The organism is Nocardia sp. NPDC050175 (assembly GCF_044459885.1).
Taxonomy (GTDB): domain Bacteria; phylum Actinomycetota; class Actinomycetes; order Mycobacteriales; family Mycobacteriaceae; genus Nocardia.
In genome coordinates this window covers 1-56750 of record NZ_JBITJI010000024.1, presented here as the reverse complement: position 1 = coordinate 56750, position 56750 = coordinate 1, and the positions used below count along the sequence as shown (strand labels likewise).

Annotated in this window: 56 protein-coding genes (1 of these 56 running past the window's edge); 32 read left to right on the top strand and 24 right to left on the bottom strand. The window is 66.5% G+C overall.

Annotated elements, in window-relative coordinates; genetic code table 11:
• Together ACIBK2_RS45175 and ACIBK2_RS45170 are read right to left on the bottom strand one after the other, a co-directional pair.
• Window positions 1-749, bottom strand: the beginning of a protein-coding gene (locus tag ACIBK2_RS45175; RefSeq protein ID WP_396977350.1) for an FAD-dependent oxidoreductase. It extends 853 nt beyond the left edge of the window; 749 of the gene's 1602 nt are visible here — the first part of the coding sequence; the start codon lies at window positions 747-749; the stop codon falls past the left edge of the window.
• A 53-nt stretch (window positions 750-802) separates the two neighbouring features.
• The gene (locus tag ACIBK2_RS45170) at window positions 803-1453 is read right to left on the bottom strand and encodes a TetR/AcrR family transcriptional regulator (protein ID WP_396977348.1); all 651 of its coding nucleotides are present in this window, start codon (window positions 1451-1453) and stop codon (window positions 803-805) included.
• Between the two features lie 47 nt (window positions 1454-1500).
• On the opposite strand from ACIBK2_RS45170, the gene ACIBK2_RS45165 reads away from it, so the two are divergent.
• On the top strand, window positions 1501-2370 hold the full coding sequence (locus ACIBK2_RS45165) for an NAD(P)-dependent oxidoreductase (protein ID WP_396977346.1): 870 nt from the start codon (window positions 1501-1503) through the stop codon (window positions 2368-2370).
• On the opposite strand, the gene ACIBK2_RS45160 is transcribed toward ACIBK2_RS45165, so the two are convergent.
• The 4 genes from ACIBK2_RS45160 to ACIBK2_RS45145 form a co-directional block, all read right to left on the bottom strand.
• On the bottom strand, window positions 2371-2898 hold the full coding sequence (locus tag ACIBK2_RS45160; RefSeq protein ID WP_396977344.1) for a M15 family metallopeptidase: 528 nt from the start codon (window positions 2896-2898) through the stop codon (window positions 2371-2373).
• A 52-nt stretch (window positions 2899-2950) separates the two neighbouring features.
• Window positions 2951-3205: a hypothetical protein gene (locus tag ACIBK2_RS45155; protein ID WP_396977342.1), complete on the bottom strand. Its 255-nt coding sequence runs from the start codon at window positions 3203-3205 to the stop codon at window positions 2951-2953.
• A 47-nt stretch (window positions 3206-3252) separates the two neighbouring features.
• A complete protein-coding gene (locus ACIBK2_RS45150; RefSeq protein WP_396977340.1) occupies window positions 3253-3483 on the bottom strand; it encodes a hypothetical protein in 231 nt (76 codons plus the stop codon).
• 497 nt (window positions 3484-3980) lie between these two features.
• The gene (locus ACIBK2_RS45145; RefSeq protein ID WP_396977338.1) at window positions 3981-4448 is read right to left on the bottom strand and encodes a hypothetical protein; all 468 of its coding nucleotides are present in this window, start codon (window positions 4446-4448) and stop codon (window positions 3981-3983) included.
• A gap of 819 nt (window positions 4449-5267) precedes the next feature.
• Here ACIBK2_RS45145 and ACIBK2_RS45140 point away from each other — a divergent pair.
• Window positions 5268-6359, top strand: a complete 1092-nt coding sequence (locus ACIBK2_RS45140) for an alkane 1-monooxygenase (RefSeq protein WP_396977336.1) — start codon at window positions 5268-5270, stop codon at window positions 6357-6359.
• Window positions 6360-7183: 824 nt separating this feature from the next.
• Here ACIBK2_RS45140 and ACIBK2_RS45135 read toward each other — a convergent pair.
• A complete protein-coding gene (locus ACIBK2_RS45135) occupies window positions 7184-8860 on the bottom strand; it encodes a fumarate hydratase (RefSeq protein WP_396977334.1) in 1677 nt (558 codons plus the stop codon).
• A 296-nt stretch (window positions 8861-9156) separates the two neighbouring features.
• Between ACIBK2_RS45135 and ACIBK2_RS45130 the strand changes: the two genes are divergently transcribed.
• Window positions 9157-9627 (top strand): MarR family winged helix-turn-helix transcriptional regulator, encoded by a 471-nt coding sequence (locus tag ACIBK2_RS45130; RefSeq protein ID WP_396977332.1) that lies wholly within the window; start codon window positions 9157-9159, stop codon window positions 9625-9627.
• A 4-nt stretch (window positions 9628-9631) separates the two neighbouring features.
• On the opposite strand, the gene mftD is transcribed toward ACIBK2_RS45130, so the two are convergent.
• Together mftD and mftE are read right to left on the bottom strand one after the other, a co-directional pair.
• Window positions 9632-10939 carry a pre-mycofactocin synthase MftD gene (gene mftD, locus ACIBK2_RS45125; protein WP_396977330.1) on the bottom strand — a complete coding sequence of 436 codons (1308 nt, stop codon included), beginning with the start codon at window positions 10937-10939 and terminating at the stop codon, window positions 9632-9634.
• On the bottom strand, window positions 10936-11691 hold the full coding sequence (mftE, locus tag ACIBK2_RS45120) for a mycofactocin biosynthesis peptidyl-dipeptidase MftE (protein WP_396977329.1): 756 nt from the start codon (window positions 11689-11691) through the stop codon (window positions 10936-10938). The genes mftD and mftE overlap by 4 nt, the downstream gene beginning before the upstream one ends.
• Before the next feature lie 40 nt (window positions 11692-11731).
• On the opposite strand from mftE, the gene mftR reads away from it, so the two are divergent.
• The 8 genes from mftR (at window position 11732) to ACIBK2_RS45080 (ending at window position 18408) form a co-directional block, all read left to right on the top strand.
• A complete protein-coding gene (mftR, locus tag ACIBK2_RS45115; RefSeq protein WP_396977328.1) occupies window positions 11732-12358 on the top strand; it encodes a mycofactocin system transcriptional regulator in 627 nt (208 codons plus the stop codon).
• Between the two features lie 128 nt (window positions 12359-12486).
• Window positions 12487-13380 (top strand): STAS domain-containing protein, encoded by an 894-nt coding sequence (locus ACIBK2_RS45110; protein ID WP_396977326.1) that lies wholly within the window; start codon window positions 12487-12489, stop codon window positions 13378-13380.
• Window positions 13381-13395: 15 nt separating this feature from the next.
• Window positions 13396-13785: an STAS domain-containing protein gene (locus tag ACIBK2_RS45105; protein ID WP_396977324.1), complete on the top strand. Its 390-nt coding sequence runs from the start codon at window positions 13396-13398 to the stop codon at window positions 13783-13785.
• Window positions 13763-14188 (top strand): ATP-binding protein, encoded by a 426-nt coding sequence (locus tag ACIBK2_RS45100; protein WP_150404521.1) that lies wholly within the window; start codon window positions 13763-13765, stop codon window positions 14186-14188. The genes ACIBK2_RS45105 and ACIBK2_RS45100 overlap by 23 nt, the downstream gene beginning before the upstream one ends.
• Window positions 14181-14816, top strand: coding sequence for a SpoIIE family protein phosphatase (locus ACIBK2_RS45095; protein ID WP_396977322.1), 636 nt, complete (start codon window positions 14181-14183; stop codon window positions 14814-14816). Before ACIBK2_RS45100 ends, ACIBK2_RS45095 begins: the two co-directional genes overlap by 8 nt.
• A gap of 13 nt (window positions 14817-14829) precedes the next feature.
• Complete coding sequence (locus ACIBK2_RS45090; RefSeq protein ID WP_396977321.1) at window positions 14830-17211, top strand: SpoIIE family protein phosphatase; 2382 nt, start codon at window positions 14830-14832, stop codon at window positions 17209-17211.
• 56 nt (window positions 17212-17267) lie between these two features.
• Window positions 17268-17897: a flavin reductase family protein gene (locus ACIBK2_RS45085; RefSeq protein ID WP_396977319.1), complete on the top strand. Its 630-nt coding sequence runs from the start codon at window positions 17268-17270 to the stop codon at window positions 17895-17897.
• Window positions 17898-18069: 172 nt separating this feature from the next.
• Window positions 18070-18408: an STAS domain-containing protein gene (locus ACIBK2_RS45080; protein WP_396977395.1), complete on the top strand. Its 339-nt coding sequence runs from the start codon at window positions 18070-18072 to the stop codon at window positions 18406-18408.
• Window positions 18409-18472: 64 nt separating this feature from the next.
• Here ACIBK2_RS45080 and ACIBK2_RS45075 read toward each other — a convergent pair whose 3' ends face one another.
• Window positions 18473-19510 carry an LLM class F420-dependent oxidoreductase gene (locus ACIBK2_RS45075; RefSeq protein ID WP_396977317.1) on the bottom strand — a complete coding sequence of 346 codons (1038 nt, stop codon included), beginning with the start codon at window positions 19508-19510 and terminating at the stop codon, window positions 18473-18475.
• 121 nt (window positions 19511-19631) lie between these two features.
• Between ACIBK2_RS45075 and ACIBK2_RS45070 the strand changes: the two genes are divergently transcribed.
• Entirely contained in the window at window positions 19632-20291 is a 660-nt protein-coding gene (locus ACIBK2_RS45070; protein WP_396977316.1) for a cyclodeaminase/cyclohydrolase family protein, read from the top strand.
• Between the two features lie 67 nt (window positions 20292-20358).
• On the opposite strand, the gene ACIBK2_RS45065 is transcribed toward ACIBK2_RS45070, so the two are convergent.
• Complete coding sequence (locus tag ACIBK2_RS45065) at window positions 20359-21276, bottom strand: NADP-dependent oxidoreductase (protein ID WP_396977314.1); 918 nt, start codon at window positions 21274-21276, stop codon at window positions 20359-20361.
• Window positions 21277-21343: 67 nt separating this feature from the next.
• Between ACIBK2_RS45065 and ACIBK2_RS45060 the strand changes: the two genes are divergently transcribed.
• The 3 genes from ACIBK2_RS45060 to ACIBK2_RS45050 all read left to right on the top strand — a co-directional run bounded on the left by ACIBK2_RS45060 (window position 21344) and on the right by ACIBK2_RS45050 (window position 25021).
• Complete coding sequence (locus ACIBK2_RS45060) at window positions 21344-21742, top strand: winged helix-turn-helix transcriptional regulator (RefSeq protein WP_396977312.1); 399 nt, start codon at window positions 21344-21346, stop codon at window positions 21740-21742.
• A 1481-nt stretch (window positions 21743-23223) separates the two neighbouring features.
• Window positions 23224-23976, top strand: a complete 753-nt coding sequence (locus ACIBK2_RS45055) for a L,D-transpeptidase family protein (protein ID WP_396977310.1) — start codon at window positions 23224-23226, stop codon at window positions 23974-23976.
• Window positions 23977-24118: 142 nt separating this feature from the next.
• Window positions 24119-25021 carry an alpha/beta hydrolase gene (locus tag ACIBK2_RS45050; RefSeq protein ID WP_396977308.1) on the top strand — a complete coding sequence of 301 codons (903 nt, stop codon included), beginning with the start codon at window positions 24119-24121 and terminating at the stop codon, window positions 25019-25021.
• A gap of 1 nt (window position 25022) precedes the next feature.
• Here the strand turns inward: ACIBK2_RS45050 and ACIBK2_RS45045 are convergent, their stop codons facing one another.
• The gene (locus ACIBK2_RS45045; RefSeq protein ID WP_396977306.1) at window positions 25023-26780 is read right to left on the bottom strand and encodes an ABC transporter ATP-binding protein; all 1758 of its coding nucleotides are present in this window, start codon (window positions 26778-26780) and stop codon (window positions 25023-25025) included.
• A gap of 84 nt (window positions 26781-26864) precedes the next feature.
• Between ACIBK2_RS45045 and ACIBK2_RS45040 the strand changes: the two genes are divergently transcribed.
• Window positions 26865-27290, top strand: a complete 426-nt coding sequence (locus ACIBK2_RS45040) for a MarR family winged helix-turn-helix transcriptional regulator (protein WP_396977305.1) — start codon at window positions 26865-26867, stop codon at window positions 27288-27290.
• Between the two features lie 171 nt (window positions 27291-27461).
• Window positions 27462-28214 carry a hypothetical protein gene (locus ACIBK2_RS45035; RefSeq protein WP_396977303.1) on the top strand — a complete coding sequence of 251 codons (753 nt, stop codon included), beginning with the start codon at window positions 27462-27464 and terminating at the stop codon, window positions 28212-28214.
• Window positions 28215-28223: 9 nt separating this feature from the next.
• On the opposite strand, the gene ACIBK2_RS45030 is transcribed toward ACIBK2_RS45035, so the two are convergent.
• The 7 genes from ACIBK2_RS45030 to ACIBK2_RS45000 all read right to left on the bottom strand — a co-directional run bounded on the left by ACIBK2_RS45030 (window position 28224) and on the right by ACIBK2_RS45000 (window position 35227).
• Window positions 28224-29357, bottom strand: a complete 1134-nt coding sequence (locus tag ACIBK2_RS45030) for a mandelate racemase/muconate lactonizing enzyme family protein (RefSeq protein ID WP_396977302.1) — start codon at window positions 29355-29357, stop codon at window positions 28224-28226.
• Complete coding sequence (locus tag ACIBK2_RS45025) at window positions 29354-30733, bottom strand: aldehyde dehydrogenase family protein (protein WP_396977300.1); 1380 nt, start codon at window positions 30731-30733, stop codon at window positions 29354-29356. The genes ACIBK2_RS45030 and ACIBK2_RS45025 overlap by 4 nt, the downstream gene beginning before the upstream one ends.
• Window positions 30730-31320 carry a thiamine pyrophosphate-dependent enzyme gene (locus ACIBK2_RS45020; protein ID WP_396977299.1) on the bottom strand — a complete coding sequence of 197 codons (591 nt, stop codon included), beginning with the start codon at window positions 31318-31320 and terminating at the stop codon, window positions 30730-30732. The genes ACIBK2_RS45025 and ACIBK2_RS45020 overlap by 4 nt, the downstream gene beginning before the upstream one ends.
• A gap of 2 nt (window positions 31321-31322) precedes the next feature.
• Window positions 31323-31931: a thiamine pyrophosphate-binding protein gene (locus ACIBK2_RS45015; protein WP_396977297.1), complete on the bottom strand. Its 609-nt coding sequence runs from the start codon at window positions 31929-31931 to the stop codon at window positions 31323-31325.
• A 59-nt stretch (window positions 31932-31990) separates the two neighbouring features.
• Entirely contained in the window at window positions 31991-32710 is a 720-nt protein-coding gene (locus tag ACIBK2_RS45010; RefSeq protein ID WP_396977296.1) for a GntR family transcriptional regulator, read from the bottom strand.
• A gap of 76 nt (window positions 32711-32786) precedes the next feature.
• The gene (locus tag ACIBK2_RS45005; protein ID WP_396977295.1) at window positions 32787-34121 is read right to left on the bottom strand and encodes an MFS transporter; all 1335 of its coding nucleotides are present in this window, start codon (window positions 34119-34121) and stop codon (window positions 32787-32789) included.
• 254 nt (window positions 34122-34375) lie between these two features.
• Window positions 34376-35227 (bottom strand): bifunctional 5,10-methylenetetrahydrofolate dehydrogenase/5,10-methenyltetrahydrofolate cyclohydrolase, encoded by an 852-nt coding sequence (locus tag ACIBK2_RS45000; protein WP_396977294.1) that lies wholly within the window; start codon window positions 35225-35227, stop codon window positions 34376-34378.
• Window positions 35228-35467: 240 nt separating this feature from the next.
• Here ACIBK2_RS45000 and ACIBK2_RS44995 point away from each other — a divergent pair, with 240 nt between their 5' ends.
• Window positions 35468-36337: a YdcF family protein gene (locus ACIBK2_RS44995; protein ID WP_396977292.1), complete on the top strand. Its 870-nt coding sequence runs from the start codon at window positions 35468-35470 to the stop codon at window positions 36335-36337.
• 124 nt (window positions 36338-36461) lie between these two features.
• On the top strand, window positions 36462-37259 hold the full coding sequence (locus tag ACIBK2_RS44990) for a putative protein N(5)-glutamine methyltransferase (RefSeq protein WP_396977290.1): 798 nt from the start codon (window positions 36462-36464) through the stop codon (window positions 37257-37259).
• Window positions 37260-37262: 3 nt separating this feature from the next.
• Here the strand turns inward: ACIBK2_RS44990 and ACIBK2_RS44985 are convergent, their stop codons facing one another.
• Together ACIBK2_RS44985 and ACIBK2_RS44980 are read right to left on the bottom strand one after the other, a co-directional pair.
• Entirely contained in the window at window positions 37263-38093 is an 831-nt protein-coding gene (locus ACIBK2_RS44985; protein WP_396977289.1) for an SDR family oxidoreductase, read from the bottom strand.
• A 31-nt stretch (window positions 38094-38124) separates the two neighbouring features.
• Window positions 38125-39696, bottom strand: a complete 1572-nt coding sequence (locus tag ACIBK2_RS44980; RefSeq protein ID WP_396977287.1) for a succinic semialdehyde dehydrogenase — start codon at window positions 39694-39696, stop codon at window positions 38125-38127.
• A gap of 149 nt (window positions 39697-39845) precedes the next feature.
• Here ACIBK2_RS44980 and ACIBK2_RS44975 point away from each other — a divergent pair, with 149 nt between their 5' ends.
• Window positions 39846-40520, top strand: a complete 675-nt coding sequence (locus tag ACIBK2_RS44975; protein ID WP_396977285.1) for a TetR/AcrR family transcriptional regulator — start codon at window positions 39846-39848, stop codon at window positions 40518-40520.
• 141 nt (window positions 40521-40661) lie between these two features.
• On the opposite strand, the gene ACIBK2_RS44970 is transcribed toward ACIBK2_RS44975, so the two are convergent.
• Window positions 40662-41429, bottom strand: a complete 768-nt coding sequence (locus tag ACIBK2_RS44970) for a ferredoxin reductase (RefSeq protein ID WP_396977283.1) — start codon at window positions 41427-41429, stop codon at window positions 40662-40664.
• 125 nt (window positions 41430-41554) lie between these two features.
• On the opposite strand from ACIBK2_RS44970, the gene ACIBK2_RS44965 reads away from it, so the two are divergent.
• Window positions 41555-42220, top strand: a complete 666-nt coding sequence (locus ACIBK2_RS44965) for a TetR/AcrR family transcriptional regulator (protein WP_396977281.1) — start codon at window positions 41555-41557, stop codon at window positions 42218-42220.
• Here ACIBK2_RS44965 and ACIBK2_RS44960 read toward each other — a convergent pair.
• Window positions 42217-43710, bottom strand: coding sequence for a flavin-containing monooxygenase (locus tag ACIBK2_RS44960; RefSeq protein ID WP_396977279.1), 1494 nt, complete (start codon window positions 43708-43710; stop codon window positions 42217-42219). The two genes, ACIBK2_RS44965 and ACIBK2_RS44960, sit on opposite strands and share 4 nt — an antisense overlap.
• A gap of 560 nt (window positions 43711-44270) precedes the next feature.
• Here ACIBK2_RS44960 and ACIBK2_RS44955 point away from each other — a divergent pair.
• The 8 genes from ACIBK2_RS44955 (at window position 44271) to ACIBK2_RS44920 (ending at window position 53335) form a co-directional block, all read left to right on the top strand.
• Window positions 44271-45320, top strand: coding sequence for a 3-oxoacyl-ACP synthase III family protein (locus ACIBK2_RS44955; protein ID WP_396977277.1), 1050 nt, complete (start codon window positions 44271-44273; stop codon window positions 45318-45320).
• A gap of 8 nt (window positions 45321-45328) precedes the next feature.
• Entirely contained in the window at window positions 45329-46231 is a 903-nt protein-coding gene (locus tag ACIBK2_RS44950; RefSeq protein WP_396977275.1) for a hypothetical protein, read from the top strand.
• Window positions 46228-47901 carry a fatty acid CoA ligase family protein gene (locus tag ACIBK2_RS44945; RefSeq protein ID WP_396977273.1) on the top strand — a complete coding sequence of 558 codons (1674 nt, stop codon included), beginning with the start codon at window positions 46228-46230 and terminating at the stop codon, window positions 47899-47901. The genes ACIBK2_RS44950 and ACIBK2_RS44945 overlap by 4 nt, the downstream gene beginning before the upstream one ends.
• Window positions 47898-48173 carry a hypothetical protein gene (locus tag ACIBK2_RS44940; protein ID WP_396977271.1) on the top strand — a complete coding sequence of 92 codons (276 nt, stop codon included), beginning with the start codon at window positions 47898-47900 and terminating at the stop codon, window positions 48171-48173. Before ACIBK2_RS44945 ends, ACIBK2_RS44940 begins: the two co-directional genes overlap by 4 nt.
• A 76-nt stretch (window positions 48174-48249) precedes the next feature.
• Entirely contained in the window at window positions 48250-49296 is a 1047-nt protein-coding gene (locus tag ACIBK2_RS44935; RefSeq protein ID WP_396977269.1) for an NAD-dependent epimerase/dehydratase family protein, read from the top strand.
• 28 nt (window positions 49297-49324) lie between these two features.
• The gene (locus ACIBK2_RS44930; RefSeq protein ID WP_396977267.1) at window positions 49325-50524 is read left to right on the top strand and encodes a peptide synthetase; all 1200 of its coding nucleotides are present in this window, start codon (window positions 49325-49327) and stop codon (window positions 50522-50524) included.
• A complete protein-coding gene (locus ACIBK2_RS44925) occupies window positions 50521-52632 on the top strand; it encodes an MMPL family transporter (protein WP_396977265.1) in 2112 nt (703 codons plus the stop codon). Before ACIBK2_RS44930 ends, ACIBK2_RS44925 begins: the two co-directional genes overlap by 4 nt.
• 451 nt (window positions 52633-53083) lie before the next feature.
• Window positions 53084-53335 (top strand): hypothetical protein, encoded by a 252-nt coding sequence (locus ACIBK2_RS44920; protein ID WP_396977263.1) that lies wholly within the window; start codon window positions 53084-53086, stop codon window positions 53333-53335.
• Between the two features lie 89 nt (window positions 53336-53424).
• Here ACIBK2_RS44920 and ACIBK2_RS44915 read toward each other — a convergent pair whose 3' ends face one another.
• Window positions 53425-54447, bottom strand: a complete 1023-nt coding sequence (locus ACIBK2_RS44915) for an NAD(P)/FAD-dependent oxidoreductase (RefSeq protein ID WP_396977261.1) — start codon at window positions 54445-54447, stop codon at window positions 53425-53427.
• A gap of 76 nt (window positions 54448-54523) precedes the next feature.
• On the opposite strand from ACIBK2_RS44915, the gene ACIBK2_RS44910 reads away from it, so the two are divergent.
• The 3 genes from ACIBK2_RS44910 (at window position 54524) to ACIBK2_RS44900 (ending at window position 56616) form a co-directional block, all read left to right on the top strand.
• Entirely contained in the window at window positions 54524-55114 is a 591-nt protein-coding gene (locus ACIBK2_RS44910; protein WP_396977259.1) for a helix-turn-helix domain-containing protein, read from the top strand.
• A 151-nt stretch (window positions 55115-55265) separates the two neighbouring features.
• A complete protein-coding gene (locus ACIBK2_RS44905; RefSeq protein ID WP_396977257.1) occupies window positions 55266-56021 on the top strand; it encodes a nucleotidyltransferase domain-containing protein in 756 nt (251 codons plus the stop codon).
• A 193-nt stretch (window positions 56022-56214) separates the two neighbouring features.
• On the top strand, window positions 56215-56616 hold the full coding sequence (locus ACIBK2_RS44900) for an NUDIX domain-containing protein (RefSeq protein WP_396977255.1): 402 nt from the start codon (window positions 56215-56217) through the stop codon (window positions 56614-56616).
• Window positions 56617-56750 lie beyond the last annotated feature (134 nt).

Here is a 56750-nt window from a genome sequence, read left to right as displayed (position 1 = left end):
TCGAAACCGCCGGAAGCGAGCACGACCCCGCGGTCCGCGCGAACGGTGCGGCGCACGTTGTCAGTGCGCACGCCGGTGACGCGCCCGTCCTCGTCGCGCGTCAGTTCGGTCACCCGGCAATCGCGGATCAGGTGCACACCCGCTTTCCGACAACCGTGCAGCAGGCCGACGATCAACCCCGCACCCATCGTCACCGCTCCGGCAGACATGCGCTGGCCGATCAGCTCCATCGGCGGCGCTCCCCCGGCGAACAAATTGTGTGCCATCACCTCCTGATTGGTGAGCACCGGCGCGAAAAACGGTGCGGGCCAGACCAGTTCGGCCAGGTCGCCGAGGTCACCGAGGTCCTGCGGAGCCACCTCGACGTGGCGGGCAGTCTTGCCACCCGGCAGCTCGACGAAGGTGTCCGGGTAGGACGGCACCGGCAGGAACTGGATCGGTGAATGCTCCTCGAGGAAACGCACCACCTCTGACACCGTCCGCACGAACGTCTCCACCAAGGTGTCATCGCGCCCAGGTGCAGCGGTCCGGCAGTAGGTCAGCGCTTCCTCGACCGTGTCGGCGAAGCCCGCCTCGCGCATTCGATGGTTGGCCGGCGCCCACACCTGCCCGCCGGAGACCGCGGTCGAGCCGCCCCAGCGCGAGGACGCCTCGAGCACCACCACCTCGGCGCCACCGTCGGCCGCGGCCAGTGCCGCCGCCAAACCGGCCGCACCCGAGCCGATCACGACTACGTCGGCTTCGATCATGACTGTCTCCTCGCTCTATTTGTTTATCAGTACACAAAATAGGCGAGACGTTGTCAAGAGCGTGGTATCAGCCCGTCGAGCAGGGCGTTGAGGCCGAACTCGTAGTTGTCCCAGGCATGCGGCCACTCGCCTGCGAACGAGGCGATGGTCGGGGTCTGCCCGGGATCAACGGAGGCGATCATCTCTGATTGGAAGCTCGGGCGATCAAGCCCGGAAGCGGTGCGCGCCATCGCGATTCGGATGGTCAGCACGCCGACGGTGTACTGCCACACCGCCCGGTAGGCGGCACCCGCCCGCTCGGCGTCGAGTCCGCAGGCAAGAAACGCCTGCAGTATCTCCTCGACCAACCACAGAATCGAGCGACCGGCCAGATCGCCGCCCGCGAGCACACCGACGACCCAGGGATTCGCCACCAACTGGTCGTGCAGGAACCGCCACAACACCACCAGCCGCTGCCGCGGATCCGCTGGCAACTCGGGTCGTCGCAGCGCGGCCGCGGCACGGTCGAGCAGCAACAACAGCAGCTCGTCCTTGTCGCGGACGTGCCGGTAGATCGCCATCGGCGAGCTCGACAGGCGCTGCGCGACGGCCCGCATGGTCAGCGCGTCGATCCCGCCGAACTCCACGATCTCCTGTGCGACCAGAAGGATCGCGTCCTGCGAGAGCCTGGCCGGGCGCCCGCGGCGCCGCACCGAATCGTTCATCTTCGCAGTCTGACAGCTCGTACACCCGGGCTCGGTAGGGTGCCGGGATGGCGAAGATCGGTTTTCTCGGGGCGGGTCGGATGGGATCGGGGATGGCGGCGCGGATGCTGGCCGCCGGGCACGAGGTGGTCGTGTTCAATCGGTCGCCGGAGAAAGCTGCGGAACTGATTTCGGCCGGAGCCGTGCTGGCGGCGTCGCCGCGCGAGGCGGCGGATGGGGCCGACGTAATCATCTCGATGGTCGCCGATGACGAGGCCTCACGCACGGTCTGGCTCGGTGCGGACGGAGCCTTGGCCGCCGACCTCACGCCTGGTGCGTTCGCCGTTGAATGCTCGACGATCTCCCGGCCGTGGGTGCTGGAGCTGGCGAAACAGGCTGGCGCGCAGGGGCTTCGGTATCTCGACTCTCCCGTGACCGGACTGCCGGAGGTGGCCGCGGCGGGCGAGTTGACGCTGTTCGTCGGAGCCGACGCTGCCGATCTCGAAGCGGCCCGCCCACTGCTGGAACCATTGTGCACCAACATTATTCGCTTCGGCGAGGTCGGCGCGGGTACCGCATACAAGCTGTTGCAGAACCTGCACGGCTCCATCCAGATCGCCGCGACGGCGGAGGTGCTGCGGGTCGCGGAACTCGCCGGGTTGGAGTTGGCGACCGTTGTCGATACCCTCGCGCGGATCAGCCCCACGGTGGCGAGAGTCGGCCGAATCATGCTCGACGGGGTGCACGATCGCGATATCGCTTTCACGGCCGAGTTACGTCTGAAGGACACTCGTATCGGCGTCGAACTATCCGACAGTGTGGACGGTCCGGCCGCACTCGGCCATGCCGCTTACGACATTTTCAGCCGACTCGTCGAGGCCGGTTATGGCGATCTCAACGAAACCAAGGTTCTCGATCTACTGCGTGAAAGAGGCTGATTACCGACTACTGGCGTCCGGCCGTATCGGCGGGCAAACTCCGCCGGGCGCGGTGGCTAATTCGAAATGCCACCATTCGTTGTCGTACATCCGGCACAGTCCCCAGCGAGTTCCGTTGGTCTCCAGCCACCGCGCGCCCGCCTGCGGCCCGACATCGACCGCGCGACCCGACACGTGCGTCGACTCCTCCGGCGGCAACACCCATCGGCGCGCCACCTCCGGGCTGCCATAGGTCGCCACACCGTTGTCCCATAACTGCTGCTGCTCGGCGGGCGTGCGATACCCCGAGGTGATCGACAACGGCACACCTTGCGCGTGCGCCTCGCTCTCCGCCAGCGAGTACGCCACCGCGAGCCCCGGCTCCAACCCCTCGGTTCCCGCCGCCGACCCCAACGCCTCCCGCTGATCGATCGGCGCCGCCTGCCCCGCCGCCTGCGGTGCCAGCAAACCCGTCACCACCAGCGCGGGCAGCACCGCCACCGGTAGACCGAGCGCTAGTCGATTCCGCACACCACTCCGCAACACCATGCCGGCGATGGTAACGGTCGAGGTCGGCGACGACCGAAGTCGCCGCCGACACTCACAGGTCCTGCGCGGCGCGCAGAGCTGCCGATACCAGGTCCATGGTCGCCGGATCCGTGACGCCGACGCACTCGTCGAGTCGTCGGCGCACGGTGGCTTCGGGGTGCAGGGCCGAGGCCCATCCGTGGGGAGCCAGGTCGACGGCCAGCAATCCGCCCGGGTCCGAATCGAGGACATGCAGGGTCAGCACGACCTTCAGATGCGGGTTCTCGTTGATCGGCGCAGCGCTGACGATCAGTCGTCGTGTCGACACCCCGGGACGGTTGATGATCGGCGCGTAGCTCCAGACTTCGCCGCGGTTCACGCGAGTCCGGCTTCACGTGCGGCGGCCTCGGCCTCTTCCGCGGCCGCCTCGGCGTAACCGGGGTTCGCGGCGTCCCACTCGACGTAGGACGCGACCGATTCGCGTAGTGCTTGCTCCTGGAAGTGCCGCTCGACCCATGCGGACACATTCCCGCCCGCAGCCGCCGCCTGCTTGGTGATGTAGTCGGCGGTGGCCTGTTCGAGACTCAACGTCATCCGAGCCTTCATACTCAGCATCATACGATGCCTCCACCCGATACGGGAAGAACATCGTCTGCCGGGCGGGCGTGCGCATGCGGCGTGGCAAACGGCCGAGGTCGACCGCTGCGCGCGGTTGACGAGGAGTCATAGTCAATGGGCATGGCCCATGCTTACCCGAAATCCGTTGTCCGGCAAATGCTTCATCCACAAGGAACGGAGGTTATCCACAATCTATCCCAGTGCTGTGGATCACAATGTGCGGGCGAGTGCTACCAGTCCGATTCGCGAAAATTGCGGTGGTTTACCGAGTTTCACGACCGTACCGTTTTCTGACAGGGCCCCCGCTACGGTCGCGCATCCCCCGATCAGACCGCGGACGGCACCCCGACACGCTCGAGGGGTGTTCGTCCGCAGGCCGAGCGGGTTTGTGCACAGGCGACAAAAGTGTTCACATTCGCTCCCCAGTGATGTGAACAGCCACTAGAACGGACAATTCGACTCCGACACCGGACAATTCGACCGAATCACTCGCGCAGCGGAGTGACCAGCGTGAGGTGGTCCCGTTCGACGGCGGGTGTCCGCACCGGCGCCGGTCGGCGAATCGCTTCGGCCGCTTCACGATTGCGCCCGATCCGCTCGATGATCTCGCCGCCGTGGTCGCGGGCGTAGTCGATGGCGATCTTGATCTTGCTAGTGTGCAGGCTCGACTTCACGCTCAGTATTTCGATGCGCCGCTCGACCGGACCGTCCAATTCCTGTAGGCGGGCAACGACTTCCCAGACATCGGGACCCGCGACCAGCGCGGCGCGCCGATCGTGCATCGGTCCGCGGAAGACAATGCCGGGATGATCGAGCTGGTCGACGCCCTCCCGGATGAGGCGGTCGAGCAATGCGGTAGAAGTAGTACCCTCACGTGCGGCACGTGCGGCCAACCGGCGGCTGGCGGATTGCGAGAGACGCAGTGTTGTCGTGATGACCCTGGACGTACTCATTGCCCTCCTCGACCTTCAATGGCATCTGCGATGAACGGCATCAATGATCTTCATCGCTAAGGGTGCCCCGGGAAAGGGTGACGTCACTCCGGCGATCGGGGTGACATTTGTGTGTCCGCACAAAAGCCTCCACGAAAATGGAACGCCCAGTTCAGAGCCCATACTCGCCGCCGCACGGCCGTAATTTCCCAGCGGCACAGCGAAACCGGCCGCGCTATTTTGCCGACGATATCGACAGAGCCCGGAAATTATCTGGCGCAGAAACTCGCCTTATCCGAGACCAGACCGCCGATCGGAGTGTGGTTCGCGCGCACGTCGGCCCAGCAATCCCTTTGTTAGCGAAAACATCAGGTCACCGCCCCTGTTTCGTGCCGGAAACGGATCACCGCCGACCACGGGTTGCGCAGCGGCTTGCGCGGATCGGGCTGGGGCAGTGCGCATGACCCGCGGCGCTATCTCGACGATCGTGTGTCCCTGCGCGCCGGCCGGCCGGCCGGCGAGCGGATCGTGGAACAGCGGGTCGGGGCGCGGCCCAGTCTGACATGGCCTGACCACCGGCGATGCGACCGATCCCACACGCCGGGCGGAGCGGGCTGTCAGGATTCGGAACACTTTCGCTCCACATCCGTAACAAGAGCCGAGCTCTCGGCGACTCTGCTATCGAACCCAACTAACGCACCGTGGATAATTCAGCAGTCACAACAGATTACGGTTGCCCGTGGCCGGAATCGCACGGAAAGAAGCAGGAAGATCAACCGTCGCCAGCCCCGAGGTCAGGACCGTAAGCGCCCGCTGTGGATGCTCGGTCTGATCGCGCCGATGTGTGCACTGCTCCCCTCGCAGCTCGTGCTGCACACCGGCGCGCCCGTCTTCTGGTGGATCGGCCCGATCATCGTGTTGCTGGTGATCCCGGTGCTGGACTGGGTGGTCGGCGAGGACGGCGCGAACCCGCGCGACGAGGACTACGAACTGCTCTCCGGCGACCGCTACTACCGCTGGTGCACCTATCTGTTTCTACCGATCCAGCTGTTCGGCCTCGGCATCGCAAGCTATCTGTGGGCAGGCGACGAGCTCACCGGCATCGACAAACTCGGTCTCGCCGCGACTCTCGGCTTCGTCAGCGGCATCGGCATCAATGCCGCACACGAGCTCGGACACCGAGTCGAGCACCTGGAACGCTGGCTGGCCAAGATCGCGCTCGCCCAGTCTGCGTACGGACACTTCTTCGTCGAACACAATCGCGGACACCACGTGCGGGTCGCCACGCCGGAGGATCCGGCCAGCGCCCGGCTCGGCGAATCGCTCTGGGAGTTCTTGCCGCGCAGCGTGACCGGCGGTTTCCGCTCGGCGATCCGGCTGGAGCGCGAACGCCTCGCCCGCAAGGAGCGCGGCTGGTGGGATGTGGACAATCACATCCTGCAAGCCTGGGCGATGAGCCTTGTCCTCTTCGGCACCTTGGTCGCCCTGTTCGGCTGGCACATCCTGCCCTGGCTCGCCCTACAGGCCGTGATCGGTATCGCACTGCTGGAAACGGTGAACTACGTCGAGCACTACGGCCTGCTACGCGCCCGCCGCAGCAACGGCCGCTACGCCCGCTGCTCTCCCCGGGACAGCTGGAACAGCGACCGCCTGGTCACCAACATCTTCCTGTTCCACCTGCAGCGCCACAGCGATCACCACGCCAATCCGGGACGCCGGTACCAGACTCTGCGCAGTTCCGCGGTGGCACCGCAACTACCCGCCGGTTACGCGACCATGGTCGTGCTCGCCGCCATCCCGCCGCTCTGGCGCGCGGTGATGGACCACCGAGTACTCGCCCACTACGGCGGCGACATCACCCTCGCCAACGTCCAACCGCGCAAGCAGGGAAGGTTGCGCGCCACCCTGGCGTACCGACGCGCAACCAGCTGATTCACGGTGTGCGTCGAGGTCCGGCGCCGCTCTAGCTGTTAACCAAGCGACAGATAGGTTCTTCTTCGCACACCTGCTTAATCCTTCGCATATCCGGCTGTGGTGGCGTATCGAGACCTTCGGAACCCGAGCTCGGTGTGCATTGGCCCGTTCCAGCGTCGTCTCGCACCCACCGTTGCGCGACAAGGGCTCTCGGAGAATCGAGTCGAGTCAAATGGTCGCTGTTGAAGATCAATTAGCGACCATTTGACTCGACTCAACGCAGCCACGACGACTTGACGTAAGAAGCATCCTCTTGACGCAGGTTGCAGCATGCGTCAAGAGGACACAACCTACGTCAAGTGGCACTGCACAGGCTCTCTCGACACCACCAACCACACCGCACCCGCGTCACTCCCCTACCCGAGACTCTCGAGAACAGCACCACAGCCGGCCAGCCAGGCTGGAACTGCTGCTCCCGTGACCAAACAGCAGGGTAAGGCCGGGAACCCCACCTCACGCGCCCAGCACTACTCGATCATTCCCGAACAAGCAGACATCCCTGAACCGTTGTCGCATCGGCAGCACCGCACCCCGCACCCGGTACGCAACCAACAACGCAAGTCACCTGACACAGTCCAATATCCGCCGCATCCACCATCGACGATCACGAAACCCGCCCACCGACTCGCTCATCAACAGCCACCGCTTACCCATCGAAACCGTTGACAACCTGGGCTATTCGAGCGCCAGCAAACCGCGAATGCGAGATCAGAACGCACGCGGCCGACCGGCTCCCCCCACTGCCGGAGGCCGGCCAGACCGCATCACCCGCGAATATCGCCTCAGACCCGTTCGGCCGAGCGGGTGCGGACGCGCAGGGCGATGGGCTTCTGGGTTTCGGCGAAGAAGTCGTTGCCCTTGTCGTCGACGACGATGAAGGCCGGGAAGTCTTGGACTTCGATCTTCCAGACCGCCTCCATGCCCAGCTCGGGGTATTCGAGCACCTCGACGGACTTGATGCAATCGAGGGCGAGGCGGGCGGCGGGGCCGCCGATGGAGCCGAGGTAGAAGCCGCCGTGCTCGTGGCACGCCTTGGTCACCTGCGCGGAGCGGTTGCCTTTGGCGAGCATGACGAAAGAGCCACCGGCAGCTTGGAATTGGTCGACGTAGGAGTCCATCCGGCCTGCGGTGGTCGGACCGAACGAGCCGGACGCGTAGCCCTCGGGGGTCTTGGCGGGTCCGGCGTAGTAGACGGCCATGTCGCGCAGGTACTGCGGCATCGGTTCGCCCGCGTCGAGGCGCTCCTTGATCTTGGCGTGCGCGATATCGCGGGCCACCACCAGCGGACCGGTCAGCGAAAGCCGGGTCTTCACCGGGTATTTCGACAGCTCGGCGCGGATCTCCGACATCGGCCGGTTCAGGTCGATCTGCACCACGTCGCCGCCGAGGATCGACTCGGTCTGCTCCGGCAGGTAGTGCGCGGGCTCGCGCTCGAGCTGCTCCAGGAACACGCCCTCGGGCGTGATCTTGGCCAGCGCCTGCCGATCGGCCGAGCAGGACACCGCGATGGCCACCGGGCAGCTGGCGCCGTGCCTGGGCAGCCGGACGACGCGCACGTCGTGGCAGAAGTACTTGCCGCCGAATTGCGCACCGATGCCGAAGGATTGGGTCAGCTTGAAGACCTCCTCCTCCAGCTCCAGATCCCGGAACCCGTGCGCGGCAAGCGATCCCTCGGTGGGCAGGTGGTCGAGGTAGTGCGCCGAGGCGTATTTGGCCGTCTTCAACGCGAATTCGGCACTGGTGCCGCCGATCACGACCGCGAGGTGGTACGGCGGGCAGGCCGCGGTGCCCAGCGATCGGATCTTCTCGTCCAGGAACTCCAGCATCCGCGTCGGATTGAGCACGGCCTTGGTCTCCTGGTACAGGAACGACTTGTTCGCCGACCCGCCGCCCTTGGCCATGAACAGGAACTTGTACGACGGTTGCGCGGGATCGCCTGGCGTGGAATACAACTCGATCTGCGCGGGCAGGTTGGATCCGGTGTTCTTCTCGTCCCACATGGTGATCGGGGCGAGCTGGGAGTAGCGCAGGTTGAGCTTGGTGTAGGCGTCGAACACGCCGCGGCTGATCCATTCGGCGTCGTCCACGCCGGTCAGCACGCCCTCGGACTTCTTGCCCATGACGATCGCGGTGCCGGTGTCCTGGCACATCGGCAGGATGCCGCCCGCGGAGATGTTCACGTTCTTGAGCAGGTCCAGCGCGACGAAGCGGTCGTTGCCGCTGGACTCCGGGTCGTCGATGATCTTGCGCAGCTGCGCGAGGTGCGTCGGCCGCAGGTAGTGGCTGATGTCGTGCATCGCCTCGGCGGTCAGCAGGCGCAGCGCCTCGGGCTCCACCTGCAGGAAGGTCCGGCCGTTGGCCTCGAAGGTGTGCACGCCCTCGGTGGTGAGCAACCGGTACGAGGTGTCGTCGGCGCCGATCGGCAGCAGGTCTGAATAGCGGAAGTCCGGCGCGGTCACGGGACGCACTCCTTCGGGCAGGTCGGGGCCAAAAACCGAGCACGGGTTTCAGTGCGCGCTCAGCGGGGCTGGTCACAGGCACAGCGAGCGTATCCACCCGGCTACGTCACACGATGGTTAGGCAAGGCTTATCCCAGGCAGTTGACACAAAAGGTTGCACGTTCAACCCCGGGGGTGCTACCTGTCGTTCCACACAAAAGCGTTCGGACGTCCAAGCGTCGGTTCGCCGCAACACCGTCGCGCGACGCACAACGGAGCGCGACAATGTATGACACGCCAGAGTTTGGAGCGCTATCGTGACCGATCCCCATTGGCTCGATGACGTCGAAATGCGCGCCTGGGTGGGCTTTGTGCGCACCCGCGACCTCATCGCCGCGGCGGTCGGGCGAGACTCGGCTCGCGAGTCGAACCTCACCTACGTCGAATACTCGGTGCTGGCGTTCCTGAGCAAAACCCCGGAACACCGCTGCACTTTCGCCGAGCTCGCCGCGCAACTCGAGTGGTCGCAGAGCAGGCTCTCGCATCAGATCACCCGGATGGAGAAGCGCGGACTCGTTGTCCGCGAACCGATCCCCGACGACGCCCGCCGCACCGCGGCCCGGCTCACCCCGCGCGGCGCCGAGGTGCTCACCGGTGCCGCGCCCGCGCACGTGGTCAGCGTGCGCAAACACATGATCGACATACTCGACCGGCAGCAATTGGCCGCGCTCGCCGACATCTACGACACGCTGCTCGCGCATCATCGCCAAACGACGAGCGACAACTGACCACTCAGGCGGACGTGCTCGCCGCTTCGGGCTGCGCCGCCGATTCGGCTGCCGCACCGGCTGATTCGGTGCCGACACCATTCGATCCAGCCGCGGCAACCACCACTTCACTTGCCCCACTGGACGATTCGCGAGAGTCGGTCGGCACCCCGAGCGCGCGCTCGAACCCGGCGGGCACCACGATGTCCCCGCGGTCGAGCTCGGCGACACTCGTCTTGCGCAACCCGAGCAGCGCCGAGTCGATCCCGCCGCGCAGGATGTCGAGCACGTTCTCCACGCCCGCTTGCCCATTCGCGGCCAGGCCCCACAGATACCCGCGCCCGATCATCACCGCGCGGGCACCGAGCGCCACCGCCTTCACCACGTCGCTGCCGCGCCGGATGCCACCGTCGAGCACCACCTCGATCTGCGTGCCCACCGCGTCGGCCACCGCGGGCAGCGCCCGAATGGCCGCTGGCGTCCCGTCCAGGTTGTTACCACCGTGGTTGGACACCGAGATGGCCGCGACGCCCGCATCGACCGCACGCAGCGCGTCATCGACCCGGATGACGCCCTTCAGCATCACCGGACCGCCCCACTGCTCGCAAACCCATTGCACGTCCGCCCAATCCGGCGGCGGCGTGCCCATCCACTCGCCGTACGCACCGAAGAACCCGGGTGCCGCGCCGTCGCCGATGGCCATGTTCGGCGCGGTGAGATCCGGGATGTGCCCGGACTTCGCGTAGGTCGCCAGCCAGCGCGGCCGCGCCAGGGTCTGCGGCGCGAACTTCAGCATGGTGCGCAGGTCGAGCTTCTCCGGGATCACCGGGCTCCCCCAGTCCCTGCCGTGCGAGAACGACCAGTCCAGGGTCAGGATCAGCCCGACCGCACCCGCCGCCTTCGCCCGCGCCATCCGCTGCAGGATCTCGTCTTTGCTACCGCACCAGTACATCTGGAAGAAGGTCGCCGGGTTGGCCGCGATCACCTCTTCGATCGGCTTGCTGGCAAAGGAGCTGAGCCCCATGGCGATGCCGCGGGCCGCCGCCGCGCGCGCCACCGCCACCTCACCGTCGGGGTGCACCGCTTGCACACCGGTCGGCGAAATCATCACCGGCATCGAAAGATGTTGGCCGAGTACGGTCGTCGATTGATCGCGGTCGCCGATGGTACCTGCGACGTGCGGGGCGAAACCTAGTTCGGTGAACGCCTGCTGATTGTCCTCGATGGTCTGGCCGCGCTCGGATCCGGCGATCAGCGCCCCGTACACCGATTTCGGCAGTCTCTTCTTCGCACGTCGCTGCGCTTCGGCAACGGTTTCGAACCACGGATTCATGGTTGGACGGTCCTTTCCAGGGAAGCTGCCGGCCACCAGAGCCGGGTTCGGTCGAGCAAGTCGGTGGTCAGGTGGTCGAGCAGCGCCGCGCCCTCGTCGGCGCTCGCTGCGGTCGGATCGCCGAGCACGCCGTTGGCGCTGACCGAGCGCACCCCGGCGCCACGCAGCAGCGGCATGAGCTGCGCGAGCGGGCGGACGTCGCCCACCTCGGCGCGATCCAGCCGCACGCGGTCCGGCGAAAGTGCCAGTTGAACGCCGGTTTCCGAGCGCCCCGCATGCAGATCGCCTTGGTAGCGCGGCAGATACACGCGCACGTCGCGGGACTCGCTGCGCAACAGCGTTTCCGCGCGCCGCAGCGGTTCGAGGTTGCCGCCGTGCCAGTTGACCAGCAGGATGCGGTCGAAGGTATCGGTGGCCGAGCGGCACAATTCGACGACGAGCAGTTCCAGCGCGGCCTGCCCGATGGACAGCGTGCCGGGGAACCCCGCGTGCTCGCCGCTGGCGCCGTACGGGATCGCCGGAGCGACAAGGACATCCGCGCGCACCGCGGCCAGCCGCGCGCACAGGGCCGACGCGATATCGGTGTCGGTGGACAGCGGCAGATGCGGTCCGTGCTGTTCGGTCGCGCCGATCGCGACGGCCAGAATCGCGTCCGCGGCGGCCCGCTCCCCGGCCTCGGGCCAGGTGAGATCGGCCACCGCGCGGGCCGAATCAGCCGCGACGCGGCTGTGGCCTGCGACACTTTCGAACATCTCGCCAGATTATCGTCAGTCACTGACATAATCAATCCTCGTGACAGCAAGGAGCACCCGTGGCCGCCCGCGCGGGACCAGCAAACGCGAACTCGAACTGATCGCCATGCGGCTGTTCACCGAGCAAGGCTTCGAGGACACCACGGTCGAGCAGATCGCCGCCGCGGCGGGCGTCAGCGGCCGCACCTTCTTCCGCTACTTCCCCACCAAGGCCGAGGTGCTCTGGTACCAGTTCGATGACGAAGTCACCGCTCTGCGCACCGCCTTCGCCGCAGTGCCCGACGATGTTGCGATGATGACCGCGGTTCGTCGAGTTGTCGTGAACGCCAACCGGTATCGGGCCGAGGACGTGCCGGAGCTACGCACCCGGATGCAGCTGGTCGCCACCATCCCGGCACTGGCAGCCACCGCGGGCGCACACTACGACGCCTGGGAACGCGCGGTCAGCGAGTTCGCCGCCCGCAGGCTCGGCGAACCGGAAAACGCCCTGATCCCCCTGGCCGTCGGGCGCACCACTCTGGCCGCCGCGCGCGCCGCCTTCGACGCCTGGCTGGCCCGCGCCGACGCGGATCTCACCGTCTATCTGGAGGAGGCGCTACGTGGGCTGGAACGCGGTTTCGCACCGGAGACGGCAGCCGACGGAGTGGGAAAAACACGGCCGTCGTGAATCGCAAGCGAACAACGGGCAGGTTTCATCCGCAACACGGTTGGGGTATGACTAGGCTCGGTGTCGGTCTCACGGCCGAACGCACGATGATCCGACTCAACAAACCGCCGAAAGGGGCAGGAGTTTCCATGTCCGAGGTGTCCATGAGCCTTTCGGCGGATTCGCTGAACACGGGACCGGTCGACAAGCTGTTGCCGCAATTGGTGGAGCATCTCCGCCAGAACCGCACCGCGCTGCGCGAAGTGTGGACGCGTCGCATCACTGACGCACAGCTGCTGACCGCGATGACCCGGGAAGAGATCTTCTCCGAGGTGACGTCCGTCTACGACAACTATGTCGAAGTGCTGGAGACCGGCATCGTCGAGGCGCTGCAGGCCTATGCGCGCGATCTGTCGGAGCGCATCATCCCGCGAGGCGTCGAGACCGACGAGATCCTCGGCATCGTGCTGCTGCTGCGCGACGTGCTTGCCCGCTCGCTGTTCGAGAAGTACCGGGCCGACTTCCAACTGCTGAACGCGGTGCTCGACGCCTATGAACCGGCCGCCAACCGCATCGCCAACACCGTGGCCATCTCTTTCGTCCAAGAGCGCGAACGCGTGATCCGCCAGCAGCAGGAGGCGATCCGCGAGCTGTCTACCCCGGTTCTGCAGGTGCGCGAGCAGCTGCTGATCCTGCCGATCATCGGCGTGCTGGATAGTCAGCGCGCCCGCCAACTTACCGAACAGCTGCTGCGCGCGATTCGCGCCAATCGCGCCAAAGTCGTCGTCATCGACATCACCGGTGTGCCGCAGATCGACTCCACCGTGGCCAACCACCTCGTGCAGACCGTCGACGCGTCCGGCCTTATGGGTGCCAACGTGATCATCACCGGCCTGTCCTCGGAGATTGCACTGACTCTGGTTACCATCGGGCTCGACCTGTCCAAGATGAACGCGGTCGGCGACCTGCAGGGCGGCATCGAGGAAGCGGAGCGGCTGCTCGGTTACGAGGTTTCTAGAGTCGCTGAACGCGACGGTCGCTAGACCAGGGCGGGCACCATGCCGGTACCGATTCTCAAACAAGGCACCTATCTCATCGCGTCGGTTCAATCCGCTTTGACCGACGCCGACACCGAACGCCTGCAGGACGACCTGATGAAACAGGTCAGCAAATATCGAGCGCACGGCATCATCGTCGACGTAACCGCGATCGACATCATGGATTCCTTCGCCGCGAGATCGTTGCGCACCATCGCGCACATGACGCAGTTGCGCGGCGCCGAAACGGTGATCGTCGGGCTGCAGCCGGAAGTCGCGTTCGCGATGGTGCAACTCGGGCTCACCTTCGAGGGCATGCACACGGCCCTCGATCTCGAAGAGGGCCTCGCCTGGCTCAACAAGAAGACCGCCTCCCCACGCCAGCGGGATGGTCGTGACAGTGGCCGCTGAGAACCTGGTGATCGCGGTCAGAGTGTCGGGCGACATCGTGATCGCACGTCAGGCAGGCCGCGAACTGGCAGCGAAGCTCGGATTCACATTGACAGACCGCACCATGATCTCGACGGCCATCTCCGAAATCGCCCGCAACATCACCAGTTACGCGGGCAGCGGCGAGATCAGGCTGATGGTCGACGACCGGGAGGGTCGTCAGGCACTGGTGGTCCAGGCCGAGGATCAAGGACCCGGCATCATCGACATTCCCCGCGCGCTCGAGGACGGCTATTCGACCGGGCGCGGACTAGGACTCGGTCTCCCCGGCGCCCGCAGGCTGATGGATCGGCTACTCGTCGATTCGGCACCGGGTAAAGGCACGTTGGTGGAGATGTGGAAGTGGGTACCCAACGGTGCATGACGACGGGTTCATCGGCCGAATCGAGTGGGCGGTGGCCGGTCGCGCCCTGCCCGGCCAACGCGTCTCCGGTGATCGCGGCCTCATCCTCGATACCGGCGGCGGCACCGTCCTTTTCGCGGTGCTGGACGGACTCGGCCACGGCGCGGCCGCGGCCGACGCCGCCGACCGGGCCGCGCAGGTGCTCTCGGAGAACCGCGCCGAACCGTTGGACGTGCTGATGGTGCTCTGTCATCGGGCCATGGCCGACACTCGCGGTGCCGCGGTATCGCTGGCACTGTTCGATCCCAGCGACACGGTGCGCTGGCTCGGCGTCGGCAATGTCGAATCCCGGGTGCTCACCGTGAGTCCGGCGGGGCTGGCCATCCGCGCGACCATCCTGCTCACCGCGGGGATCGTCGGCTACCGGCTGCCGCAGAACCTGCAACCGCAGACCATCCACGTGCGCCCCGGCGATCTGCTGCTGATGTCCACCGACGGCATCGTCAGCGAATCCGCCGACGCGATCGACCTGTCGAAGTCCACCGCCGACATCACCGCGGACATCCTCGGCAAGCACGCCAAGGACACCGACGATGCGCTGGTGCTCGCCGCCCGCCACCGCGGCGCGGCGCAAGGTCCGACGTCATGAGGGGCCGGGCCGTATGACAGCACTGGCCGACTTCCTCGACGAGTACGCGAAAGCACTACGGCGGCACCTGGATTCACCGACTCAGGCCACCCTGGCCGAAGGGTACGAGCTCGGCAGACGGGCCCTGGTCGAGAGCATCAGCCTGCTCGACCTCAACGAGAACCACTTCCGGGTGGTGCAGGCCGCCGAGCATGACGCCGGCATCGGCGAGCGGGACGTTCGCCTCGCCGAGTCCGCGTTGGAGTTTCTGCTGCAAACCCTTGCCGCACTTGATATCGCGACCCGCGGCTATCTCGACGGCGTCGGCCGCTACGAGCAACAGCGCACGCGCGCGGACGATCTCGCCGGACGTGACGCCTTCCGCACCGCCCTGGTGGAGTCGCTGCAGGACGGCTTCTTCGTCGCCGACTCGCACGGCGCGATCGTCGAGGTCAACTCCGCGTTCGGCGCGCTGACCGGATACGGCGCCGCCGACGTGCCCTACCCGCTGCCGCATCCGTGGTCGATGCCGGAGGGGCAGGTCCTTTCGAGCGACCTGCAAGCAGTCGCTACGGGCCGCTACCCCGATCTCGGCACGGAGGCACTGCGTTTCGTCATTCCGATCCGGCATCGCGACGGCCGCTCGGTGTGGCTGGCGGTGAGTACCAGCGCGCTGATCAAACCGGAGAACAACGAACGCATCTTCGTCGGCACCATCCGCGACGTCACCGCCGAGCACGACGCGCAGGCCCGCGATCAGGCCGCCTCCCGGCTGGCCACCGCGGTGGGCGCGGCGACCAGCGTGGTCGAGGTGCTCGCGGTCGGCCTCGACGAATTGCGGCGCACCGTCGGCGCGCAGACCGCGGTGGTGTCGGTGTGGCCGAGCAGGCACGTCGAGCCGGAGGTGTACGTCTCCGGTGCCGAGGGCACGCCGAACGGGCCGGAGAGCGCCGAATTGGACGCGCGCGCAAGGGCAATGCTGGATCGCGCCAGACGCAGACCGGGCCGCAGCCTGTTCGCGATCCCGGAGGGCACCGACAGTTCCGAGGGCATCGTCGCTCCGCTCGGCGAAACCGGTGATGCCGCACTGTGGTTGCGCTTCGCCGCACCGCGCGCGATCAGCGCCGCCGACTGGACGTTGTTCTCGCTACTCATCGGGCACCTGAGTCTCGCGGTGCAGCGGGCGCGCAACTTCGATCAGGCCCGCTCGACCTCGCTGACGTTGCAGCGGGCCATGCTCGGCCCGATCGAACTGCCGCCGCGGTTCTCGGTGCATTACGAGCCGGCGCTGCCGCCGCTGGAGATCGGCGGCGACTGGTATGACGTGGTCCCGTTGCGCGACGGCACCATCGGTGTGGTGGTCGGCGACTGCGTCGGCCGTGGCCTGTCCGCCGCCGTGGTGATGGGCCAATTACGTACGGCCGCAAGAGCATTGCTGCTACGCGGGGCCGGTCCGGCGCAGCTGCTCGCCGAGCTCGACACCGTCGCGGGCCGGATCCCCGGCGCGATGTGCACGACCGTATGCGCCGCGGTGCTCGATCCGGTGCGCGGGCTGGTCCGCTACAGCAGCGCGGGCCATATGCCGCCGATCCTGGCCGACGTCGATGCGACCGGTCGTCTATTGGAGGGCGGGCGCTCGTTCCCGCTGGCCACCTTCGATCCACCGCGCCGCCCGGAGGCGACCACCGCGTTGACGCCGGGCTCGACGCTGGTGCTCTTCACCGACGGGTTGGTCGAACAACGCGGCGTCGATATCGATGACAGCTTCGCCAAGATCGCCGACGTGCTCGCCGACACCTCGGCCAAGCTGCCGCGCGAGGTGGCCGACGCGGTGCTCTCGCGCCTGCGGCCCGCCGCGGGCTACGACGACGACGTCGCCATGGTGGTGTATCGCCAACCGCCCGCACCACTGCGGCTGGAGGTCCCCGCGCACGCGGATGAGCTTGCGGCACTGCGCCGTACGCTCAAGGCCTGGCTGGCCGCCGCCGCGGTGCCGCACGACCTGGCGTCCGATCTGGTGGCCGCCGCCAACGAGGCCTGCAGCAACAGCATCGAGCACGCCTACCGCAACGGCGCCGTGCCGACCGGCCGCCCCGAGAGCACCGACCGCTCGATGGGCCGCGTCGCCAGAGCCCTGCGCGACCCGGCCGACGACACCAACCGCGTCGAACTGACCGCCACCTGCAACACCGAGACAGTGGTGATCACCGTCGCCGACGCGGGCAGCTGGAAACCACGCTCCGCCGACCCGGGCTATCGCGGCCGCGGCATCGACATGATGCGCGCACTCACCGAAGAACTCGACATCGACCACACCGGCCCCGGCACCCGCGTCCGCATGTCGGTCACCCTGCCCGCAATCGCCTTCCCGATAGCAAACCCGTTGCGCGGCACCAACCGCCGCGCCTCGAGCTGACGCCGCGTCGAATTACCGCCAGCACCCCGCTACCGGCCCACGGCATCGTGGTCGACATGCATCGTGTTGTTGATCTGAAGGTTCTCTATTTCGGCACGCCCGTGGTGTTGATCGGGACCCGAAACCCGGATGGGACAGCCAATCTCGCGCCGATGTCGTCGGCGTGGTGGCTGGGCGATCAGTGCATGCTCGGGATGAACACGGCATCACAGACCACGCAGAATCTGCTTCGTGAGCGGGAGTGCGTGTTGAATCTGCCGTCCTCGGCGCTGGCGGCGGCGGTGGATCGGCTGGCATTGCTGAGCGGTTCGCCGGTCATGACGCAGCACAAGATCGAGAAGGGATATCGGTACGAGCCGAACAAGTTCGCGGCGGCCGGGCTCAGTAAGTTGCCCGCGGAGCTCGTCGCGGCGCCGCGGGTCGCCGAATGTCCAATTCAGCTCGAATGCGAGGTGCTTGCCGCACAGCCGTTCGACATCGGCACCGAGTGCACTGCGCACACCATGCGGGTACTGCGCGCTCATGTGGCCGAGGAGCTGATCATTCCGGGGACCGAGCATGTCGACCCGGTCGGCTGGGATCCGTTGATCATGAAGTTCTGCGAGTTCTTCGGCAACGGTAGGCAACTGCATCCGTCTCGGCTGGCCACCGCGTGGCAGATACCGAGTCCCGCGACCAGCCGTTGAGCAGACCCGCCGGTAACGCTCCTATTCTGAAGCGGCGCAACGGCAACTTCGGTGAACGTCCTACGGTAAGGTTTGACCTTATGAACGCGCCTAGGTTGCGAATTCGCCGCTACTTGTGTGGGGTGGAGTTGTGACCAACACTTCCGGAGACGCGTATCCCCTCGCGGACACGATGACCACCACCATCGCTTCCCAAGACGGTGCGACGGTTCTCACTGTGGCAGGCGAGGTCGACCTGGCAACGGCCCCCGCGCTCGAGAGCTCGATCGAGGCGATTCTCAACGGCAAACCCGCGGCCTTGATCATCGATCTGACCGCGGTCAGCTTCCTCGCCTCGGCGGGCATGGCGGTACTCGTCGCAACACACCAGCGTGCGGGCGACTCGACCGCGATCGCCGTGGTCGCCGACGGCCCCGCCACCAGCAGGCAGCTGCGGATGACCAATCTCGATCAGGTGTTCGCCGTGCATTCCACCCTGGAGGCGGCACTCGCGGGCTTCCGCGACCGCTGACCCGAATCCGTACCGACCGCGGCGTCTCCCCTCATTCGAGGCGAGACGCCGCGGTCGTTCGCGCTCAGCAGAGTTCGCGCAGCTGCTCGATCAGCTTGACCCGCTCGGTCGGGGTGGCCGCCATCGGCAACACATTCAGCACGGTGGCGCCCGCCTCGGCGAAGGCCGCGACCCGCTCCTTGACGAAGCTCGCGGGGCCGACCAGCGAGATGTCGCGGACCAGGGCGTCGGGAACGACCTTCGCGGCCTCTTCCTTCTTACCCGCCAGGTAGAGCTCCTGGATGCGGTCGGCCTCGGCGCCGTAGCCGTACTTGGTGGCCAGCGTGTGATAGAAGTTCTTGCCCTTGGCGCCCATGCCGCCGATGTACAGCGCGAGGTGCGGCTTCACGAATTCCAGCAGCGGCTCGACGTTGTCGCCGATGGCCAGCGCCGGGCTCGCGTACACCTCGAGCGGGCCGAGCTGCGGGTCACGCTTGGCGAAACCGGCCTCGAGCGACTCGCCCCAGATCTTGTTCGCCTGTTCCGGCAGGAAGAAGATCGGCTGCCAGCCCTCGGCGATCTCGGCGGTCAGCTCGACATTCTTCGGGCCGATCGCCGCGAGCAGCACCGGAATGCGTTCGCGCACTGGGTGATTGATCAGCTTCAGTGCCTTGCCAAGGCCGGTGCCCTTACCTTCGGGCAGCGGGATCTGGTAGTACTTGCCCTGGTATTCGAGCCGCTCGCGCCGCCACACCTTGCGGCAGATCTCCACCAGCTCCCTGGTGCGCCCGATCGGCGCGTCGTAGGGCACGCCGTGGAAGCCCTCGATCACCTGCGGGCCCGACGCGCCGAGGCCGAGGATGAACCGGCCGTCGGAGACGAAATCGAGGCCGGCCGCGGTCATCGCGGTCAGGCTCGGGGTGCGGGTGTAGATCTGCAGGATGCCCGACGCCAGCTCGATCCGGGAGGTCTTGGCCGCCAGGTAGCCGAGCGCGCTCACCGCGTCGTACGAGTACGCCTCGGGGACGAACACGATGTCCAGGCCGGCCCGCTCCAGGTCGGCGACCTCGGCCGCCGCTTCTTTGAAACCGCCCGAGTAGTTGATGCCCAATCCGATCCGCATAGCACTCAACATAACGGCGACTACGGGTTCGCGCCGCACCGGCTGGGTCCCGCGACGGCCGAACCGGTAGCGTTGACCGCGCACTCCCCACCCGCGCCGCACGATGAAAGGCCATCAACCCGTGTCGCAGCCGAGCACATCGTCCCAGGAAACTGCGTCCTCCTTCGGCGAGGCAACGCTCGCGCAGTACCTGTCCGATCTGGCCGCCAAGATTCCGGCGCCGGGCGGCGGGGCCGTCGCCGCGCTGCATGCCGCGCAGGCCGCCGCGCTCGTCGCGATGGTGGCGCGCTACACCACCCGTGCCAAGGATGCGGACAACCGCCCGGTGGTCGACCGGATCATCGAGGCCGCCGACGCCGCCCGCGCCCGCTCGCTGGCCCTGGCCGACGCCGACGCCGCCGCGTTCACCGCGGTCGGTGCCGCCTACAAGCTGCCGAAGGACACGGCGGACGAAATCGCCGTCCGTACCTCGACGATCAATGCCGCGTTGGTCGAGGCCGCGCGGGTGCCCGCGGCGGTGGTCGACGAGGCCGACGAGGTCCTCTCGCTGGCCACCGAGCTGTTCCCGATCGGCAACCCGAACGTGGTCACCGACATCGGTGCCGCCGCCGACGCTTGCCGCGCCGCGGCCGCCAGCTCGCAGCTCAACATCGAGATCAACGTGACCTCGCTGCCCGCCGAGGAGGGCGACCGGTTCGCCCCCGTTTTGCTGCGCATCGAGGAACTCGTGGCACGCGCCGACGGTCTGCACGCCGACGTGGTGCACGCGGTTCGCGGCTAGCTCGAGTTACCGCAACGCACGGTCGGGTATGTCGGCGGCAGGTAGCCGACATACCCGAGCTGATCCGCTAGTCGGGCGAATTCCACGCTGTCAGAACGATTTTGCCGCGGACTCGGCCGGATTCGCTGAGCTGGTGGGCTTTTGCCACGTCGGCAAGGGGCAGGACCTGATCGATCGTGACGCGCAGGTGTCCGTGGTCGACCATGGTGGCGATCTCACGGAGGGAGACGCCCGAGGGTTCGACATAGAAGCGTTCGTAGCGCGGATCGGCCTCGGCGCGCGGATCGGCCTCGGCATCGCCCTGCATGTCGAGGTAGCGACCGTTCGGGCGTAGTACGCGCAGTGAGCGCGCTCCGTATTCGCCGCCGACGAGATCGAGCACGACATCGATGTCACCGACGGTGTCGGCGAAATCGACTGCGGTGTAATCGATCACCTCATCGATACCGAGTTCGCGCAGATGCTCGTGGTTGGCGGCGCGAGCAGTGCCGAGCACGTAAGCGCCACGATGCTTGGCGATCTGCACCGCGAGATGACCGACGCCACCGGCCGCCGCGTGCACCAGGACTCGCTGCCCCGCGCCGACGGCGGCCAGCGCCTGCCACGCGGTCGACGCCGCCACCGGCAATGCCGCCGCGTGGATGTGGTCCAGGCTCGCGGGTTTCAGCGCCAACGTATACGCCTGCGCCACTAGGTATTCGGCGTTCGCCCCGCCCAGCACCATCCCATAGACGGCATCGCCGATCTGAAACCGTGCCGCGCCGGGCCCGAGCTCCTCGACTATTCCGGAAACGTCCAATCCCAGTGTCAACGGCGGATTTCCGAGCTCGCGTACCCGTCCCTCCCGAACCTTCCAGTCCGCCGCGTTCACGCTGGTCGCGGCGACCCGCACCAACACCTCCCCCGGTCCCGGCTGCGGCCGAGCCACCTCAACTGTTTCGAGAACGTCCGGACCGCCGAATGTGCGTTGAATGATTGCCAACATGCCAACAATTCTGCGGCGACCTAGTATCTATTGGAAAGAAGGCACCTTAATGATCCCGAGGTACCCAATGGATACTGCCCCCACCCTGGTCGAGAGCTACCTGCACAAATGCCCGGCCCGCGAGATCTTCGCCGTACTCGCCGACAAATGGGTCCTGCTGGTCCTCGTCGTCCTACGCGACAACAAAACCCCCGTCCGCTTCAACGACCTCCGCCGCCGCCTCGACGGCATCACCCAGAAGATGCTCACCCGCACCCTCCGCACCCTCGAACGCGAAGGCCTCGTCCACCGAGCCGTCTACCCCACCGTCCCACCCAAGGTCGAATACTCCCTCACCCCCCTCGGCGAAAGCCTCGGCGCCATCAGCCACACCCTCGGCGCTTGGTCAGACCAACACCAACACCAAATCCTCGCCGCCCGAGCAGCTTTCGACACCCGCCCCACCCCCGAACCCCTCACCCCCTAACCGCCTACTCGATAAGCGAGCCTCGCCGCGCGCGAATCATGCAGCCGCGCACCGGATTGCTAGCAATTTCGTGCGCAGCGGGCAAAAAAGCGCGCGGAGGCGACCAACGACGGCCCATTGATCTTGCTCGCGTCCCCACAGGCCCCACCGCGACGAGATCTGCACTCTCACTCGGGATCCGCACTGACTCTAGGGCCCTATTCCGAGTGCAGATCCCGAGTGAGAGTGCGTCTGTTGCCGACAGCGGTCCCGGTGGTCGTGGACCCCCGACCACCGCACACCCTCCCTGTCAGCCGAACACCGTTTCTATGAGCCGAACACCCGATACAGCGGGTGTGCAGGTTAAGGAAAGGGTGTTCGGCTGACAGGGAGGGCGCGCATCGGAGCCCAGCGACCTCCCGCACCCTCTCTGTCAGCCGAACACCCGTTTCTGTGAGCCGAACACCGGGGACAGCGGGTGTTCGGGTCACAGAAACGGTGAGCGGCCAGAACAAAGGGTGCGCATCGGAGCCCCAGCGGCCCCGAAAACGTCCACACGACACGCTTATTCCTTCGAAAGCGCTCGAGAATAGCACCACAGCCAGATGACCACGCTGGAACGCGACATCACGCACCTGACCGATAACTAAGGTCGGGGACCCCACCTCACGTGCCCAGCACTACTCCGGTCATCCGATGAACCAGTCGACAACCTCTGGGACAGCACACCACCGGAGATCTCTCGGCACACCAACCCGGACCAGTACACCCAGAGACCCTCGGAAAGGTGGACCTTTCCGGGCAAGTGCTTCTTAGAACTCCCAGAGGTGGACAGTCCATAGAAGCTGAAGACCTGTCCACATTTTCCCGTGAGTAGTGTGGTCGCGTCGCCTGCCGTACCCGGCTTTAGGTGCACGTCAGGTGCACGATGTCGCGTTCCCGAGGTGGTCATCTGGCTGTGGTGGCGTTTCGAGAGCCCAAAAAACAGCGAATCTCGGCTCCCGAGGTGGTGAAGCTACCGCCGTACACCCACTGCGTCGGCCCCACACCCAGTACAGGCGGTGTGGGGCTGACACAGTGGGTGTACGGATGGGTTCTCGCGTGGCGATCGGGTTGCGGTTGCGTCCCAAGCGCTTTGGACAAGCGGGGATCGTGGCGGTTGGGGCGGTTGGGGCGTCGATCCGCCCTGCGAAACGGGCTACCCGGCGGTCTCGCTGAAGATCTGCACTCTCACTCGGGATCTGCACTCGGAATAGGGCCCTAAAGCCAGTGCCGATCCCGAGTTAGGGTGCAGGTTTTGTCTAGGGGGGATCTGCACGAACGGTCGTGCGATAGGTGAAAGGTCGGGTTTGGGGGTGGAGGGGGCGGGTAGGCAACGTAGTGAGGGGCATGGTGGTCGGTTACGACTGCGGCACGGCTGGGATCGATTCGTAGACCGAGTTGATCATGCGGCCTAATATTTAGTTTGCTTGCCTACCCACCATCTCGAAGGGGTGGAGCTAATGAGAAATGTCATCCGATATCTGTTCCTAATGATCTTGATCGCGGTATTGGCCGTGTTCTGGTCGGGGACGGCGACAGCGACGCTGATCGGAACCACAACAACAACGAGCCCGGTCGAAGCGATCGGGCCTGCGGATGGTCAGGTGGTCGGCGTTGCCCACCCCGTCACCGTCCGATTCGCGGCGCAGGTCGCCGACCGGGCCAAAGCCGAGCAAAGTATCAGTATCAGGGCCACCGAACCGTTGACCGGGACGTTCGCGTGGACCAACGATCGGGAGGCGGTGTGGACGCCGACCGGCTTCCTGCCCGCCAATGCCCGCATCACCGTCGGCGCGGGTAGCGCCCGGGCCGAATTCAACACCAACGCAGGTGTTTTCGGTGATGGCGACATGTCGAACCACACGTTCACGCTCACCGTCGGCGGCATCCCGAGGACGATGCCCGCGTCGATGGGCAAGCCGGGTCGCGAAACGCCGTCGGGCACCTTCCCCGTGCTGGAGAAGGCCCGCTCCGTGGTGTTCGACTCGCGCACCATCGGCATTCCGCTGAGTTCACCTGAGGGCTACATCATCAACGGTGAATTCGCCGAACGCCTCACCTGGGGTGGTGTCTACATCCACTCCGCACCGTGGTCGGTGGAGCAGCAGGGCAACTCGAATGTCAGCCACGGCTGCATCAACCTTGCCCCGGACGACGCCGAATGGGTTTACCACACAATCAATGTCGGTGATCCCGTCACGCTGCACTGGTAATCGCGGCAACCGTATCTCGCACCCGCGCACCGCTTCGGTGGTCCGCGGGTCCGGGTGGGATCGCCGATAGCTTCGGCTCATGACATGATCGAGCGAGTGAGACAGTAGATCTCGGTCGCTGGGACCTGGCAGGAGCTAACAGATGACGACCGCAACCCGCTCGGATATCGAATTCCAGTCGGATGGCAGCACGGTCCGGGGCTGGCTATACCGCCCGGCGACCACCGCAAGCCCGGTTCCCGTCGTGGTCATGGCGCACGGGCTAGGTGCCGTCAAGGAAATGCGTTTGGATGCGTTTGCCGAACGTTTCGCCGATGCCGGAATTGCCGTAGTTGTCTTCGACTATCGACATTTCGGCGCAAGTGACGGCGAACCCCGGCAATTGCTGAGCATCGGCCGCCAGCTCGCCGATTGGTCGGCGGCGATCGACTACGCCGCCACCCTCGACGGCATCGATCCGGCTCGAATCGCTTTGTTCGGAACATCTTTCAGCGGCGGCCACGTGTTGCGCGTCGCCGCGCAGGATCGCCGCATCGCCGCGGTGGTCTCCCAGTGCCCGTTCACCAGCGGCCTCGCCTCGGCTCCGACGGTCGGACTCGGGCCACTGCTGGCCATCGCCACTCGCGCGGTCTTGGACCTCGGTGCCGCGACACTGCGCAGGGCGCCGGTCACCGTCCCGCTCACCGGTAAGCCAGGCCAGACCGCTTTGATGAACGCCCCCGACGCGGCCCCCGGATACACCTCGCTGGTGCCCGCCGAATTCACTCACCCCAACGCCGTCGCCGCCCGGATCGGGCTGACCCTCCCGCTCTATCACCCCGGTCGCAGCCTGCGAAAGATCGAGGCCCCGGTATTCCTCGGCGTCTGCCTGAACGACACCGTCGCCCCGCCTCGCCGCACCCTGCGTTACGCGGCAGCCGCCGGATCCAACGTCGAGGTGCACGAATATCCGGCAGGCCACTTCGACATCTACGTATCCCCCGATTTCGACAAGGTGGTGGCCGACGAAACCACCTTCCTTGTCGAACACCTACGCCCGAGCTGAATTACGCCGCTTCGATCAGCGCATTGTCGCGCGACAGCAGCGCGGCATAACGACCGTCGAGTGCCATCAGCTCGTCGTGCGAGCCGCGTTCGATAATGCGTCCCTGATCGAGCACGACGATCTGATCGGCGTCACGAATGGTCGACAGCCGATGCGCGATAGTGATCGTGGTGCGATCGACCGACAGCGCGTCGATGGCCTGCTGCACCTCCTGCTCGGTGCGGGTATCGAGCGCACTGGTCGCCTCGTCCAGCACCAGGATCGGCGGATTGCGCAGCACGGCGCGGGCAACGGCGAGCCGCTGCTTCTCACCACCCGAGAACCGGTAGCCCCGCTCGCCCACCAGGGTGTCGTACCCGTCGGGCAGGCTCATGATGTGCTCGTGGATCTGCGCGGCGCGGGCCGCCTCGTGCAATTCTTGTTCCGTCGCATCGGGTTTCGCGAACCGAAGGTTGTCGGCCACCGTGGCATGGAACAGATAGGTCTCCTGGGAGACAACACCGACGGCAGTCGCAAGATCGGCAAAGGACAAGTCGCGCACGTCTTTACCATCGATGGTGATCGCACCGGAGCTCACGTCGTAGAGCCGTGCCACGAGGTAACCGAGAGTGGTCTTCCCCGAACCGGTTTCGCCGACGATCGCCAGACTCGACCCGGCAGGCACGGTGATGTCGATGTCGCTCAGCACATCTCGATTCCCCGACCCATACGAGAACCCGACATGATCGAACCGCACCGCACCCGTGACCTTGCCGAGCGCGACGGGCCGACTGGGCTCCTCGATATCGGGCTTCAGATCCAGATACTCGAAGATCCTGCCGAACAACGCCATCGAGCTCTGCACCTCGACACCGGTGGACAGCAACTGCACCATCGGCCGCAGCAAGGTGGTCTGCAGCGTGGTGAACGCGACCAGCGTGCCGATCGACACCAACGGCTTGCCGCCCGTCACGCTGAGCCCCGCCGCCCAGTAGATCACCGCGGGCATCGCCGACATGACGATCATGATGGTCGACTGCCGCCACCGTCCCGCCATGCTCGCGCGCACCTCCAGATCGACCAGCCCGCGCGACTCCCGCACGAAACTGTCGACCAGTGCGGGCGAACGCCCCATCGTGCGGCCGAGCAGGATGCCGCTCACCGAGAGCGACTCCTCCACGATCGCCGACATGCCTGCCAGCTTCTCCTGCCGCTGACCGGTGATCTTGCGGCGTTCGCTGCCGACCCGACGGCTGATCCAGACGAAGAACGGCAGCATGACCAGGGAAACCAGGGTGAGCCGCCAGTCCAGCACGATCATCGCGGTGACGGCGGCGAGCACCGTGGTGAAGTTCGAGACCAGCGACGTCGCGGTGGACGTGACGGTCGATTGCATGCCGCCGATATCGTTGGCGATCCGCGACTGCACCTCGCCGGTGCGGGTTTTGGTGAAGAAGGACAACGGCATTCGCTGCAGTTGCGCGTAGACCGCGGACCGCAGGTCGTGCATGACGTCCTGGCCGACCGTGGTCGACATGTAGGTCTGCAGCACGCCGAACACACTGGTCAGCGCGGCGACCGCGATCATGCCCGCGGCGAGCAGGGTCAACAGGCCGGTGCGCCCGTGCGGGAGCGCGTCGTCCAGCACCGCGCGCAGCATGAACGGCGAGGCCAAGGCGACGACCGAGGACAGGCAGACCAGGGCGGCCACCAGGGCCAGCCGGGCCCGATAGGGCCGGAACAGCCGGACGATCCGGCGAAGTTGATGTGGGGGCTGCAAAGGCGCCTCCTTCCGAGAGAACTACGTCATGAAACTGAGCATGACTCATAATTGTTCCCGAAACAATGAGTTATGCTCAGAATCATGGAGTCCGCCGACACCGACCTGCCCGAACTGTTCCTGCGCGCCGCGAAACGGATCCGGCGCAACCAGGTGGGCCGGCTCGCCCCGCTCGGCCTCACTCCCGCCCAGGCCCGCGCTTTGCGCATCATCGCGCACCAGGAGGAGCCACTGCGGATGACCGCCCTGGCCGACCGCCTCGGCATCGTGCCCCGCTCGGCAACCACGGTCGTCGACGCCCTCGCCGCCGCGGATCTGGTCACCCGCGCCCCCGACCCCGCCAACCGCCGCGCCACCCTGGTCACCCTGACCGAATCCGGCCGCGCCACCCTCACCCGAATGGCCGAGGCCCGCCGCGAGGCCGCCGAAGAACTCTTCGCCACCCTCACCGCCGAGCAACGCGAAACCCTGCGAGACCTGCTGGCAACTCTCGATTCCGCCACCGTGTAGCGCAATCCGGACTTACCGACCGGTATCCCCCCGGCGTACCCCATTGTCAGCAACCGCGCAGTATTCTTCCTCGAGCGACAGCGCGGTCGGCAGGGCAGGCCCGTCTCCGCGTTGCTGCATTTCCGGAACGGTGCGGATAACCTGGCGATATGACCTGACGAAGGTGGGGCGATGGATCGACCGGAGATGGGCGCACAGCCCGGATACGACTATGGGCGGGGGCCGCAGATGATGAATCGTGGTGTGCCGGAACAGCGGTACCCACCGGACGACCGGTATCAGGGCGAGTATGCCGACTGGGTCGGCCGGCTGCCCGAGCACGAACCGGAACCGGACTACGAACCGGATCATTTCGAAGACGAGTTCAGCGGACTGATCGACCGGTCCAAGCGGAACCGGTCGGCCCGCCGTTGGGCGGTGCCGCTGCTCGGAGTGCTGGGGGTCGCCGCCGTGGCCGCCGCAGCCTTCTTCATGTTCTTCGGCAACGATGCCCAACCACCGGCTGCGAACAACCCGGGTCGGATCGCTGAACCCGCCGCTTCCGCAGGCGCGCAATGTACGGCCGAGCGGGTCGGAAACCGGATCAAGGGCAACGACCCGGGCGGTTTCGACTCCGGCCCCGGCGCGATCTTCGCCTTCCAGCACGCGTACTACGTCACGCGATCCGGCGAAGAGGCCCGCGCCGCGACCACCCCCGACGCGGCGGTGGAACCGGCCGATGCCATCCAGCGCGGTATCGACACGGTTCCGGCGGGCACCACCTACTGCGTCGCGATCACGCCTGGCGCGTTCGCGGGCCAGTACATGGTTGTCGTCACCGAGAACCGCCCCGGCCGCACGCCGGTCACCTACAACCCGCAGCTGGTCACGACCACCAAGGACGAAGGGCGCACCCTCATCAGCGCCATCAGTCCCGGCCAATAGTCCTGTCGCTCAGGCGAACTCGTACTTGGCGACGATTTCCTCGTCGAGCTCGATGCCGAGCCCCGGACGTTGCGGCACGTACACCTGGTTGGACCCGTATCGCAGCCGCGTCTCGGGCGTGAGCAGCTGTTCGAAGTTGTAGATGCCCTTCTCCAGCGCGAAGTACTCGACGACCAGCGTGTTGCTGATCGCACCGCACAGGTGGACGTGCAGGTTGTGATGCCAGTGCGGCGCCACCTGCAGGCCGAAGGCGTCGGCGGCGTGCGCCACCCGCAGCCACTCGGTGACACCGCCGACCACACCGGCGTCGGCCTGCAGCACCGAGGCGGCGCCCGCCTCGATGAGTTGCCGGAATTCCCAACGGGTCTGGTGAATTTCGCCGGTCGCGACCGGCGTGCGGATCTGCCTGGCGAGCTCGCCGTGCCCGGCGATCGCGTCCGGGGAAAGCGGCTCCTCGAACCACCACAGCTCCCGGTCGCCCGCCGCGCGCTCGAAAGCCTCGATGGCCCTGCGTGCTTCGTGCACGGAGCGGTAGGCGTTGTTGGCATCCAGTGCGAGCCTGCCGGTGTCGCCGATCGCCTCGATCGCGGCCGCGACCCGGCGCGCGTCTTCGGCCACGCTCAGGCCGCCGACCTTGATCTTGTGATCGGTAAAGCCCTGGCCCGCATTGAATTCGATCTCCTTGCGCACGGCCTGGGTCCATTCGCCCTCGTCCGGCCGGTAGTAGCCGCCCGACGCGTACGAGGGCAGCGGGGCGGTCGAGCCGCCGAGCAGGCTGACCAGCGGTAGCCCGGCCCGTTTCGCGCGCAGGTCCCACAGCGCGATGTCGATCGCCGACAACGCCCGCAGCACGGCACCGCGGCGGCCGGCGAGCAGCACCTCCTGGTACGCGAGGCTCCACAGTCCGTGTACGTCGTTGTGGTCGGCACCGAGGTAGACCGGCGCGAGCACGTCGTCGACCGCACACTTGGTCAGCGTGCCGCCGCTGGTTCCGGCGTAGGTGTAGCCGAGCCCGGTCGCGCCGCTGTCGTCGGTGACCTCGACCAAGACGTAGTGCCGATCGGTCAAGTCGCGGTTGGACATTCGGGTCGGCTTGTCGACCGGGATGCCGACGACGCGGGCTGAGATTCGGGTGATGGTCATCGACTGCTCCTCGCGGATGCGGCGGTGCGTACCGCCTGGATGTTGGCGAATTCGGTGGCGCCGTAACTGCTCAGCTCGCGGCCGTGCCCGCTGGCCTTGACGCCGCCGACGGGCAGGCGCGGATCGGATTCGGAGATCCGGTTGACGAACACGGATCCGGCCGCGATATTGGCCGCGAGCTGCTCGACCCGGCCGAGGTCACGGCCCCAGATCGAGCAGCTGAGGCCGTACGCCGAGGCATTGGCGGCGGTCAGCGCCGCGGCCGCGGAACCGACCGGCAGCACCGCGCCGAGCGGACCGAAGGTTTCCTCTTGGAACGCAACGGAATACGTGTCGGGCACCTCGACGATGGTCGGCGTGAACCAGGCGCCGGGACCGGAATCGCCTGCGCCGCCGACCAATACCTCGGCCCCGGCGGACACTGTCGCGGTCAGCTGCCTGCGCAGTTCGTCGCGCAGATCGGCGCGGGCCATCGGGCCGATGTCGGTGCCCGGCAAGATTGGATCGCCGACGACGAGCTTGCCGAGCTCGGCCACCATCGCCGCAGTGAACTCGGGAAAGATGTTCCGCTCGACAATGATTCGCTTCGCGGCGATACAGCTCTGCCCCGCATTGAGGAAGCGGGAGCGCACCGCCGCGGCCGCCGCGTCGGCCACATCGGCGTCGGACAGCACGATGAATGGATCGGACCCGCCGAGTTCAAGCACCACCTTCTTCACCGCCCGGCCTGCCCTGGCACCGACGATGGCACCGACCCGATTGCTGCCGGTGAACGCCACCGCCGCGATGCGCGGATCGTCGATGAGCGGACCGATCCGGTCCGGCGGCAGCACCACGCTGGTCAGCACACCCGTGCCGCAGACCTCATCGAACAGCCGCTGCACGGCCAGCGCGCACCCGGTGACGTTGTCGGCGTGCTTGAGCAGCACCGTGTTACCGATCGCAACCGCGGGCAGCATCGACCGAAAGACCTGCCAGAACGGGTAATTCCACGGCATGATCGCCAGAATCACGCCGAGCGGCCTGGTGCGGATCTGCCCGCCGTCGGGGAACACGTCGACCGCTTGCGGCGCAACGAGATCGGCGGCGCGGTCGGCATAGTAGTCGCAGGTGAGCGCGCACTTCTCGATCTCGGCGGCGGCCTGGCCGATCGGTTTGCCCATCTCGGTGGTGATCAGCAACGCCAGCGCCTGCGCGTCGGCCCGCAGCCGGGCGGCCATCAGCCGGAGCCGATCGGCCCGGTCCACGACCGGTTCGTCGACGGCCCGGCGCGCGGCGGCGACCGCGCGGTTCAGCAGCGCGGACAGCTGGTGGTCAGGCGTGAAAGAGTATGTCTCGATGGGGCTTCCGTCGACGGGATTGATCGTGGTGATCATCGGCCCGCCTTCACGGTGTAGTGCGAGGCCAGCCAATCCTGGAAGCGCCGTCCGATGATCACCGGGTTCTCCAGCAGCTTCGGCACGCCGGTGGCATTGCCCACCGCGATCCGCACGTGCAGGAACACCGGACCCTCCAGGGTCAGCGACTCCGTCAGCTGCTCCCCCAACTCCTCGGGATCAGCTGCGCGGCGCACAGTCCACCCGGCGGCAGCTGCCAACTCCCCCAGGTCAATTCGCGAACCATAGGTCGGCAGGTTGGCCGTCGCGCCGTACACACCGTTGTCCAGCAACACCATCACCAGCTTCGACGGCCGCAGAAACCCCGCTGTCGGAAGCACATTCGGGTTCATCAGCAGCGATCCGTCGCCCTCGATCGCCACCACCTTCGGCACATCTGTATCAGCGAAACCCAACGCGACCCCGGTGGCAACGGAACCCGCCAGCCCCATCGCGTCGAGCAGATATAAATGATTCGGACGATCGGCCACCGCCGCCAGCTCCCGACTGGAAGCGGCACAGGTCACCACCACCGGCAGGTCACTCGTCTGCGCGGCGATAATCCGCAGTGCGTCAATACGTTTCACGATCAAGCCGCCTTACCGTCGGTCGCCCAGAAGTGCGCGAGCACTACGACGGGCCGAAAAGTCATCCGAGCGTGCACCCCAGCCTCGGTGACCACCGCCTCCCAGTCCTCCGGGCTACTGCGCCGGTCGATCTGGAATGTCTGGATCCCGAACTGGTCGAGCATCCGCGGCACATGCTGGCTGAACGTGTGGATCATCGAGTTGTACTCACCGAGCCCACCGCGGGTGTTCGCCACGATCAGCATCGGCAGGTGGTAGGCCAGGTTGAACGTGGTCAGCGCGGTCAGCGCGTTGCCGAAACCGTTGTCCTGCATGACGATCGCGCCGAGCTTCCCGGTCAGCGGTAGCGCGCCGATCAGCCCGGCCGCCTCCTCTTCCCTGGAGAGCGGGAATACCCGCTCCGAGATGCCCGCGTCGCCACCGCTGCTGTCCACCAGCGCCGTGATGACGGGTGCCACGCTCACCGATGGCACGTACCCGACCAGATCGACCTCCGCCGCCCAGACGCCTCTGGCGACGGACGTCGCATACGAGTTGGAATTCACCGAATGTCCCTTCGCCGGACCGGCTGCCTGATCGCAGCCACTTGGTGTCTGCAACATACTACTCATGGCAAGTAGCATGCAACACTCGATTATGAGTGACACCTATCCAGTGTCGAACAGATCTGTCAGTAGGTGACTTGGTCGCCCTCGGGCACCGACACGGAGACCCAGCGGCGCCATTCCGCGACCAGGCCGCGGTTGTCGTCGCTGCTGTGCGCGACGAGCAGATCGCCGGATCGCACCAGATGCTTACGCATCGCGCGCTCGGCACCGACGCCATCGCGTTTGCGCAGCGCCTCGATGATGGCCCAGTGGTCTTTCAGCGCGGTATCGACCGGCTGATAGCGCGGCACACTGTGCCTGCCGTCCAGGGCCAGCGTCTGCCGTAACTCGTTGACGAACTTGGCCAGTCGACGATTGCCGCTGGCCTGCAGGATCAATTCGTGCAGGCGTTCGTCGGCCGCGAAGTATTCGGTGCCGCCGTCGGCCGTGCGCTCCATGATCCGGTATTCGGTGAGCATGGCTTCGTCGTCGCGGCTGGTCATCACGGCGGCGGCACTGCGACAGGCAGGCGGTTCGAGCAGGACGCGCAGGCTGCACAGGTCGACGATGCCGCGCCCGTCCTGCCCGAGCACCCGCGCACCGCGATTGCGTTCGATCTTGACCAAGCCCAGATCGGCCAGCTTCAGCAGCGCCTCACGCACCGGCGTCCGGGAGGCGCCGAACATTTCGCCCAGCTCGCGGGAGGAGTAGAGGATGCCGCGCTCGAGCCGCCCTTGCCGGATCGCGTCCCGGATGTCGGCAGCGATCTGCTCGGACTTACTGTCTACCGCGTCCTGCGACAAGGCACCTCTTCATGAAGCCAGCTATGGGAATTCGCCCGTGGCACACCGACCTCGGGCGATTCCCCAGCATAGCCGCTCAGGGTGCGGGTACTGCCGCGGCGCGGCGGGCTCGCGTCCGCACGGCGATGGCGCCGACCACCAGCAGCGCACCGACATTGGCCAAGATCATCACCGCGATGGCGAAGCTGGTGTGCCCGCCGGACGCGTCCTTGATCCAGCCGAACGCGTACGGGCTGACGAACCCGGCCGCGTTGCCGAGCGAATTGATCAGCGCGATACCGCTTGCCGCACCCGCCCCAGCCAGGTAGGCCGTTGGTACCGACCAGAACAGCGGTTTCGCCGTCTGCGCGGCCATGGTGGCGACCGTGATCGCGGTGAACGCGAGCAGCGGCGAACCTAGCGCGAACGCCGTGACAGTGAACGCGACCACCGAGATGGCCAGCGCGATCAGCACCGGCCGCGACGAACGGTCGTTCCGCACCAGCCGCCCGGTGATGTACATGCCGATCGCCGCGAGCAGGAACGGAATAGCCGACAGCCAGCCGATCTGGAAGCTGCTCAACCCGTGCCCGACCTCCTTGACCACCGACGGCATCCAGTAGGCCAGCGGATACGCGCCGCACAGCAGCAGGAAGTAGGCCAGACACAGCGCGATCACCCGCTTGTCGCGCAGTGCCGCGAGGTGACCGGCCGGTGCCGTCTGCGCGCGTTCGGCGTTCTCCGCGTCGAGCGTCGCCTTCAGCCAGGCACGTTCGGTGTCGTTGAGCCACTTCGCTTTTTCCGGCGATTCGGTGAGCACGCAGAAGAACACCACGCCGAGGATCACCGCCGGAACGCCGCCGACGATGAAGATCCACCGCCAGCCGTCCAAGCCGAGTGCGCCGTCGAAGGTGTCGAGAATCCACCCGTTGAGCGGACTGCCGAGCACGCTGGCCACCGGGATCGCCACCATCACGGTCGCAATCACCTTCGTGCGCTGGGCATTCGGGTACCACCGCGCGAGATACACGATGATGCCGGGGAAGAAGCCCGCCTCCGCGACGCCGAGCAGGAAACGCAGCACGTAGACCATCTCGACGCTCGTCGCGAACGCGGTCAGGGCGGCGATGATGCCCCAGGTCACCAGGATCCGGCTGAGCCAGATCCGGGCGCCCACCTTGGTCATGATGATGTTGCTCGGCACCTCGGCCAGCACGTATCCGACGAAGAAGATGCCGGCCACGAACCCGTACTGGGTCGCGCTCATGCCGAACGTCTCCTCCATGCCGAACTTGGCGAAACTGACGTTGATCCGATCGATGTAGCTGACGATGTAGCCGATCACCAGCAACGGCACCACCCGGCGGGTGATCTTCCGTATCGCGTTCGCCTGCATAACTTCCCCCTCGGTTCGGGGGATCGCACGGTCCATCTTCTTTCCTCCACAGCACAGAGCCACAAGCTGCTATGGCATGCCACCTAGATCAGTAACATGTCTCACTTGATGAGTGGCATGCTACTCACGCTGTGACCTGACGCACAAGAGTTTCGCAGAGGTGACGAACGGAGATGGCGGAAATGCGCTAGTGCACCGGGCACAGAAACGACAACGGCCGGTCCGGGGTGCGCAATGCCGGCCCGGACCGGCCGTAATCGAGTAACAGGGCAGAACTCGCCCGCGGAACGTCAGCTAGCGGCGTTCTCCGCGGCGACGACGACGTGACGCATCAGCAGTGCGGTGGTGACGGGACCGATCCCGCCGGGGACCGGGCTCAGCGCCGCGGCCTTGCCGCGCACGGAATCGGCGTCGACATCGCCGACGATGCTGCCGTCGGCGGCCTCGTTGGTGCCGACATCGATGACGACCGCACCCTCGCGCACATGCTTGCCGGTGACCAGTCCGATCCGGCCCGCCGCTGCGACAACAACATCGGCGACGGAGGTGACGGCCGGCAGGTCGGTGGTCCGCGAGTGACAGATGGTGACCGTGGCGTTTTCGGCGAGCAGCAGCTGGGCGAGCGGCTTGCCGACGACGTTGGAGCGGCCGACGACCGCGACATGCCGACCGGACAGCGGGATCTCGTGCTGCTTCAGCAGCTCGACCACCGCCTCGGAGGTCGCGGCGACGAAGCCGTCCAGCCCGGACGCGAGCAACCCGAGCGACAGCGGGCTCACGCCGTCGACGTCCTTGGTCGCGGCGATCGCGGAGCTGACATCTTCGAGGGTGATGCCCGCCGGCAGCGGCGTCTGCAGCATGATCCCGTCGGTCGCGCTGTCCGCGCTGCGCGCCGCGAGTTCCGCGCGGATCGTGTCAGCGCTCGCGCCGGCGCCGAGATCGACGGTGTCGCAAGCGATTCCGAGCCGTTCGGCGGCCTTGCGCAGCGAGTTCACGTACCAGGCACTAGCCGGATCGTCGTTCGCGACGATCAGCGCCAGGCGCGGCGCGGCGCCCGCCTCGGTGCGTGCGGCGGCGCGCTGCTTGGTGTCGGCGTTGATGGCGGCGGCGAGTTCCTTGCCGGTCAGCGAAACGGTATCCACGTTGTCACACCTTATCGGGACCGCCGACTGTCGTGGCGACTGCGCCCGACAAGCCTCGTCCGGTTTGCCCCGATGCCCGAAATAAGCCGCAGAATCCGCCCGGCAAATACGCGATTTCCAGATCACGTCGCCGTATCGTGATCATGCTTGCCCACGGCTAACTGCCAGCACGTGCCCTACCCGAGTTTTTGCCGAGCACCCAGCTTGCCAACAGCATTTCGCGGAAAGGTGTCGACTGAAGTGAAGATATCGAGGCACTGGAAACATCTAGCCGCGTCCCTGTTCGCGGCCGTCATCGTCACCGGCCTAGCCGGCGTCCCGGCCTATGCCAGTGAGACCGACAACCTGTACAACTCCGCCCAGCGCAACTTCACCGACGGCAACGACGTCGCGGGCCGCGCCGACCTGCGCAACCTGATCGGCGCCGACCCCGCCGACGCCGACGCCCTCTCGCTGCAGGCGATCTGGTCGCATTACGCAGGCGACCTGCCCGCACTCGCCGACGCGATGGCCCGGCTCAACGTCGTCGACCCCGGCATGGCCGCGGGCACCACCAACGTGCTCAACGCCATCGGCGCGGCCGTCGGCACGCTGCCGAATCCGCTACCCGCGCTCATCGGCCCGCAGACCGGCATCGTCGTCCTCGGCTACGGCCTGCTGCCCGACGGCGCGCTGCGTCCCGAGCTGGTGAACCGGTTGACCGCGGCCTGGCTGCAGTCGATCGCCGCGCCGCTGTCGCCCATCGTGGTGACCGGCGGCAACCCGCAGAACGGCCTCACCGAGGCGGACGCGATGGCAGGCTGGCTGATCGGCCACGGCGTGCCGCCGAACCGGATCCACGTCGAGGGCCGGGCCGGGTCGACCGTGCAGAACGCCCTGTTCAGCACCAAGCTGCTGCGTGATGTCGGCGCGACCAGCGCGGTGGTGGTCACCTCGCCCAACCACATTCGGCGCGCCGTCGCCGACTTCATCGTGGCGGGCACCCAGGTGGTCGGCGCGACCACCTCGCTGGAACAGCTGGTCTCCCAGCTGCCGCCGCCGGCTCGGCAGTCCCAGCGCGGCATCTACCTCGACGCCACCCGCACGTTCGAGTTGGACACTTCGCGCTGAGGTCGGCGCTGTCACCCGGGATCCGCCCGACACGGTGGATCCCGGGTGCGCGGGCCGTCGAGATCGACGTCACGGGAAAATTCGGTGGCTCGAGCACGGCCACGCACGGCAGGATGTCCGGGTGATGGCAGGTAGTACCGAGGTGGTGGCGGCCTTACGCGCGGCGGGTTGTGTCTTCGCCGAGGACGAGGCCCGCCTGCTCATCGCCGCCGCGGCCACCGACGCCGAGCTCGACGCGCTGATAGCGCAGCGGGTCGCTGGCACGCCCCTCGAATATCTGCTCGGCTGGGCCGAATTCCACGGCCTGCGCGTCGCGGTAGCGCCTGGCGTTTTCGTGCCGCGCCAACGTTCCGCGTTCCTCGTCGAGACGGCGGCCGACTTGGCCCGCGCCCGCAGCCGTCACCTGGTGGTAGTCGATTTATGTTGTGGCTCAGGCGCATTGGGTCTGGCGCTGGCCACCATGTTGGCCGCCGAGCACACCCCGGTGACCCTCGCCGCCGCCGACATCGACCCGGTCGCCGTCGACTGCGCCCGCCGCAACCTCACCCCGATCGGTGCCCCGGTCTACCGGGGTGACCTGTTCGAACCGCTGCCCGAGGAACTGCGCGGCTGCATCGACATCCTGCTCGCCAACACCCCGTACGTCCCGTCCGGCAAGATCGCGCAGCTGCCGCCGGAGGCCCGCGATCACGAACCGCGCACCGCCCTCGACGGCGGCCCCGACGGCCTGGACATCTTCCGCCGTGTCGCCGAGCACGCCCGGTCCTGGCTCGCGCCTGGCGGTCATCTACTGATCGAATCCAGCGAGGCACAGGCACCCGTGGCCGTCGAAGTGCTTGCCGAGCACGGTCTCGCGGGCCGGGTCGCCGAATCGGACGAGGACTACGCCACCGTCGTCATCGGCACCAGACCGGCGAGGTAGTCCCTACTTCTTGCGCCCGGTGAATTCGTCCATCGAGTGGTAGACGCCGACCGTGTTGAGGAACAGGTCGCGCAACTTGATGGGCAGGATGCCGGACAGCGCCTTGTTGAGGCGCGAGGTCCACGGCAGGATCACCAGCGGGTTGCCTTGCTTCATCGCCCGCCACGAGGTGTCGACCACCTCGTCCTGCTCCAGGATCGGCGTGAACAGGAATCCCTTTGCGCCGTCGAACATTCCGGTGTTGATATAGGTCGGGCACACCGTGGTGACCTTGACGTGCTCGTGGCCCGCCTGCTCCAACTCGATGCGCACCGAGTCGGACCAGCCGAGCGCCGCCCACTTGGAGGCCGCGTAGACGCTCATCCGCGGATTCGACACCAGCCCAGCCGAAGACGCGATGGTCAGCACGCGCGCCTCGGTCGAACCGGCCACCATCGCGGGCAGGAATTCGAGGGTGACGTACATCGGGGCGTGCGCGTTGATCGCCATCGTCTTCTCGATGTCGGCGCGATTCTCGGTGTCCCAGAAGTAGTTGTTGCCCCGGACGATGCCCGCGTTGTTGACCAGGATGTCGATGCCGCCGACCTCGGCACGCACCGACTCCGCCGCCTCGGCGATGGCGTCCGGCGCGGACACGTCGACCACGAAGTGGTGGATGGTGCCGCCGAGCCCGGTGAGCTCATTGGCGGTCTCCTTCAGCGCGACCTCGTTGATGTCCCACAGCACCACCGCGGCCGCGCCCTCGCGCACCGCCCGCTCGGCGAACAGCTTGCCGAGGCCCATCGCGGCGCCCGTGACGAGCACCTTCTTGCCTGCGACCGTGTCGAGTCTCATCCGTCCCTATCCCTGTCGATTCCGCTGAAAGTTACTTCTGGCGCAGTGTTTTCATGACACCGAAGTAGAAGGTCATGGTCTTGGCCCACAGCTCCTCGGACATGCCGGGCAGCGGCGCGATCGGCAGCATCCGCTGCACCGCGATGGTCTGGGTGTCGATGTATTTCAGCAGCCCCTCCGCGCCGTGCCTGCGCCCGGTGCCGGAGATGCCGAGCCCGCCGGACGGCGCGTCGGCGCTGCCCCAGGCCGCGATGAAGCCCTCGTTCACGTTCACCGAACCGGCGTTGATCCGCGCCGCGACCTCGCGACCGCGGCCGATGTCCTTGGTCCAGACGCTGGCGTTGAGGCCGTACGCGGTGTCGTTGGCCTGCTCGACCGCCTCGTCGTCGCTGCCGACCCGGTAGATCGAGACGACCGGACCGAAGGTTTCCTCGCGATACACGGTCATGCCGGGCCGCACGCCGCTCAGCACCGTCGGCTCGTAGAAGTACGGGCCGAGGTCGGGGCGGTGCTTGCCGCCGGCCAGCACCGTGGCGCCCTTGGCCACCGCGTCGTCGACATGTGAACGGACCGTGGCCAATTGGCGCGGGAAGGTCAGCGAGCCCATGTCGTTGTCGTAGTTCAGGCCGCCGCCGAGTTCGATTCCCTTGACGTGCTCGATGAATTCGGCGACGAACTGGTCATACACCTTGTCGTGCACATAGATTCGCTCCATGGATTCGCACAGCTGCCCGGCCGAGGCGAAGCAGGCGCGGATGGCGATCTTGGCGGCGCGGGACACGTCGGCGTCGGCGAGGACGACCAGGGGGTTCTTGCCGCCGAGTTCGAGCGAGTAGCCGATGAGCCGCTCCCCCGCCTGTTGCGCGATGGTGCGGCCGGTCGCGCTGGAACCGGTGTAGTCGACGTAGTCCGCGCGCGCGATCACCTCGTGGCCGATCACCGAGCCGCGCCCGAGCACCGCCTGCCACAGTCCCTTCGGCAGGCCGGCGCGTTCGGCGGCGTCGATCGCCCAGAGTGCGGTGAGCGCGGTCTGGTTGTCCGGTCGCGCCACCACCGCGTTGCCCGCGACCAGGGCGGGCAGGGCGTCGGAGGCGGCCAGCGCGAGGGGATAGTTCCACGGCGAGATCACCGCGACGACGCCCTTCGGCCGGTGCCGCACGTCGACCTGGGTGAGCAACGGCAGCACGCCGCGCGGCTTGCGGGTGGCGAGCAGTTTGGCGGCGACCTGCGCGTAGTACCTGGCGTTGACCGCGACGTCGCCGACCTCGTCGAAGCCGTGCGCGCGCGACTTGCCGGTCTCGGTCTGCACGATGTCGAGGATGGTGTCCTGCTCGGCGAGCACGAGGTCGTGGAAGCGGCGCAGCACGGCGGCGCGCTCACGGATCGGGCGGCGGGCCCACTCGTGCTGCACGGTGCGGGCGGTCGCGAAGGCCCGGTCGATATCGGCGACCGACGACTGCGGCAGGTCAGCGATCTTGCGTCCGGTGGCGGGCGCGAAGACCTCGACCGCGGGCGCGCCGCCCGCGACTGCCCGGTCGAGCAGTGGCTGGACCAGCGACGATGGCAACGCGTCTGCCGCGGCGAGCTGGGAGGCGGTCGTCATGTCGGCCCTCTCGTTGGGTGCGCATCTTTAACTGAACACTAGTGTTAGATTAATAGGCGTGCCACGCCTCGTGTCAAGCTCATCGTCATGGAACACAGACATGACAGGCTGCTCGCTGTGAGGCAGCACCATGTCTTCTCCGAGACCCGATGACCGAGGCGACGACCCGGCGCGGTAGACCGCCGCAGACGCAGGAGCAGGCCGAGGAGGTCCGCGCTCGGATCGTGCTCGCCACCGCGGAGGTGTTCACCCGCAACGGGTCCCGCGGGTTGAGCGTCGCGCAGATCATCGAGCAGGCCGGTCTGGCCCGGCCCACCTTCTATCGGTATTTCGGCAATGCCACCGAGCCGCTGCACGTCTTGCTCAACACCTCGAACGACGGCCTGGTTGACGGCATTCGGGTGGCACTGACCGGTACCGACGAGCCCGTCGAGCTGGGCATTCGGCTCATCGACGCCTATTTGGCCTGGGCCGGTGGCCATGGCGCGATGCTGCGCCCGCTGTTCGCCGAACTGCACGATCCGGGCTCGCCGGTGTCGGCGTATCGGGAACGCGCGCTGGACGATATCCGCGCGCTGGTGCGTGCGACGTTCACCGAACTGGGCCGCCCGGTGCCGAGTCCGCTGGATCTCGATGCGGCACTGCACGTCTGCGAGTACGTGGTCTATCGGATCTCCGCGGGCACCGCGCCCGGTGCCGAGCCGGACCCGGAAACCGTTGCCGCCGGACGACTTACGATGATCCGCGTGCTGCTGACCACCCTCGGCACCCGCACCGATCTCGAATACGCGATGCAGCTGCCCGGCATCTTCCCCGGTCCATGATCCAAATTCGCACACCTGCTCCGCCCATCACACCCCATCCGACGCATGGTGGGTGTGTGAAGACTCGGGCAGGTGTGCGAACTTGGTGGGCCAGCGACTAGCCGGCCCCGCGAACTCGGCGAGCGACGTTGGTCGCCGAGTTCACAGGTCCACTTCGAGTAACGGTGGGCCATCGCGCACCGGCAACGGCGAGAACCGTTCGGTGTGCAGCGAGGCCGTCGGGTCGTGCAGCGATAACACCGCGCGCGCCGCCTCGGCCAACGGTGGTGGGCCGCAGACATATACCGCCGCGCCGGTCGAGGTCTGCTCGAAGATCATCCGCGGGTTCGGCACACCGAACTCGTCGTCCGGGCGCACCACCACATCGCCGCCGATCAGCAGCGCCAGCTCGCACAGGAACGGCATCCGCGCCCGCGAACGGCCGAAATACATGAGCCGCCACGGTGTTCCGGCTCGCTCGGCCGCGACGACCATCGGCAGGATCGGCGTGATCCCGATGCCGCCGGCGACGAACAGGTACTGCGGCGCCTCGATGAACGCGAACGCGTTGCGCGGCCCGCGCACCGACAGCCGATCGCCGACGCGCAGCTGCTCGTGGATCTCTCGCGATCCGCCGCCGCCATCGGCGATGTAGCGCACGGCAATTCGATATTGGCGACGATCGGCCGGATCGCTGTTCAACGAGTACTGCCGCTGACGTCCCGAGGGGAGCAGAACGTCCAGGTGCGCACCCGGCGTCCAGGCAGGCAACGGCCCACCGTCCGGATCTGTCAGGGTCAAGCTGACCACCCCGTCGGCCTCCGCCTCGATCCGATCGATGGCGACCGCGAAGTCGTATCCGGTGTGCCGGACCGGCTGCGAAAGCAGTTGCGCCGTATTGCCTTCGGTGAACACCCGCGCATCCCCCATCTCTGAACGGCGAAGCCCGACACGCCTGGCCTGGAAAGCGCTGGCATCCAGGCAAATCTATTGATGACATCGGGTGCTGTCAACATCATTCGATGTCAACAATGTGACTGTGAGAGGATGACGCCATGGTCGCCGACGACGACGGGTCCATCCCCGGTATGCGCCGCTGGCGCGGACAGTCACCCGCCGATCGGGTCGCCGGCCGCCGCGAGCAGTTGATCGAGGCGTGCACCGAACTGATGGCCACCGTCGGTGCCGCCGAGACGTCCATGCGCGGCGTGTGCAGGCAGGCCGGGCTGACCGAGCGCTACTTCTACGAGAGCTTCGCGAATCTGGACGCGCTGCTCACGACCGTGCTCGACACCGTCGTGCTCGGCGCGCGCGACCGACTACTCGACGCGCTACCCACCGCGCCCATCGAACGCGACGCCATGTTCCGGCACATGGTCGCCATCTTCACCGACTACCTCACCGAAGACCGCCGCCGCGGCCGGATCATGTTCATCGAATCGCAAGCCACCCCGGTGCTGATGCCGCGCGCCAACGAACTCATCGGCTTATTCACGGCGCCGATCGCATTGACGATCAGCGCCGGAGATTACTCGACTTCCGCACCCGACGAACACGACTACGCACTCAACGCCAGCGCCATCTTCGGCGCACTGGCCTATCTCTACCGGCCCTGGCTGGACGGCGAGATCCCGGTCTCCCGTGCACGATTCGACGAACACACCGCGACCGTGCTGGAACAGATTGCCCGGGCCCGTTCTTCGGTGATCACCGAGGCCTAGTCCCGCGCCGCCACCGGCGCAGGCCGATCCGCCCGCTCGAAACTCAGCGCAGCGTTGGTGACCGATCCGTGCCGCAGCGTGAACAGGTCGCGCAGATAGTTCATCCGTAGCCGCCATGGTGCCCGATCGCCTTGAATCGGGAACTGGCTCGCGGAGCGCTGCACATAGCCGGGATTGAAGTTCAGGAACAACGATTCGGTGCCGACCGACGGATCACGCACGGGCGTGCAGCGCGCGTAGCCGCGTGCGTCCATGTGCCGCAGCAACCGAACCACGTGCTCGGACACCAGATCCGCCTTCAGCGTCCACGAGGCGTTGGTATAGCCGAAGGTGTAGGCGAAGTTCGGCACGTCCGACAGCATCATCGCCTTGTAGGCCATGCTGTCCGACGGTGGCACCGGCCGCCCGTCCACCACGAGGTCCATGCCGCCGAAGGCGACCAGGTTCAATCCCGTTGCGGTGATGATGATGTCGGCGTCCAGCGTCGCGCCGGACACCAGCCGCAGGCCGGTCTCGGTGAACGTCTCGATCCGATCGGTGACGATCTCCAGCTTGCCCTTGCGAATGGCGCGGAAGAAATCGTTGTTGGGAGCCAGGCAGAGTCGCTGATCCCACGGGTTGTAGCTGGGCGTGAAATGCGTGTCGATGTCGTAGCCCGGCGGCAGCCAGCGCTCCTGCAGGCCGCGGATGCGTTCGCGCATCCAGGCCGGATACCGTTGGCTCAGTTCATACATCGTCGTCGAGAAGGCCACGTTCTTGGCCCGGACCACCGCGTAGGCCGCGCGCGGCGGCAGGTAGCGACGCACCTTCATCGCGAAGCTGTCCCTGGCGGGCCTGGAGACGACGTAGCTCGGGCTGCGCTGCAGCATGGTCACGTGCGCGCCCTGCTCGGTGAGCGAGGGGCCGAGCGTGACGGCGGTGGCGCCGCTGCCGATCAGCACCACCTTCTTGTTCGCGTAGTCCAGGTCCGCGGGCCAGAACTGCGGGTGCACAACGGGTCCGGCGAAGCGCTCGGCGCCCACGAAATCCGGGACGTAAGGCTCGTCGTAGCGGAAGTAGCCCGCGCAGGACAGCAGGAAATCGGCGGTCAGCGTGACGGTTTCGCCGGTGTCGACGCGCTCGGCCCGCACGGTCCAGCGGTTGTCCGCGGTGGACCATTCGGCGTCGCGCACCCGATGCTGGAAGCGGATGTGCCGGTCGATACCGTTTTCCGCGGCGGTGTCGCGCAGATAGTCGAGGATGGCGCCACCGTCGGCGATCGACTTGTCACCCAGCCACGGCTTGAACCGGTAGCCGAGGGTGTACATGTCGGAGTCGGAGCGAATTCCGGGATAGCGGAACAGATCCCAGGTGCCGCCGAGCGATTCGCGGCCCTCCAGGATCGCGTAGGTCCGCCGCGGGAACGCCCGCTGCAGATGATAGGCCGCGCCGATGCCGGACAGTCCGGCGCCGACGATGAGCACATCGATGTGCTCAGCAACGGTTGTCATCGCTCTCTCCTCGGGTTAGGCGGCGTGCGTTCTCAGCCTACGACCCAGACAGTCGGTCCGGCGCAGCCGGATAAATCGTGGGATGTTTCTCCCACATTGCCGCTGACCGCTTTGCGTGGATTCCGTTCGGCCGCAACGTAGTTAAGCGTTGTACGACAACGACACTCCGGGCGAGACCGAACGGTATCCAATTGCACACTTCGCAGTGAAGTCACTCACATCGCCATGGCACACCACTCACTATTCCGCCGAGACAGCATGTTAGCTGAGCGTTCGCTCGCTTCCGGTGGCGCGGAGATACACAACACCGTGTCGCGCTCGTCCACCAGACCTGAAAACCATTGGCGACCCGCAATATTCGGCCCGATCGGACGCCGGCACCCCGCCATAGCCAGTCGATCACCAGTTAGTGATACTTCACGGAACATGTACTTCTACAACGCCTCTCACCCCCCGATCCGGGTCATAGGCATTCGTAGTTACCGTCGGGTAGTGTCCGTCGCACCGACGATCAGAGACGATCCGGAACCGTTTTCTTTCCACGATTTCCAGGAGCGCGAGTGTCGCATTCTCGATTCGAATCCATCGGCGCCTATCTGCCTTCGAATATCGTCACAACCAAGGAGCTGCTCTCGCGGCTGAAGGAACCACCGTCTTTCGATCTCGAAAAAATTACCGGAGTGAAGGAACGCCGGGTGCACGACACCAACCCGGACAGCTACGAGGACTCCTTCGCGATCGCCATGAAGGCCGCCGAGGACTGTCTGTCCAGGTCGAGGTACGAAGCAGCCGAGCTCGACGTGATCATCTCCACCTCCATCACGCGGAGCAACCACGCCACCCGCATGTACATGGAGCCGTCCTTCGCGGGTTCGATAAGTCGTCTTATTGGCGCGAAGCACGCCATTACGTTCGACGTGTCGAACGCCTGCGCCGGAATGCTGACCGGCACTTACATTCTCGACCGGATGATCCGCTCCGGTGCGGTGCGCAACGGCATGGTGGTCAGCGGTGAGGCCATTACTCCGATCGCCGACACCGCGGTGGCCGAGATTTCCGAGAAATACGATCTGCAGTTCGCGTCGCTGTCGGTGGGCGACTCGGGCGCCGCGGTCGTGCTCGACGAGGCGGTCGACGACAACGACAAGATCCACTACATCGAGATGATGACGGCCGCGGAGTACTCGCAGCTGTGCCTTGGCATGCCCAGCGACAAGAGCCAGGGTGTTGCGCTATACACCGACAACCGCAAAATGCACAACGAAGACCGCTTCCTTTTGGGCACCAACAGCCAGATCAACTACCTCGAGGCACAGGGCCGCACCTTCGCCGACGAGAAGTTCGACTACGTCATCCACCATCAGTTCGGCGCGGCCGCGATCCCGTGGATGAATGCCATCTGCGAGCGCGAATTCGGCACCCCGATGCCGCCGGATCTGCGGGTCATCGAGAAGTACGGAAACACCTCCACCACTTCGCATTTCATCGTCCTGCACGATCAGCTCAGCGACCAGAACATCCCGGCGGGCTCGAAGCTGCTGATGATTCCGGCCGCCTCCGGCATCGTGACCGGCTTCCTGTCCACCACCATCTCGTCTCTGAAGGTCTGAGGTCAGCCATGGGCGTGCGCATCAAATCCGTCGGCATCAGCCGCGAAACGCAAAGCAGTGTGGAGAACAGCGGCCGGGCCGCGAAGCAGAGCCTCGAGCGGGCCGGAGTCCGTCCCGACCAGGTCGGCGTGCTGATCAACGCCGGTGTCTTCCGCGACTCGAACACCGTCGAACCGGCAGTCTCCGCACTGATTCAGAAGGCGGCGGGCATCGGCCTGGAATACGCGAAGGACGACCCGCGGACCTTCTCGTTCGACCTGATGAACGGCGCGACCGGCGTGCTCAACGCCGTCGGCGTCGCCACCTCCCTACTGGAAACCGGCAGCGCCGAGCACGTGCTGATCGTGTCCGGTGACGGCCATCCGTCGATGACCCGCACGGCCGCCACCGACGACTTCCCTTACGCCACTTCGGGAGCCGCGCTGCTGCTCGAGCACACCGACGAGCCGGACGGCTTCGGCCGGGTACACACGGTCAACGGCGCGGGCACCCCCGCGATCGAGGCGTATGTCGACCTGTCCACCATGGGCAGCGTCGGGCGCGGTCTGATGACCGTCGATCGCGAGCCGGATTTCGCGGATCGACTGCTCAGTGTGGCGACCGATGCCGCGCAAGCCGCGCTCGCCGGACACGGCGACCTGACGGGCACGGCGCTCATCGCGTCGACGCCGACCGCGGAGTTCCCCAGGCAGCTCGCGGATGTCCTTGGCATCGCCCAGGATTCGGTACGGACGCCGGACCTGACCGACGGCGACCCACACACCGCGTCGCTGCCGCAGGCCTACGACCGGGCCGTCATCGCGGACACCCTGAAAGATTTCACGCACGTGCTGTTCGTAGCGGCGGGCGCGGGCCCGTCCGCGGCGGCGGTGCTGTACCGGTTGCCCGCGTTCGCCGGGGCGGCTGCGTGACCTCGGCGACCTACTGGGCGGCCATCGACCGGTTCCGTGCGTTCGCGCGCACGGAACCGGATCGAGAGGCGGTCATCTACCCCGACGGGACGACGTCCGCCGGCCTGCCGTCCTATCGGCACGTCACCTACCGCGAGCTCGACGACTGGTCCGAGACCATCGCCGAGCGGCTGACCGCGTCGGGCGTCGGCGGGGGCACGCGCACCATCGTGCTCGTGCTGCCCAGCCCCGAGCTCTACGCAATTCTGTTCGCGCTGTTGAAGATCGGTGCCGTGCCCGTGGTGATCGACCCGGGCATGGGGCTGCGCAAGATGGTGCACTGCCTGCGCGCGGTCGAGGCGGAAGCGTTCATCGGTATCCCGCCCGCGCATGCCGTGCGGGTGTTGTTCCGGCGCAGCTTCCGCAAGGTGCGCACCACGGTGACCGTCGGCAAGCGCTGGTTCTGGCGGGGCGAGCGGCTGGCGGCGTGGGGCACCACGCCGTCCGGCGGCGCCCCCGAGCGGGTGCCTGCCGAACCGGATGATGTGCTCGTCATCGGATTCACCACCGGCAGTACCGGACCCGCCAAGGCGGTCGAGCTGACCCACGGCAATCTGGCGTCGATGATCGACCAGGTGCACACCGCGCGCGGCGAGGTGGCGCCGGAGACGTCGCTGATCACGTTGCCGCTGGTCGGGATTCTCGATCTGCTGCTCGGATCGCGGTGCGTGCTACCGCCGTTGATCCCGAGCAAGGTCGGCTCCACCGATCCGGCGCATGTCGCGCACGCGATCGAGAAGTTCGGAGTGCGGACGATGTTCGCCTCGCCCGCCTTGTTGATTCCGTTGCTGCGTCATCTCGAACAGCAGCCGGTGGAGCTGAAGACGTTGGCCAGCATCTACTCCGGTGGCGCGCCGGTGCCGGACTGGTGCATCGCCGGACTGCGTGAAGTGCTGGCCGAGGACGTGCAGATCTTCGCCGGGTACGGGTCCACCGAGGCTTTGCCGATGTCACTCATCGAATCTCGGGAGCTGTTCGGCGGTTTGGTGGAGCGGACGCATCAAGGCGAGGGCACTTGCATCGGCCGTCCCGCCGACAAGATCGAGGCCAGGATCATCGCGATCACCGATGAGCCGATCCCGAGCTGGGCGCGGGTCGACGAGCTGGCCGGTGGGTTCGAAAGCTCGCGTGGTATCGGCGAACTCGTCGTCGCGGGGCCGAATGTCAGCACGCATTACTACTGGCCGGAAGAGGCGAATCGACAGGGCAAGATCGTCGACGGTGACCGGATCTGGCATCGCACCGGCGATCTCGCGTGGATCGATGACGAGGGCCGAATCTGGTTCTGCGGGCGGAAGAGTCAGCGGGTGGACACCGCCGACGGGCCGATGTTCACGGTCCAGGTGGAACAGATCTTCAATACCGTTGCGGGCGTTGCCCGTACGGCGCTGGTCGGTGTCGGTGCGCGCGGTGCGCAGCGGCCCGTGCTGTGCTTCGAAGTGAAGTCCGAGGCCGACAGCGTGGCGGTCGGGGCCGCGCTGCGGGCCCGCGGGGCGGAGCACGAACTCACCAGCGCGATCGCGGACTTCCTGGTGCACCCAGGGTTCCCGGTCGACATCCGGCACAACGCCAAGATCGGCCGGGAGCAACTGTCGCAGTGGGCGGCCAAGCAGATCGGATCGCCCGCGTGAACGCGAAAACGACGGCGCTGCGAGCGATTCCGGTGCTCGGTTGGCTGTACCTGGCCGGCGGGGTCGCCGCGGTCGCGACGGATCGGGTGCCCGACAGTCGAGTGCTGCGCGCCGCGTGGTGGATCGATGCGTTCCTCAGCGTCGTGGTGCACGCGGCGCAGATCCGGCCCGCGCTGCGGGCGGCCGAGGGGTCGGGGCGCTCCCCCGTCGAGACGGCTGTATTGACGCAGATCTTCGGAATGACCTGGTGGCGAACGCAGGAGACACAATGAGCGAGCGGCAGCGAGCGAATCGACAACACCGGCCCCATTTGGGCATGACGGAGCCGAGCGCCAGCGAGGCGCAGTCATGACCAAGGTATTGGTGACCGGTGCGTCCGGGTTTCTCGGTGGCGCGCTGGTGCGCAGGCTGGTCCGCCACGGCGAGCACGATGTGTCGATTCTGGTGCGGCGCAGCAGCAAGCTGGCCGACCTCGGCACGGACGTCGATCGAGTACAGCTGGTTTACGGCGATCTCACCGATCCGGCCTCGTTGGTCGCCGCGACCAACGGCGTCGACATCGTGTTCCACAGTGCCGCACGGGTGGACGAGCGCGGGACGCGGGAACAGTTCTGGGACGAGAACGTTCGAGCGACCGAGCGGCTCCTGGAGGCGGCGCGGCGCGGTGGTGCGTCCCGGTTCGTCTTCATCTCCAGCCCCAGCGCGTTGATGGACTACGACGGCGGCGATCAGCTCGACGTCGACGAGTCGGTCCCCTACCCGCGGCGCTATCTGAACCTGTACTCGGAGACCAAGGCCGCGGCCGAACGCGCCGTATTGGCCGCGAACACCGAGGGATTCACCACCTGCGCGCTGCGGCCACGGGCGATCTGGGGCGCGGGCGACCGGTCCGGTCCGATCGTGCGGTTGCTCGGCAAGACCGGTACCGGGACGCTGCCGGACATCTCCTTCGGTCGCACCGTGTACGCCTCGCTGTGCCATGTCGACAACATTGTCGAGGCGTGCGTCAAAGCGGCGGCCTCGGATGCGGTGGGCGGCAAGGCTTATTTCGTCGCCGATGCCGAGAAGACCAATGTCTGGGAGTTCCTCGGTTCGGTGGCAACTGGTCTCGGTTACGCACCGCCGAGCAGGAAACCGAACCCCAAGGTGATCAACGCCGTAGTCAATGTCATCGAAACCATTTGGCGGATACCGGCTGTTGCGACGCGTTGGTCGCCACCGCTGTCCCGCTATGCCGTTGCGCTGATGACGCGCAGCGCGACCTACGACACCACCGCTGCCAGTCGCGATTTCGGCTACGCCCCGGTCGTGGACCGGGACAGCGGGCTGGCCACTTTTCTCGCGTGGCTCGAAACCCAGGGCGGCGCAGTCGAGCTCACCCGAAATTTGCGCTGAAACTCCCCAGCCGTCACCGGAGGCCATCATGACCAACGACACCGTCTTCCGTCGGAAGATCTCGCCCACGGAGCGCCTGTACTTCTTCACCAGGGAGGTGTCGCCGCCGTTCCTGATGCACATGGTCGTGCACGGCGTCGGCATCCTCGACCCGGACGTCGTGCAGCGGGCGGTGGACGTGGCGTCGGCGGCGAATCCCGGTGCGCGGCTGGTCCGCGACGGCAACTATTGGGTGGACAGCGGTATCTCGGCCAAGGTTCGGGTGGTGCCGGGGTGGACGCTCGACTACGCCACGCTGGAAGACGATGCGGTGCTGAACAGTCCGATCGGGCCGACACCCGACCGGACCACCGAGGTGCTGCTGCTGACCGGTGAACAAACCACCGTCGTATTCCGTGTCTTCCACGGAGTGATGGACGGGATGGGCATGCGAATGTGGGTAGACGACGTGCTCCGCGCGCTGCGCGGGGTGGCTCCGGTCGGGGCGCCGGACCCTATCTCCGACGTCGAATTGGTGGCGCAGGTGGGTGCACCGGGCAAGCAGACGCTGGTACTGCCGACCTATCGGGCGGCAACCGGGCGTGGTCGCCAGGATCCGACGGCTTCGCGATGGTTGTTGCGGCACCGGACTATTCACGCGACCGGCAAGGGCATGGTGGCGCGGGTCTCGGCGATCCTGGCCGACGAGGCCGGGGTGAAGTCGCGCTTCATGGTTCCGGTCGACCTGCGCAGGCACGATCCGGCGCTGCGGTCGACCGGAAACCTCGCGCTGCCACTTTTTCTCGACGTCGATCCGGGCGACAGCTGGGAAACGATCAGCGCCCGGATGCGCACCGGACTGCAGCAGAAGACCGAACTGAATCAGCTGGACAATGGCGGCCTGTCGAAGTTTCCGGCCGCCGCCATCCGCGCCGTGGTGCGACTGAGCAACTGGCTCGGTGCCAGGCACAACCGGAACATGGTGTCCGCCACCGTTTCGCACATGGGCAAGTTCGACCTCGACGAGCTCGCGGTGCCCGGCTGGACGCCGAGCACGATGCGGGTGCTGCCACAGCACAGCGGGGCGATGCCGCTGCTGTTCGGCATGCTGGAATCGCGCGGGAAGATCGAGCTGACCGTGTCCTGCCGCAACGGCGCGGGCATCGAGCCGAGGCTCGAGGCGCTGCTCGACAAGATCGCGGCAACGCTGGAAGCCGATCTCGCGCCGCATGATTCGCCAGTGCGATGACCGGCTGGGCACGGTTCGTCATCGCCCGGCCGCGCACGGTACTCGCCGTCGTCGTCGGGGTGATGCTGCTGTTCGGGTTGCTCGGCATGCATACCGCGGACAAGGTCAGCGCGGCCGGATTCAATGACCCGCACAGTGAGTCGGCGGCGGTCGATCAGCTGGTTCGCGACCATTTCGGCCCGCAGACACCCGACGCCGTCGCGCTGTACACCGCGCCGGACGGGCAGACTCTCGACGATATCGGTCCTCGGGTGCAGCAGTCGCTGGCCACGATCGATCCGAAGTTGCTGCAACGTCCGATCGAAACCTATTGGAACAGCGTGCCGCCGCGTAAGCAGTTCCTGAAGTCCGCCGACAACCGGCAGGCGCTGGCGACGGTGTTCCTCGCGGGTGACGACAATCGACGCGTCACCGCCTACCCGGATATCGAAGCGGCACTGAAGGTTCCGGGCATCGACACCAAACTGTCCGGTTACAGCGCGCTCGCGACGCAGATCAACGGTCAGTCGCAGCACGATCTGGTGCGGGCCGAATCCATCTCGCTGCCACTCACTTTGCTGATCCTGGTGCTGGTGTTCGGCGGCCTGGTCGCGGCGTCGATGCCGGTGGCGGTCGGGGTGCTCGCGGTGCTCGGCGCGATGGGCACGATCCGGGTGCTCACCGAATTCACCGAGGTGAGCACGTTCGCGGTGAACATCGCCTCGCTGCTGGGGCTCGGCATGGCGATCGACTACGGGCTGTTCCTGGTGACCCGCTTCCGCGAGGAGCTCGCGGGCGGGCGCGACGTCGAGTCCGCCATCGAACGCACCTGCGCCACCGCCGGCAGGACCGTCGCCTTCTCCGCGCTACTGCTGATCTGCGCGTTCGCGGGCACTTTCGTGTTCCCGCAGGCCGTGCTGCGGTCGCTGGGTTTCGGCGCGATCGCCGCGGTCGCGCTCGCCGCCGGACTCTCGCTCACCGTGCTGCCCGCCATGCTCGCGCTGTTCGGGGCGCGAATCGGCAAGGCGGGCACCAAGGATCGGACCGAGCAGTTCTGGGGTCGCGTGGTGGATTCAGTGTTGCGCAGACCGGGCCTGGTCACCATCGTGGTCGGCGCGGTGCTGGTGTTGCTCGCCTTGCCGCTCACCGGCGCCAAGCTCGGCGATATCGACCATCGCGCCTTGCCTGCAGGCAACGAAATGCGCACCACCGTAGAGGAACTCACCGCCGGGTTCCCTGCGGCGAGCAGTGGTGTGACCGCGGTGCTACAGGGGATCGACGGGCCGCCACAGTCGGCCACGGTCGATGCCGCGAGCACCGCTCTCAGTCATGTCGACGGCGTTCGACAGGTGCTCCAGGTGGGTCGCGCCGATGATTTCGTGGTCTTCCACGCCTTCCTCACTGCCACCGACCGCAGCGAAAACGCCTCGGCCACAGTGAAAGACATCCGCGCCCTCACTCCCCCCGACGGCACGGTCCTGCGGATCGGCGGCGACACGGCGGCCACCGTCGACAGCGTCCACTCCATCGTGCGCGCGATGCCCTGGATGATCCTCGTCATGATCACCGCGACCGTGCTACTGCTTTTCGCGGCGTTCCGATCGATCGTGTTGCCACTCAAGGCCGTACTGATGGCCTTCCTGAGCCTCGCCGCCACCTTCGGCGTGCTCACCTGGATCTTCAACGACGGTCACCTGGCAGGCGCGCTCGGCATCAGCCCCGGCCCCCTCGCCGCAGGCATGCTCGTCCTGATCATCGCCGTGGTCTTCGGCCTCTCCACCGACTACGAGGTCTTCCTCCTCTCCCGCATGGTCGAAGCCCACAACTCCGGCGCCGACACCGCCGCCGCCGTCCGCATCGGCACCCTCAAAACCGCCCGCGTCATCACCGCCGCCGCCATCCTCCTGGTCATAGTCACCGGCGCCTTCACCCTCTCCCCCTTGACCCCCATGCGCTTCCTCGGCCTAGGCATGATCATCGCCCTGCTGATCGACGCCACCCTCGTCCGCATGCTCCTAGTCCCCGCCCTCGTCAAACTCATGGGCCCCGCCAACTGGTGGAACCCCTTCGCCCGCCGCCTCGTCCCCGCTACCGTCGAACACCTCGAGGAGCCAGCCCGGATTCGGTGAATCACAGAATTCACTGGCGCGCAGTAGCCGTCGGACCGAGTGTAAGAAAACATCTGGAACATCGGTGAATATCTTGTTTGCAGAATAGTTTTCATACCGATCGGTCGCCACGCCGCAGCGAAGATTGCAATACCTCCGCTCACTGCCCAGGCTTAGCTCCCATGTCCGCCGCCTGCCCCTCCTGCTCCTGGCCATCGCCGATGCTTGTCTCTTCGCATGGGGCGGTGCGCTATTTGCGCTGCGTGTGTGGCAGATTCCTGGTTTCGCACGGTGGCGGGGTGAATCTGGTGGCCGGTCGGAGTGCGTGCAGCACACCCAAGGTGGCCGAGCACCTCGAGCTGATTCCGTTGCCCGAGAGGTGATCCCGCACTCAGCCAACCGCTCGTCTGCGTGTGATCGCGGCAGGCGAGGCGTTCTCACCGACGGAGTCGTCCTCCCCAGATGACCAGGCGTGCCGCTTCGGCCGCAACATCACCGGTACGCGCAAGTCGACGGTCTGCCGGTCGAAGCATTGATGCATTTCGCCGAGCTCATCTCGTTCCTGGAGTTGACACCGTGGGAGGGTCCGCCTTACCGGGACGATAATCCGGACAGCGGCATGCGCCGCATGGCCTTCGGCCAGGGCAGTGAGGGCCTAGTCGTGTACGTCGTATTGGAGCAGGATCGCCGCGTGGTCGTGGTTAGCGTGACCTGGGTGGGCTGAGACACAGACATCGAGGTGGGGTTCCGGCCGTCGATGACGGCGGCTGTGGATGCCGCACGGCGCACAGACGGCCGAAGCCCTCTCGTGGTTTACATGCCGTGCCGACGGTCGGCCGATACCAATTCGCTGACCCGCGCCTCATTTTCGGCAGAGAACGTGTTCCGGTAGGCCTCCACCGCGCGGCGGGTCTCCTCGGTGACCAGGTCGGCGTTGATCTGTGCTGCCGCGAAAGCGCCTGCCGCGGCGGCACCGCCGACCTGAGCGGACAGATCGGTGACGTTGCCTGCGACCCACACGCCGGGTACCTCGGTGCGGCCGGTCGGGTCGGCCGGGATGTGCTCGCCGAGACCCGACACGTGCTGTTCGGGCCGTAGTCCAAGTCCTGCAAGGAAATCGGTGCGCGCCACCATTCGGCTCATGACCGCCACCGCTTCGCGGCGGACCACCGTGTCATCGCTCAGGCGCACGCCTGTCAGGCGGTCATCGGTGATCTCCAACGAGGCCACTTCACCTTTCACCACGGTGATGCCACGGGCGGCGAGCTGCTCGAACTCGTCCTCCGTCGGCGACGGCATGGTGTGCAGGAAGAGTGTGATGTCGTCGCTCCACTGACGGAACAGCAACGCTTGGTGCACCGACATCGGCCCGGTGCCGAGCACGCCGATGGCCTGGTCACGGACCTCCCAGCCGTGGCAGTACGGGCAGTGCAGGACGTCGTGTCCCCAGCGATCCCGCAGGCCCGGTATTTCCGGTAGCTCGTCGACCAGACCGGTGGTCACCAGTAGTCGCCGCGCGCTGACCGTCCGGCCGTCGGACAGTGTCACCGCGAATCCGTCGTCGGTGCGGGACACGGTGTCGACTTCGCCGGTGACCACGTGGCCGCCATACCCGCGCACCTCCGCACGACCGAGTTCCAGCAACTCACCCGGAGCCATCCCCTCCCGGCCGAGCAGTCCGTGCACGCCCGCGGCCGGTGCGTTGCGCGGCGTACCCGCGTCGATCACCACCACCGACCGTCGCGCCCGTCCGAGCATCAACGCGCCGCTCAGTCCGGCCGCGCCGCCGCCGACCACCACCACGTCATAGCTGTTTTTCAGCTGTTCAGTCACCATGACCACCTCCGCGACCACCATGCGACCAAGCCAGGCATATGCGCAATCTTTGTTGCCGATCTGGCAAACTGTTGTCATGGATGACGATCTCGATCAGGCGCTCGACGCGGTCGGGCCTCGCCTGCGCGCGCTGCGCCGACAGCGCGAAACCACCCTGACCGCCCTGTCGGCCGCCACCGGCATCTCGGTGAGCACCCTGTCTCGCCTGGAATCCGGCGGCCGACGCCCAACCCTCGAGCAACTGCTCCCGCTGGCCCGAGCGCACGGCGTCACGCTCGACGAACTCGTCGACGCCCCGCAAACCGGCGACCCGCGCATCCACCTGCGCCCGATGACCGCCCACGGCATGACCATCCTCCCGCTCACGCGCCGAGCGGGCGGCATCCAAGCCTTCAAGATGGTGCTGCCTGCCGACTCCAGCCGCAAGGATCCGTCGCCGCAAACCCACGAGGGCTACGAGTGGCTCTACGTCCTCAACGGCAAACTACGGCTCGTGCTCGGCGAACGCGACATGGTGCTCAACCCCGGCGAGGCCGCCGAATTCGACACCAGGGTCCCGCACTGGTTCGGCGCCGCCACCGCCGAATCCGTCGAGTTCCTCAGCCTTTTCGGCAAACAGGGCGAACGCGCACACCTGCGCGCCCGCCCCAAACCCACCGAAAAATAGGTCGAGTTCGCCGCCGCCGCTCGGTACTATCCTTGCCATGGAGTGATGACCGATACCGCGTGCGCCCGCCGTACCACGCTGCCCCACTGAGGGTTTCAGCGCCCGGCGGTGCTGCCCGTATCCGTCATCACTCCTGCGACCTAGGACCCGCATGCCCGACGACACCTTCCTCCAGCACGTCACCGACCGGTTGGCCGCCCTCCCCGGCGTCCAAGCCGTCACCCTCGGCGGCTCACGCGCCCAAGGCACCCACACCCCCGACAGCGACTGGGACCTCGCCATCTACTACCGAGAAACCTTCGACCCCAACGCCTTACGCGAAATAGGCTGGCCCGGCGAGATTTCCGACCTGGGCGGCTGGGGCGGCGGAGTCTTCAACGGCGGAGCCTGGTTCACCATCGACAACCGCAAAGTCGACGTCCACTACCGCGACCTCAACGTAGTCGAACACGAACTCGCCGAATCCCAACAAGGCCGATTCCACTGGGAACCACTGATGTTCCACCTAGCAGGCATCCCCAGCTACCTGGTAGTCGCCGAACTAGCCATAAACCAGGTCCTCCACGGCACCCTCCCCAACCCCACCTTCCCCGAGGCGCTACGCAAAACGGCACCACCGATCTGGCAGAGCCGCGCAGCCATGACCCTGCAATACGCCAAATCCGCGCATGCCAAACGCGGCCAAGCCACCGAGGTAGCAGGAACCCTCGCCATCGCCGCAATGCAAACAGCCCACGCAATCCTGGCTGCCCGCGGCGAATGGACCACCAACGAAAAGCGAATGCTCCAACGAGCAAGCCTACGCGATGTCGACACAATCATCAGCGGCCTCACCCCAGACCCAAAGTTCTTGGCGCAGTCGATAATCGAGGCCGAATCACTGTTCAACAATGCAAACCTGCACTGAGGCAACCGGCGCCGTCTCGGCTGAACTCCCCATACCAACTGGACAAGTGATCACGGGGAACTGATGCTACTGCTCTCGGCCGATACCAGCACCAGTTCCCCGTGATCAACCGACCAACTGCTCTGACCTCGACTACCGAGTGACACTGGCAGAGTGTCTAAATCACGCAGTCACCATCGACGAGGACACCACGATGAGCACCCTTATCGACAAGATCGCCTGGATCTGCCTGGAACACGGCAAGATCCTCAGTACCCGCTCACACGGCAAGGACGTCTACTACATCCCCGGTGGTAAACGCGAACCCGGCGAAACCGATCTCGACACCCTCGCGCGGGAGATCACTGAAGAACTCGCCATCACCATTGTTCCCGCCACCGTCACCCATCTGGGCACCTTCCGTGCTCAAGCCCACGGCCACCCGGGCGGCGTCATCGTCCAGATGATCTGCTACACCGCCGACCATCACGGAACACCAACCCCCAACAGCGAAATCGACGAAGTCGTCTGGCTTACCTATGCCGACCGGATCCGTGTCTCGCCCGTCGATCAACTCATCTTCGATCACCTTCACCAAACCGGCGAACTCCACTGACCGTCCGTACGCGCAACCAGCGAGCTCACTCGGTGTCGAGGGACTATCTCGCTAACGGTGTTTCCGGCGGTTTCTCTCAGTAGGTTTGGGCGTTGGGCCAGCGGTCAGCGAAGGTGATCGCGAAGGCGTTGACC

Coding starts and splice junctions, on each gene's coding strand:
- ACIBK2_RS45170 (WP_396977348.1), bottom strand. CDS start 1,453: ATGAACGATTCGGTGCGGCGCCGCGGGCGCCCGGCCAGGCTCTCGCAG.
- ACIBK2_RS45165 (WP_396977346.1), top strand. CDS start 1,501: ATGGCGAAGATCGGTTTTCTCGGGGCGGGTCGGATGGGATCGGGGATG.
- ACIBK2_RS45160 (WP_396977344.1), bottom strand. CDS start 2,898: ATGGTGTTGCGGAGTGGTGTGCGGAATCGACTAGCGCTCGGTCTACCG.
- ACIBK2_RS45150 (WP_396977340.1), bottom strand. CDS start 3,483: ATGAAGGCTCGGATGACGTTGAGTCTCGAACAGGCCACCGCCGACTAC.
- ACIBK2_RS45145 (WP_396977338.1), bottom strand. CDS start 4,448: ATGAGTACGTCCAGGGTCATCACGACAACACTGCGTCTCTCGCAATCC.
- ACIBK2_RS45140 (WP_396977336.1), top strand. CDS start 5,268: ATGTGTGCACTGCTCCCCTCGCAGCTCGTGCTGCACACCGGCGCGCCC.
- mftD (WP_396977330.1), bottom strand. CDS start 10,939: ATGAATCCGTGGTTCGAAACCGTTGCCGAAGCGCAGCGACGTGCGAAG.
- mftE (WP_396977329.1), bottom strand. CDS start 11,691: ATGTTCGAAAGTGTCGCAGGCCACAGCCGCGTCGCGGCTGATTCGGCC.
- ACIBK2_RS45110 (WP_396977326.1), top strand. CDS start 12,487: ATGTCCGAGGTGTCCATGAGCCTTTCGGCGGATTCGCTGAACACGGGA.
- ACIBK2_RS45105 (WP_396977324.1), top strand. CDS start 13,396: ATGCCGGTACCGATTCTCAAACAAGGCACCTATCTCATCGCGTCGGTT.
- ACIBK2_RS45100 (WP_150404521.1), top strand. CDS start 13,763: ATGGTCGTGACAGTGGCCGCTGAGAACCTGGTGATCGCGGTCAGAGTG.
- ACIBK2_RS45090 (WP_396977321.1), top strand. CDS start 14,830: ATGACAGCACTGGCCGACTTCCTCGACGAGTACGCGAAAGCACTACGG.
- ACIBK2_RS45085 (WP_396977319.1), top strand. CDS start 17,268: ATGCATCGTGTTGTTGATCTGAAGGTTCTCTATTTCGGCACGCCCGTG.
- ACIBK2_RS45080 (WP_396977395.1), top strand. CDS start 18,070: ATGACCACCACCATCGCTTCCCAAGACGGTGCGACGGTTCTCACTGTG.
- ACIBK2_RS45075 (WP_396977317.1), bottom strand. CDS start 19,510: ATGCGGATCGGATTGGGCATCAACTACTCGGGCGGTTTCAAAGAAGCG.
- ACIBK2_RS45065 (WP_396977314.1), bottom strand. CDS start 21,276: ATGTTGGCAATCATTCAACGCACATTCGGCGGTCCGGACGTTCTCGAA.
- ACIBK2_RS45060 (WP_396977312.1), top strand. CDS start 21,344: ATGGATACTGCCCCCACCCTGGTCGAGAGCTACCTGCACAAATGCCCG.
- ACIBK2_RS45055 (WP_396977310.1), top strand. CDS start 23,224: ATGAGAAATGTCATCCGATATCTGTTCCTAATGATCTTGATCGCGGTA.
- ACIBK2_RS45050 (WP_396977308.1), top strand. CDS start 24,119: ATGACGACCGCAACCCGCTCGGATATCGAATTCCAGTCGGATGGCAGC.
- ACIBK2_RS45040 (WP_396977305.1), top strand. CDS start 26,865: ATGGAGTCCGCCGACACCGACCTGCCCGAACTGTTCCTGCGCGCCGCG.
- ACIBK2_RS45035 (WP_396977303.1), top strand. CDS start 27,462: ATGGATCGACCGGAGATGGGCGCACAGCCCGGATACGACTATGGGCGG.
- ACIBK2_RS45030 (WP_396977302.1), bottom strand. CDS start 29,357: ATGACCATCACCCGAATCTCAGCCCGCGTCGTCGGCATCCCGGTCGAC.
- ACIBK2_RS45025 (WP_396977300.1), bottom strand. CDS start 30,733: ATGATCACCACGATCAATCCCGTCGACGGAAGCCCCATCGAGACATAC.
- ACIBK2_RS45015 (WP_396977297.1), bottom strand. CDS start 31,931: ATGAGTAGTATGTTGCAGACACCAAGTGGCTGCGATCAGGCAGCCGGT.
- ACIBK2_RS45005 (WP_396977295.1), bottom strand. CDS start 34,121: ATGGACCGTGCGATCCCCCGAACCGAGGGGGAAGTTATGCAGGCGAAC.
- ACIBK2_RS44990 (WP_396977290.1), top strand. CDS start 36,462: ATGGCAGGTAGTACCGAGGTGGTGGCGGCCTTACGCGCGGCGGGTTGT.
- ACIBK2_RS44985 (WP_396977289.1), bottom strand. CDS start 38,093: ATGAGACTCGACACGGTCGCAGGCAAGAAGGTGCTCGTCACGGGCGCC.
- ACIBK2_RS44980 (WP_396977287.1), bottom strand. CDS start 39,696: ATGACGACCGCCTCCCAGCTCGCCGCGGCAGACGCGTTGCCATCGTCG.
- ACIBK2_RS44975 (WP_396977285.1), top strand. CDS start 39,846: ATGACCGAGGCGACGACCCGGCGCGGTAGACCGCCGCAGACGCAGGAG.
- ACIBK2_RS44970 (WP_396977283.1), bottom strand. CDS start 41,429: ATGGGGGATGCGCGGGTGTTCACCGAAGGCAATACGGCGCAACTGCTT.
- ACIBK2_RS44965 (WP_396977281.1), top strand. CDS start 41,555: ATGGTCGCCGACGACGACGGGTCCATCCCCGGTATGCGCCGCTGGCGC.
- ACIBK2_RS44960 (WP_396977279.1), bottom strand. CDS start 43,710: ATGACAACCGTTGCTGAGCACATCGATGTGCTCATCGTCGGCGCCGGA.
- ACIBK2_RS44950 (WP_396977275.1), top strand. CDS start 45,329: ATGGGCGTGCGCATCAAATCCGTCGGCATCAGCCGCGAAACGCAAAGC.
- ACIBK2_RS44935 (WP_396977269.1), top strand. CDS start 48,250: ATGACCAAGGTATTGGTGACCGGTGCGTCCGGGTTTCTCGGTGGCGCG.
- ACIBK2_RS44930 (WP_396977267.1), top strand. CDS start 49,325: ATGACCAACGACACCGTCTTCCGTCGGAAGATCTCGCCCACGGAGCGC.
- ACIBK2_RS44925 (WP_396977265.1), top strand. CDS start 50,521: ATGACCGGCTGGGCACGGTTCGTCATCGCCCGGCCGCGCACGGTACTC.
- ACIBK2_RS44915 (WP_396977261.1), bottom strand. CDS start 54,447: ATGGTGACTGAACAGCTGAAAAACAGCTATGACGTGGTGGTGGTCGGC.
- ACIBK2_RS44910 (WP_396977259.1), top strand. CDS start 54,524: ATGGATGACGATCTCGATCAGGCGCTCGACGCGGTCGGGCCTCGCCTG.
- ACIBK2_RS44905 (WP_396977257.1), top strand. CDS start 55,266: ATGCCCGACGACACCTTCCTCCAGCACGTCACCGACCGGTTGGCCGCC.
- ACIBK2_RS44900 (WP_396977255.1), top strand. CDS start 56,215: ATGAGCACCCTTATCGACAAGATCGCCTGGATCTGCCTGGAACACGGC.